This is a genomic window from Schleiferia thermophila, assembly GCF_003337435.1.
GTDB classification, from domain to species: Bacteria; Bacteroidota; Bacteroidia; order Flavobacteriales; family Schleiferiaceae; genus Schleiferia; species Schleiferia thermophila.
Genome location: NZ_QPJS01000003.1, coordinates 173,014 through 230,684 on the forward strand (window position 1 = coordinate 173,014; position 57,671 = coordinate 230,684).

The window sequence follows — 57,671 nt, forward strand, 5'->3', positions numbered from 1 at the left end:
GCCTTTTTGTCCGGGGTGTTTGGCGGTTGGCATTGAAAGTTTGAAGTTGTACATGTAAGGGTAGAGTCAAGCGCTGAGGTGCCTTGCGTGAGGGATGCGAAGGGCGCCCGCAGGGCGGTGCGCAGCACGGTAGCGAAGCGCACCCCGGAGCAGCCCGACCCCGTGCAGCACAGCAGACGATAGGAAGAAGCTGCACGGGGGCACGCCCTAATCCTAAAAAATCAGTGCACTAAATTGTATTGGAGGACATATACAAGTGCTCCGGAGATGAAGCCAATGAGCGCCAGAGGAGCAATCTTTCGAAGGTACCAACTAAAGGTGATGCGCTCAATGCCCATGACGGCTACACCTGCTGCTGAGCCGATGATGAGAGCACTTCCACCGGTGCCGGCTGCATAGGCGAGAAATTCCCAAAAAAGCCCGTCTTGCTCGAAGTAGGTCCCTTCCTGGATGGCATACATGCCCATGGCAGCTGCTACCAGGGGTACATTGTCTACAATGCTGGACAGCAGGCCGATGGTCATGGCCAGGAGGATAATGCCGGTCTTGCGTTCGATACCGATGTGATGTTCGAGAAATGAGGCCAGGTGGGTGAGGGTACCCATGCTCTGCAGGCTGCCTACGGCCAGCAGGATTCCCAGGAAAAAGAGCACGGAGGCCATGTCAATCTTGCGGATGACGCCGATGACGGAGAGCTCGCGCTGCACGGCAAAGGGCTTGCGCTTGTGCAGCAGCTCGGTAGCTATCCACATAATGCCCAGACTCAACATCATACCCATAAATGGAGGCAGATGGGTGATGGCCTTAAATACGGGGACAAAGAGCAGCAATGCCAGACCGCCTATGAAGATGATTTTCTTTTCGTGGGGTCTGACGGCCGGTGCGATGTGTCCGGTGGTGACTTTGACAGTGGGGTGGCTTATGTGGCCTTTGAGGGTTCGGTTGAGTAGCAGAAGTGGTACCAATATACAGACTACGCTCGGTAGGAACACCATGGTGATCACCCGGAGGGTGGTGATCTGCTTGCCGATCCAGAGCATGGTGGTGGTGACATCGCCTATAGGTGACCAAGCACCACCGGCATTGGCGGAGATTACTATCATACCGGCAAAGAGCCAGCGGTCTTTGTAATTGGCTATAATTTTTCGCACGAGTGAGGCCATAACAATGGTGGTGGTAAGGTTGTCGAGGGCGGCACTCATGAAAAAAGTAAGCCCGCAGACCAGCCACATCAGACTGCTTCGGCTGGTAGTGTGAATGCGATTGGTGATGATGGTAAAGCCTCCATGTGCATCGATGGTTTCTACGATGGTCATAGCTCCTATGAGGAAAAAGAGAATCGAGGCAATTTCTGAAAGATGCTCCAGAAGTTGGTGGTCGGAGATGTATTCGAGCATTTTTTCTTTGTTGGGCTCAGCAGCTCTCAGGCCGAGATAGTGCATTACATCTGCCCAATCGACAAGTTGGGTGGCGGAGAGTGCGTAGAGTGCCCAGCAAATAACGCTGGTGACAAGGGCTGTAGCGGCTTTGTTGATGTGTAATTTGTGCTCGAGGGCAATGGCTATGTAGCCGATAATGAATACGGTGACAATTAAATATTCCATCATAGGATTTCTACTGGGTTTTCATGCCCGAGTGCGAGGATGAAGGCAGATTTAGTGATGTTTTTATTGTCGGGATTAATGCTATGGCATTGCTCCAGTGCCCATCGAATGCGCTCGGATACATCCCGGAAAATGGTTTCGTCGCTTATAAGGGCTTCGTCGCTCATCAGATAGGCAAAGGTGCGCGCCATTCCACAGTTGGCTATAAAATCTGGAATGATGCTAAGGGTTTGATCTGCTTTTTCGGCTATGGGACCCAGAAAGATTTCTGAGTCGGCAAACGGTACATTGGCTCCTGCAGCGATGACTTGTAATCCGTTGGCGATGAGTCGGTTTACATGGTCAGATGTGATAAGGCGGGAGGCTGCTGCAGGGATAAATATATCGGCAGGCACATCCCATATACGTGCATTTACTTCTTCAAAAGAAAGCATTGATTCGGCTTGCAGGGAGTTGTTCATTTTGGTTTCGAAGAATTCAGCAATTTGTTGGAAGGTATATCCCGCTTCATTGATCAATCCTCCATAGCGGTCGATGATGCCAACAATTTTCACACCATACGAAGCGAGATAGTAAGCTGCTGAAGCGCCAACATTGCCCCATCCCTGTATGATTGCTCTGAGGCCGGAGATATTGGCCTGGTGATAAATTTTGTAAAAATGCCGGACTGATTCGGCCACTCCATAGCCGGTAATCAGGTCAGACACGGTAAGAATATTTTTAATATTTGGCTTGTAGGGATGGGCGAGTACCGGAAGTAGTACTCCTCTTTGCAGGTTGTGTATTTTTTGTGTTCTTTTAACAGGGTCAGGATTGAAATGCCCGATGAGCACTCCTTCCTGAGGATGCTGGATGCCGAGAGAGGCTGTGATGGGGATTACTTCTTCTTTTTCATCTACATTGAGGTCGCCACCGGTGCCGTAGTAGTTTTTCAGCAGAGGTCCGATGGCGGTAAACCATCTCTTCAGTACTTCATTTTTACGTGGGTCAGAGGGGTCGAAATCGATTCCGGACTTTGCTCCTCCGATGGGAGGGCCTGCTATGGCAAACTTGATTTCCATGGTTTTAGCCAGAGAAATGACTTCATCGCAGGTCAGGCCTTTTCGCATGCGGGTGCCACCGCCGGCGGCTCCTCCCTTAAGAGAATTGATGACTACCCAACCACGTGCTTCGGTCAGGGTATCGTTCCATTCGAATACTATTTCAGGGGCTTTGCTTTCGAACGCTCTGAGTATTTTCATTGAATTTCCAATATGTTGAAAATGTGAAGCAAAATTATACGTACGGTTAAGCCCAAAACAGATTATTGGATATTCAGGGAATTTTGAGATTCGCTTAACACTATGCTCCATCTGCACAAACCTATTTGACCGGCATTTCGAAGCAGCGGTATTGAATTACCTTTGCCTGATGGAACACAGAGAATCTGACTATGGGGTGTGCATCGTGCAGCAGTGCAGGCAACAAACTGCCTAAAGGCTGCAGAAACAACGGTAGTTGTTCAACCGGGGGCTGTGACAAACTCCCGGTATTTGATTGGTTGGCCAATATGAATGAGCTCGAAGGGCTCGATACATGTCCGTATGTGGAGGTCCGATTTAAAGGGACCCGAAAGGATTTTTTTTACAATGCCAACCGGCTTAAATTGTACATCGGAGATGTGGTGGTGGTTGACGCTCAGCAAGGATACGATGTCGGAGTGGTGGCGCTGGCAGGAGAGCTGGTCCGGCTGCAGATGAGAAAAAAGCTCAAGGCAGAAAATCCGGAAATAAAACAACGCGTTCTTCGAATAGCTACTCAAAAAGACATCAACCAGTGGAGAAAACACCAGGAGCGAGAAGAAGAGCTGAAGTTTAAAACCAGAGAACTGGCAAAAAAACATGGGCTCCGAATGAAAATTTCCGACGTGGAATTTCAGGGCGATGGCACCAAGGCGACTTTTTACTATACTGCTGATGAGCGCGTGGATTTCCGCAATCTCATCAAGGATATGGCTGCTGAATTTGGCGTCCGGGTGGAAATGAGACAAATCGGCTTAAGGCAGGAAGCGGCCAGGCTGGGAGGTATAGGCTCCTGCGGCAGAGAACTCTGCTGCTCGACCTGGCTCACCGATTTCAGGGCAGTAAATACCTCTGCGGCAAGGTATCAGCAGCTCTCTCTTAACCCTCAGAAACTTGCCGGCCAATGTGGTAAGCTGAAGTGCTGTCTCAACTACGAGCTCGATGCCTATATGGAGGCGGTAAGGGAATTTCCAGACTTTAACCAGACCTTGAAGACCAAAGCCGGAGAGGCCACGCTGCAAAAAGTCGATATCTTTCGCAAAATCCTGTGGTACGCCTATGCCCACAATACCTCAAATTGGTATGGCATATCTCTTGAAAACGCTTTAAAAACCATCGAAAACAACAAGAATAATTCAATGCCTGACTCGCTTGAAGAGCTGACCGGAGCTGCCAGGGATACCAAAGAAGAAGCTATTGGCTTTTCTACACCGAATGATTTGAGTTTTTCCAATCAACAAACACCTACTAAGTCTCAGCAGAAGAATAAGCCAAAACAGAGAAGAAACAAACAAAAAGCACCGAATAAACGCAACAAGCAGTGAGCAGATTTTCCGGTCTCTTATATCGATTTAGATTTTCGAAATCTTATGCAAGTGTAAGATGCGCTTTTGCAAGTGTAAGATGCGCTTTATTGAAATTGACGACAGGTATCGCTGTGTATGCCTGGCTAACAGCCTGCAGTGAGGGGAATATTTTTCATTTCGAAATCAAGGATTTGGGAGGCACATTTCTGACTGATTCAGTAGCAGAATTCAAATTCCTGGCTGACGACACCAATAAGGTATACCGCATAAAATCCGTACTTTTTTATACCAACGAATATCCCTATTCCAATCTCTATGTAAAACGGGATATCTATTTTGAAGGTGTGCTGGAATATTCGGATACAGCCAATTACATTCTCTTCGATGATATGGGAAAGATGACCGGAAAGGGATACTCAGGTGTGAAAAAGCTTGAAAATACCATTGGGAGGGGGCCTCTTAGATTTTCCAACACGGGGTACTATACTGTGGAGTTGCGCCACATAATGCGCCAGGATACACTGCCGGGCATTGAGAAAATTGGCATCTTGATCACTGAAGAAAATCAGTAGCTATGGCTAAGAGAAGTAACAACACAACGGCCTACATCAAATATTTCTGGCTTACAGTAGGAGGGGGACTGGCCACTTTACTGCTGTTTATTTTGCTGGTGTCGATCGGGGTATTTGGCAGTTTGCCCGGATTTGAAGAAATCGAAAATCCAAAGAGCAACCTGGCTACGCAAATCATTTCTCAGGACGGTGTAGTATTGGGCAAGTTTTTCAAGGAAAACCGCACCCATGCCGAATTTGAAGACCTAAGTCCACATCTTGTAAATGCTCTGATTGCGACGGAAGATGAGCGTTTTTACAGCCATTCGGGGCTGGACGTAAAGGCCCTGGTAAGGGCTGTTGTCTTTCTGGGAAAAGCAGGCGGAGGCAGCACCATCACTCAGCAGCTGGCCAAGATGCTCTTTCACGATCCGCCAAAAAACATCCTGGAACGAATCATCCAAAAAGCCAAGGAATGGATCATAGCCCTTAGAATTGAGCGGCAGTATTCAAAGCAGGAAATTCTGGCCATGTATCTCAACCAGTTTGACTTTCTCTATCAGGCCGTGGGCATAGAATCGGCTTCTTACATTTATTTCAGCAAAGCACCCAAAGACCTGGAAATACAGGAAGCCGCTCTGCTGGTAGGAATGGCAAAAAATCCGTCGCATTACAATCCTGTACGCTTTCCGGAGCGTGCCTTGCAGAGACGAAATACAGTGCTCAAGCAAATGCTGCGAAACAAATTTATCTCTGCTGAAGAATTTGAAGAACTCAAGCAACGGCCGCTCGGACTGCAATTTCGCAAGCAAAGCCACAATGAAGGCCCCGCCTCCTATCTGAGAGAACACATCAGGCTTTTTCTCACCGAATGGGTGAAAACTCATAAAAAACCTGATGGAGGCACTTACAACATTTACACCGATGGTCTAAAAGTATATACCTCCATCGATTCGCGTATGCAGCAATATGCGGAAGAAGCTGTGACCGAGCACTTGTCAAACTATCAGAGAGTCTTCTTTGCCAGGGAGAGCCACCGGAAGGACTTTCCGTTTGTCAAACTCACCCAGACCGAAATTGAAGATCTGCTCAACCGCGCCATGCGCCGGAGTGAGCGCTACAAGAGCCTGAAATCCGCCGGAGTAAGCCAAGATTCGATTATCAAAAATTTCAACACACCTGTGCCCATGCAAATTTTTTCCTGGAACGGAGAAATCGATACACTGATGACTCCTATGGACTCCATCAGGTATTATAAATCATTTTACCAGACAGGCTTTATGGCTGTGGAGCCACAGACGGGTTTTGTGAAAGCATGGGTGGGAGGTATCAATTTCAAGCATTTCAAATACGACAATGTCTTTCAGGCAAAAAGGCAAGTAGGTTCTACTTTCAAACCCTTTCTCTATGCCACGGCCATCAAGGAAAAGAAATACAGTCCTTGCTTCGAGGTTCCGGATGCACGCATTTGCATAGAAGCCGGAATGTATGGGCTGCTCCAGGACTGGTGCCCTTCAAATTCCGATGACAAGTACGAAGGCATGATGACACTGAAACGAGCTTTGGCCGAGAGTAAGAACACGGTTAGCACCTTTCTGATGAAGCAAATCGGACCAGCCAGTGTGGTGCAGTTGTGTGCCGATCTGGGAATCACCAGTGAAGTGCCGGTGGCTCCGTCCATAGCGCTGGGCACTATGGATTTAAGTGTGTATGAATTGATTGGCGCGTATACCACCTTTGCCAATAAAGGAACCTATACCCAGCCAATCGTAATCACCAGAATCGAAGATAAAAACGGACTGGTGTTGGCCGAATTCGAACCGGAAACGCGCGAAGTACTTTCTGAGGAGGTGGCCTACGTAATGCTTGACTTGCTGAAAGCGGTAACCCAGTTTGGTACCGGCGCTCGGCTCAGAAGCCGGGGGGGCAGTTATATGGACAATGTGGTGACCGGGTTTCCATGGGGATTTGACAATCCGATAGCTGGCAAGACCGGGACGACCCAAAACAATTCCGACGGTTGGTTTGTGGGCATGGTGCCCAACCTGGTAGCTGGTGCCTGGGTAGGGTGCGAAGATCGGTCTGCACACTTTCGCTCTACCTATTTCGGACAAGGAGCCACAGCTGCTATGCCGGTATGGGCACTCTTTATGAAAAAATGCTATTCCGACCCAAGTCTTAAGGTCAGCAAAGCTGATTTCGAACCTCCTCAGGAGCCGATCTCTATCGTCACGGATTGCAACCGCTACAAACAACTGCAGGAAGCAGACGACCTTCCTGACTGGATAAAATAAACCAATGGCTGGCAACTATTTGAAAAAGCGATTGAGAGTCAACTTTATAAGCGTGGTGATATCGCAGACGCTTGTATTGTTTGTATTGGGCATCTTTAGCATTCTGTTGCTTAATGCCCGTCAGATAGCCATAAACCTGAAAGAAAATCTCACCCTGCTTGTGGTGCTGAAGCAAGATGTTGGTACGGCAGATGCTCGTCGGCTTCTGAAAGTGTTTGAAGCGGATCCTCGGATACGCACGGCAGAACTCATCACACGGGAAGAGGCCGCTCAGACGCTCAAAGAAGAGCTCGATGAAGACTTTGTCGAGTTTCTCGGCTACAACCCCCTATCGGATGTAATCGAGGTAAAACTACAGGCTCAGTACACTGAGCCGGGTGAAATGGAAATCGTGGAAAACTATCTCAAATCGGACCCGATCGTAGATGAGGTAGTGATAGACAAAGATCTGATGTACCTGATGAATGCCAATATCAGCAAATTATCGTATTTGGCAGTGGCAGTCGCTGTCATTCTGCTTCTGGTGTCCATAGGGCTTATCAATTCATCAATCCGACTTTCCATATTTTCATCCAGGTTTATCATTCGTACCATGCAGCTTGTCGGCGCTACGTATTGGTTTATTATCAGGCCCTATATTTTAACGGCTGTGGTACAGGGTGCTGTGTCGGGAATGCTGGCTTCTGGCGCCATTTACTTGCTCTATTACTATGGAAGGGGATGGCTCACTGACCTGATGATCGATATTTCTGGTCTGGAAAATTTAGTGATTTTTCCAGTTCTCATCCTGTTGGGTATGCTGATATCCTTCCTGTGCACTTTCTTTGCCATGAACAAGTACCTGAAACTCGATATCGAAAGATTGTATTTATGAAACAACCAACGAAAAACAAACCCTTTATTTTCGGAAAGACCAATTACCTGATCATGATTGGGGGCATTGTGCTCATGGCCATAGGCTACCTGCTGATGCAGGGAGGAGGAAGCGATGATCCCAACGTGTTTAACGAAGACATTTTCAGCCCGAGAAGGATCAGGGTGGCTCCCACATTTATCATTCTTGGCTTCATAGCTCAGGTATTTGCCATTATGTATCAACCCAAATCTACGGATCAATGACCTTACTGGAAGCCCTGATTCTGGGGGTCCTTCAGGGTCTTACCGAATTTTTGCCGGTGAGCTCGAGCGGACACCTGGAAATCGGCAAAGTGCTGCTTAGCCTAAAGCTTGCCGGCAATGAAAGTCTGATGTTTACCGTAGTGGTACACTTTGCTACAGCTTTAGCTACCATGTTTGTATACCGAAAAGACATCGGCAGGCTGCTAAACGGCCTTCTTCAGTTTAAAAACAATGATGAAACCCGTTTTGCCGGACTTGTTCTGATATCGATGGTACCGGCAGGGATAGTGGGCTTGCTGTTTGAAAAAGAGATCGAAACCCTCTTCGAAGGGCGTATAGCCTTAGTGGGTTCGATGCTTATTGTAACGGGATTGTTGTTGTTTATAGCCGATAAGTCCCGCACTACGCTAAAAAAAATTACTCCACTCAGTGCTTTTGTAGTTGGGATAGCCCAGGCCATAGCCATATTGCCCGGAATTTCCAGATCGGGTGCTACCATTAGTACATCGGTAATTCTCGGTATTGACCGCGACAATGCAGCCAGATTTTCCTTTTTGATGGTCATTCCGATCATCTTTGGCAAGATCATACTCGATGCCGGCGATTTGATTCAGGAGCTTTCGGAGATACAGGGCACTGCTACTGTACCTTTCTCAGCTATGGCGGGAGGTTTTATCAGTGCCTTTGTGGTAGGTGTATTGGCGTGTAGGCTGATGATCAGTATGGTCAAGAACGCACAGCTGAAATACTTTTCGTTTTATTGTTTTGTGGTCGGGTTTATTTCCATTGTTTCCTATTACTATTACTAGTGCTGCGTGGAAGTTGAAAAGTCTGCAGAGTACTACCTTTCGGGAGCTATACTGCTGATCGATAAGCCATACGGCAGGACTTCTTTTGATGTGGTGCGACGGGTTCGCAGCATCATACGAAAAAAGTACAGGTTGCGCGATATCAAAGTAGGTCATGCAGGTACCCTCGACCCGCTGGCAACTGGACTTTTGGTCCTTTGTACCGGAAAAGCTACTCGTCAGATCGAACTGTTGATGGGACAGGATAAAGTCTACACGGGCCGAGGTAAACTTGGCTATACAACTCCCAGCTATGACCGGGAGACGGAGGAAGAAGCTACCGATGTACCTATATCCGGCAGCTACGACCGTCTGATGGCCACGGCCAGGAATTTTGAGGGAGAAATCGAGCAGGTGCCACCGGTGTATTCTGCCGTCAAAATCAATGGCAAGCGCGCGTATCAGTTGGCGAGAATGGGCGAAGAACCCCGTGTCAAACCTCGCCCGGTAAGGATCGATGCTTTCCAAATCACTTCTTTTGCTCCACCTTTTTTTGATTTTAGGGTTGTGTGCTCCAAGGGAACTTACATACGTAGCCTTATACACGACTACGGACAAGCTTTGGGATGTAGGGCCTATCTCTATGACCTTCGCAGAGAAATGTCAGGTGCATTTTCGGTGGATATGGCCTGGAAATTTGAAGAGCTGGAGGACAAGCTGTGAGACCTTGCCGATTTTCAATGCAAGTGTCATAGTAGTGTTTTATGGATGAGGGGATTACAGACCGGGCATTTCCGAATTTTTCTATATGAGCCAGAGAGCTGTGCAGCGCTTTATTTTTTACGATGGATATTCATGTGAATTTTCACAATTCCTCTGCCCGGGTCATTGAGGGCCTCAGCGCCAGGGCGGTGGCGGATATGAGCCGCAGCAGGCGGGCCATGTGGCCCGCGGGCGAGGAGGCGGAGCGTCAGCAAGCCACCACAGCCCGCCGGGCCACGCCCGAGCTGCAAGGGGAATAGGAGCCGCAGACCGGCCCCCGGCCGCTCAGCGGTAGCGGCCGGGGGGGCGCCCCAGTATCCAAAATTCCAGATTATACTTTGACTCTGCCAGAAGAGTGGCTAAATGACCCGACCGGCTATCTGCAGAATCTTTGGCAACCCGGCTACTGCTGCTGCTGTGGTGCTGAAACCGATGGCCAATACGGTAAAGCTGATCAGCAGCAGTTGTCCGGGGCGTAGCTCTACAGGATAGGCTTCAATCAGATATCCTTCGCCCAGTTGTATAAGGCCGAAGGCGTCCTGAAGCCATACGATACCTATACCCAGCAGTATGCCTATGACGACTCCTGCCGATACGATGAGCAGTCCTGTGATGCGAAAGATACCGCTGATTTGTCCTGTGGTAAGGCCGAGAGCGCGTAGCAAGTGGATGTTGTGCCGCTTCTCGAGGATGAGCATGCGCAGCGAGCCCATGAGCCCGAAGCTGGCCAGCAGCGCGATGAAGGTAAAGATGAGGTAAACGACGAGTTTTTCGGCGCGCATAATCTTGAAAAAGGCCTCTTGCTGCTCATCTCGGTCGTAGACGCGATGTTCTGAGAGCATTTGTCGGAGTTTGTTTTTTACGGATTTGATGTGCGCGGGATTTTTCAGTTGTATTTCGATGGCTGAGTAGCTGTCTTCATTTCTGGTCAGCTCCCGAAGGGTGGCGATATCGGTGAGGCAGTACTTTTCATCGACCTCCGGCTGAATGGTGAAAATGCCGACGGCTTCGAGATGGCTCTGACTGAAGGCTCTCTCCGGGCGGCTGAGGCTGCGCACATCGGCCCTGGGCACAAATACCTGAAAGTACTCGCCTTCGAGCCCTGCCGAAAGACCCAGGTGATAAGCCACCCCAAGGCCTACGATGGCTGTATGGTGGCCCGGTGAGGCTTTGCCATAGAGCAGATGGGCTTCGAGGTCGTTGACCTCGAAGTAGTGTGCGTCCACACCTTTGAGGATGACCACTACTTCGCGGTCGCCTTTTTGAAGGTAGGCTTTTTCCTCCAGCACAAAACTGTATGCTTTTATCTGGTCAATCTGCCCGAGCAAAGCCGACATCGAGTCGGCACCCGTCAGGTATTTGCCGCCGGCAGGTACTACTTTCAGCTCCGGATCGAAAGCGTTGTAAAGTTGGCGCGAAAACTGCTCCAACCCGTTGAACGCACTGAGCACCACTACCAGCGCTACCGTACAAGCCACGATGCCCAGCATCGAAATCATTCCCAGTATGTTGACGGCTCCTACGGAAGTTCTGCTGCCAAAATACCGTCTGGCGATAAACCACTGTACGGACGTCACAGACTACTGGATCGGATTTTCGCCCCCTTCTCTGAGCAATCTATCGATTTCGGCTTCCTTTTCAAAGGCATCGTCGATTAGAAAAATGAGCTCCGGCATCACGCGCAGGTGTTTGCCCACGAGCCTGGCTACTTCTTGCTTGATGGCTTTGAAGTTTTCATCTATGTAGGCTTTTACGGAGCTGCTCATCGCATAGGGAAACACACTCAGATACACTCGTGCAATCGACAAATCGGCCGTGATTTTTACAGCCGTCACACTGACCATCGTACCCCGAAAGTTGTCTTTCGATATTCTTTGAAAGAGGGTCCCGATTTCTTCCTGTAAGAAGGATTCTACTCTTGCCAGCCGTTGCTTTTCCATTTTTTTGTTTTTTGGGCGTGCCCCCGGCCTGAGGGAGCATTCCATACGGGCTGCTGTCCTCAGGCCGGGGTCGGTGTCCTGCGGGGTTCCGTCGCCACTGAAGCGAGTGGCGACCGCCCTGACGGGCGCCCTCCGGCCACCTCACGCAGCAAAAGTAGCATAACTCGCGCTATTTACCGGCAGCAATCTCTCCTCGCTGGTGCAGTGAACGCACTGAGTTTACCAGACGGAATCATGCAGGTAGAGGTACTGCAATATGGGTTTACTAGCCAAGTAGCTCAAATCCACTTTTTGGTGCAGGTGGTTATCTGCTGCAAGGTCTGCTGTTTTACTTAGCTGGGACAGTGTTTGTTTGAAGTACAAAAGATTAAGTTTCCTTTGGTTCGTTTTCCTGGTTTGAATTTGTACCGCCAAATCCTTTGGACCTGAAGGCATTCCATCCCTGAGCGGTGATGGGAATCTCTTCGTTCAGATTGGTTACCAGCACTACAGGGTCATTTTCATCCGTCATGTGTCCGATGATGGTAAAATCCGGATGGTTTTTTATCTTTTCAAAATCGCTGAGAGGTATGGTGAAGAGCAGTTCGTAGTCTTCTCCGCCATTGAGTGCCACGGTAGTAGCATTCAACTGCATTTCCTCGCAAACTTTGAAAGTCTGCTGATCGATAGGCAGTTTGTTTTCATAAATTTTAGCTCCGAGGCCGGAGCGGGTAGCGATGTGCAGCAGTTCACTGGAAAGACCATCGCTGATGTCGATCATGGCTGTTGGCTTAATGTTAAGGCTTTGCAGTTGCTGCAATACATCCTGACGTGCTTGCGGCTTGAGCAGCCTTTTCACCACATAATCATAGGGTGCCAGGTCGGGTTGCACATAGGGGTTGGCTTTAAATACTTCTTTTTCTCGTTCCAGTACCAGAAGTCCGCAGTATGCGCCTCCGAGGTCGCCGGTCACCACGATGAGGTCCTTGGGTTTTGCAGTACATCGCTTGATGGCCTGGCCTTTTGGTACTTTGCCTAAGGCCGTAATGCTCAGCATCATTCCGGACCTGGAAGTGGTCGTATCACCACCGATCAGGTCGATGCCATACTGAGCACAGGCCATTTGAATACCTCTGTAAATGTCTTCTAAGGCTTCTACAGAGCTGCGGGCAGAGGTGGCCAGACCTACCAGCGCGTGAGTGGGCTCAGCACCCATGGCTATCAAATCCGATACATTCACGACGATGGCCTTGTAGCCCAGGTGCAACAGCGGGGTGTAAAAAAAGTCAAAATGCACACCCTCTATCAGTATATCGGTGGTCACTACAGTTTCAAAGCCATTGTGGTTGATTATGGCTGCATCGTCACCTATACCCAGTATGGTTTCCTGCCTGCGAATTTCAAGCAGGGCTTCCAAGTGCTCGATGAGCCCGAATTCGCCCAGTTCCTGTAGGGGTGTAAATGTTTTGTTTTTATCGTCGAGCATTGATTTAATACAAATAATAGCGCAGTCCCAGAGTCAATCCCGTAGAGAAATATCTTTCGCGCGGAAAGTTCATGTTGTTTTCAAACATGGGGTTGAGCATGTAGTGAAAAAATGGTCTAACAAAGAGAGAAAATTCTTCTGCCAACCTGAAATTTCCACTCAGTGATATGCCCAGTGTCAGGTTAAAAGGCCTGGCTTCATCGGTGATATCAAATTCGTTTATCAGATTTCCGGACCCTGATTCCGTAATTTTACCCTTGTAGCTCTGCAGAAAATTCAGTTGGACTACGGGGATAAATTCCAGGTCAAACACCTCGGTGATCGTTCCCCGAAATGAAAATTGTATCGGCACATTAATGAACCTCAGCCTCGAATCGAGCTGGTATTCCGCATTGTTCCACTCGTAGTTTTTATCCTTAAAGCCCAATACACTGTATTGAGCTCCCAACCAGATTTCCAGTGAAGAAGCTACCCGGAATACCAAATCCCCCCCAAAGCTGTAGGTGAAAATCGGGGATGTCCGTTTTTCGTTGCTGCTGCCAACTGGCAGCCCACCAGCTCCGATTGAATCGCTCATGATCCTTCGGCTCGAAAAAAACGGACTCGCATTGAGAGCCAGCGAAATATTTGATTTTTTGGTCTGTGAGTCGATAAAATAAACCACTTTATCCTTGCTCTGTCGCTGCGCTGCACAGTGTTCTCCCATCCATAGCAATACCGGAAGCAACAGGTACACAGCTCGTATATTATGTAGTTTTACCATATTGGTCTTTTAAAGAAGATTTTTCGTTTGGCAAAGCTATTTCAGTTTCCAGCATCAGCGGTACCATCATACCGGTAAACACGACTCCCCATTGCCGCTCCAGATAACTCTCCGACAGAAAGCAAAGAACCACATACCCACATGCTGCTGCCACATGCCACCGCCTGAGAAGAGCTGCACGGTAAACAACATTAGCAAAAAAACCTATTAATGCCGTTAACCCCAATATGCCGGTGGCAAGTGTCGTCTCAATAAATTGATTGTGGGCATTGAATTTTTCCCGATACCCGTATCTGAAATTGTTACGCCTATAGCTTTCTTCCAGATGATAACGCGAATCGCCTACTCCACTACCCAGCAGAGGACGCTTTCTGATTTCCTGCCATGCACACTTCCACTCGGCCAGGCGTATGGTAAATCCATTGAAGCCTTCGTGAAAGGTCTCAGCTTCGATGTTATACTCCAGCGAAGTAAGATCGGCAAATCTTCCCAGCCATTTGGAGGGCAGATGGTAGAGGATAATTCCTGTTCCCAATATTACCGATGCTGTCAGTACCAGCGCCACTCTCAAAGATAGTAGCTTAATCATCAGTACCACAGCCATCGCCAGCAGCACAACCAACAGTGCCAGTAGGTTCATACGGCTTTGAAGCAGTACCATCAGCACCAAAAGAGCTGCACTCGTAACCCACTGCCAGCGATCAGCTGGCTGCCTGATGTTGTAAAACACAGAAATTACCAGCCCTGTGCCAGTCCAAAGCGCCAGATATGCCGGATGTATCACCCATTCGCTTAAGCCGGCATACGTAAAATATGTGCTGATCACCTCACCACTTCCCGGATAGGTATAGTAGATGGTGCCCGAACGAAGACTTCTGTAGACTGCTACTGCTAGCAGATAAGGCAGTACCAGAGCCAGCAGGCGCGTCAGACCTTTCAGGACTTTCCCTCTCTGCTCATTCACAAGGGCTCCGGTATAGACTGCTATCAATGCCGGAAGCAACATCAGGGGAAATTTAATGCTCAGGCGTATAAGTCCTTCGTCCTTATGTTCGCTGTAGAAAATCGATCCCACATACACTCCATATAATAGGACACTCCAGCCTATATAGCTTGTCCACCTAAGCTTCAGTTGCCGGATAATGAGCAGATATACGGTCACCACCAGAAACAAAAACAACACAGTGCCTGTAGTATTCTCCGGCAGTACCATAGAAGCTGGAAGCATCAGACAAAAAGCATAAAAAACCCAAAAGCTATCGATCTTCAACGGCAATGTTTTTCTTTCTGTAATACCTCAGCAAAATACCGGTAAATATCAAACAAATCACCAGATATACCACCAACTGATATTTCGGCAGCAATCTGCCGTTGAAGTACCAGGCCAGACTGATCATCAGCATATTAAATCCACTAAGGGCCAGTGTGGCTTCCCAGTGCTTCAGTCCTGCTCCGATCAGCAGGTGATGGATGTGATTGCGGTCTGCTCTGAAAGGGGATTTCCTGTGCACCACCAGTCTGATAAACACGATGCGCAGTGCATCAAATACTGGCACGATAAGCACTGCTACCGCATATGCCACTGCTGATATGTTATAGAAAATATTCGGTTTGAAATCTTCGCTTACCTTGATGAAATACACCGTGAGTACAGCCAACAGAAAACCAATTACCATCGAACCCGAATCGCCCATAAAAATCCTGCCTCGCACATTGTACCACAGAAAGGCAGCCTGAGCCCCAACCATGCATGTGCCCAAAATCAAAAAAAGAGGTTCATTCATCCGCCAGAACCACCAGGCATACGTCGCACTGCCAATAATCCCAATGCCCGCCGTCAATCCATTGATCCCATCGATGAAATTAAATGCATTGATCAGAAACAGCAGCACAAACACTGTCACACCGATACTTATCACATAGGGAATTTCATATACCCCCAGAAGCCCATAAATACTCTTAATGCGCACCCCCCCATGCATCGACACAATCAGAGCCGCCACCAGCTGACCAATCAGCTTTTTTCCTGGCACCATAGGATACAAATCATCCTTCACTCCTGTGACAAACAGCACAATCAATGCACACAAAATGCTGTTCAGTTCAGGATAGGGAATCCCGGCTGTAAAAAACAAAAAACTAAAAATCATCCCCCCGAAAATACCAACCCCCCCCAGTGCTGAAGTTCGATGCGGATGATTCTTGCGTTCATCAGGCCTGTCGTACAATCGCTTTACAAGACTCAGCCTGATGATCGGCGGAATACTTAGAAACGTAATCAAAAACGAAGACACAGCAGCCAGCAGTGCCAGATACGAATTGTCCAAATCAGGCGGATATTAAAAGCAACAAATCAACCGCAAAAAAAAACCATTTCCCCAAAAGCCAGTCATTCCCCCTCCTTCAAATCTAAAATATCTGATGATGCTGGTAGAGTACTACGGTCACCTGTCCTCTGTATAACCGAAAGAAAGAAAAAACACATCGGGAGTTCACACACTGCAACAAAAAGAAAATCCGGCAGCAGTTTTTTACATTCGCAAAAAAATCCCTTAATGAGACGACTTCTGATTCTGTTTTTATGCAGTATAGTGGGTTGGCTATACGGACAAAGTACGCAGTCCACTGGCCAGCTGCCTGATTTTGTTAGGTCTGGAAAGCTTCGTAATGGGCTAAGCTACATGATTATGGAAAACAAAACCCCGGAAAATAGAGCTGAACTAAGACTGGTGGTACGTTCGGGAAGCCTCAACGAAGACGACGATCAACAGGGACTCGCCCATTTCGTGGAACATATGTGTTTTAATGGAACGAGGAATTTCAGTAAGACTTCACTGGTGGATTTCCTCGAAAACACCGGAACCAGGTTTGGCCCTGATCTGAATGCTTACACTTCATTCGACGAAACAGTATACATCCTGCAAGTGCGCACCGATAGTGCAGACCTGCTCTGGAAAGGACTGCTTATCCTGGAAGATTGGGCAGGATATGTAACCTTTGAGCCTGAAGAGATCGATAAGGAGCGGGGCGTAGTCCTGAGCGAATGGCGCACACGTACAGGCGGCAGTGAACGCATCAGCAAGATAACCTTTCCAGTGATTTTCAAAGGCAGCCGGTATCCTGAACGTTTTCCGATCGGAAAAACCGATATCATACAAAATGCTCCGTATGAAGCATTTAAAAGATATTACAGAGATTGGTACCGACCTGATCTGATCACCGTTATAGCCGTGGGTGACTTCGATGCTGCACTTGTAGAGCGTCACATCCGAAAGCGCTTTTCCAAACTGAAACGGGTTAAGAACCCAAGGACGCATGCTTCGAGGGAGATTCCACTTGACGCCGGTGCACGAGTGGTATCCGCTTCCGATCCGGAAATCCAAAACTTCAGTCTGAATATTCGTTTTATGGCCCCAGAAATCGATTACTTCGCCCCAGACGGTTTGGAAAAGAGCTTTCTCATCGGCATCACAAATGATTTATTGAACGCCAGAATCCGCGAATTCCTGACCACATCACAAAGCAAACTATTGAATGCAAGTGCCTTCGTGGGCAATTCACTAGGAAACTCTTCAGCGCTGACACTGTCTCTTTTGCCAAAAGACAGGCAGTGGTATGAAGCCTGTCAACAACTTTTTAATCTGGTCAAAGTAGCGGGGGATCATCTTCCGTCAAAGGAAGAACTTGATTTCGTAATACAGGCATATCGGAGACGACTGGAGTCCGAAGTACGTGTAAAGGACAAAACACCTTCGTCACAATGGACTTCCAGATTGGTGGCGCATGCAGTAGGACGCAGCCCCTTTCTTGACCCGGAAGCGCGATTGGATTATTTCGATCGGTGGGCATCATCCCTTACCCCGGAGATGGTGAGCGAGCTGATAAAATATTACTTAAATTCTTCAACATGGGCTGCCTCGGCCATTTCATCGGAATCCGAAAAGCTCTACCTTCCCAACGAGCCTCAGCTCGCAGCCGCTGTATATTATTTTCAATCGAAGAAGACATATCCTTACGTATTTTCTGCTCCGGCTCCACGCCTTCAGGTGTCCGAGGCAGAAATAAAAGATGAGTCAACTGAGCAGATTCCGGAGAATGCAGCCGGATACCGGGGATTTGCTCTTTCGAACGGAATGCAGTTTTACATCCGAAAAGTATCCGAGGACAAAGACCGAATATTGATTGATGGTTTTCTTTTCGGTGGAAATTCCCCTTTTCCCGACTCCCTGCTTCCGGCTGCAAATTACCTGATGCAAACCGTTTATGAATCGGGGGTTGGTACACACGACATCACAGAGCTGAGAAAGATTTTGGCCGGCAGGCGCATCAATGTGTTTCCTTACCTGAGCAATTATTACCACGGAATCAACGGGTTCTCCTCACCGGAAGAATTGGAGACAGCCTTTCAGTTGATCAGGCTGTATCTGACAGAGCCACGCATCGAAGAGGAAGCTCTTTCGAGAGTAAAAGCCCGGGAAGTAAATCTGCTCAAAGGACTGTTTAACAATCCAGATGCTTTCTTTGGCAGGGAACTCAACAGAATCTTATACAATTCCAACCCGAGAGCTGTGACTCCTACCGTTAGCCAGGTTGAAAAAATCACACTAAACCAACAGAAAGACATATGGAAGCAGCTCTTTAGCGCACCTGCACAGATGAGATGGATTTTTACAGGCGATGTGGATGAGGAAAAGGTAAAAGAACTGGCTATTCGATACCTTTCTGATATTCAAAATAAAGCCAATACGTTGGAAGTGATTGATCGCAACTTGCGCATCAATGTAAGCGATAGCCTGTATGCACTTAAAAAAGGAGAGAATCCCCGCTCTCAGGTCCGAATGGTGTTTTACGGAAGGGTAAATGACCCTGAGCAAGAATGGCAAATCAAAGCCGCCACCGAAGTGTTGGGAATAAAACTCAGAGAAGAGCTGAGAGAAGAAAAAGGTGGAGTATATGGGGTTAGCGTATTTTACAACCTTAACAGTCCGTTTAATGATGAGTACACCGCCGTGATTGCATTCAATACGGAACCTGCCCGTAAGGAGGAGCTGATCAAAGCCACCCGGCAAGTAGTAGCTGCCCATGCACAAAAAGTAGATCAGGAGACTCTGCAAAAAATAAAGGAACTTCTTCGGCAGGACGTTGCCAAAGGCCAATCGCAAGCCATTTACTGGCATGGTCTGATGCAGGGAGTTGTAAAGTTTTCAAAACCAGATTTCACCGCTGACACCGAAGCCTACCTCAATTTTGTAAATACACTGACAGCTGATGAGCTAAGTCTATGGATCATGCGCTATTTGGGCATGAGACCTGTGGTAGTGGTTATGGATCCTGAAGTTGTAAAATGACCAAACCTTCAACCTATATTTGCGCGCAGAGGCACAAAATATTAATCTATTAGTAATCAAATGGCTACAACTGCTGACATCAAAAATGGTCTTTGTATAGACCTCAATGGCGAACCATTTCAAATCATAGAATTTCTCCACGTAAAACCAGGAAAAGGAAATGCATTTGTACGTACCAAGCTCAGAAACCTAAACAATGGCAGAGTACTGGAACACACCTTTCCATCAGGAGCTAAACTGGATGTAATCCGAATCGAATATCGAAATTTTCAGTTTCTCTACAAAGACGGAGACGGATACCATTTCATGGATATGAATGACTTTAATCAAATCACTCTACCAGAAGAAGTGATAAATGCTCCAGAATTTTTGATGGATGGCATGGAATGTATCGTGATGTATCATGCAGATGAAGACAGACCCCTTGCCTGCAATCTGCCTTCCAGTGTGACCATGGAAGTGGTCTATGCAGAGCCTGCCGTTAAGGGAAACACAGCCACCAACGCTACCAAAGTAGTAAAAGTGGAGTCAGGAGCCGAGATCAAAGTGCCCCTTTTCATCGAGCAAGGTGAAAAAATCATCATCAACCCTGAGACAAAGGAGTATAAGGGCCGAGCAAACTAATCAGATATTGATACCATCTATAAGGGCTGCTTTTACCATGCAGCCCTTTATTTTTGAGTGTAAAATTAAAAAAACTTACGGAAACAATTGCCGGACATTCAAACTATAAAGTATCATTTGGGTAAGCACAATTGAAATGAACCAAAACATATCAGATGCTTCCTTTACGGACTGTATTGTATTACGAGTAAAGACTACAAAAGACCTGGGGCGAACAATATTCATAACCGGAAATTTCAACAACTGGCAAGTCGATGATCCAAAATTCAAGTTGAAAAAAATAGAAGATGGGATCTATGAATTTACCTTCAAAAAAATTGAAAATCTACCCGCGATCATTGAATACAAATACACATTGGGCGACTGGCATCACGAAGAGCTAGATGAAAACTATACCATACGGCCCAATCGCAGTATTCCCAAAAAACCCGGTGTTTACAACGATGTAGTCCCTGCATGGAAAAACCGGCACATTACCCATAATCCCGAACTGCTCCCGATAATAAAACCTATAGAAGGGCCCTTCAATATGCCAATAAACATTCAGACCAGAAGGGTCACAGCCCTGTTGCCCTGGGATTATTACCGGACAAACAAGCGCTACCCGGTTCTCTACTTGCAGGATGGTCAGAATCTGTTTGATGAATTTGCACCGTATGGAAACTGGGCCCTTGACAAGCGACTTGCTCTACTGGCGGAAGAGCGAAAACACGAGGTCATCATTGTAGCCATAGACCATGCGCAAGAGAAGCGAATATTGGAATTTACCCCTTCAGAAAAGACAGTGCTTGGCGAGGGATTGGGAAAGGAATACAGCAAATTTCTGGCCGGTGAATTAAAACCACATATCGATCGTACTTTCAGAACTTTACCATACCGCGAGTTTACAGGTATAGGCGGTAGCAGTCTGGGAGGGTTGGTGACCCTTTATGCTGCTATTACTTGCCCGGAGGTTTTCTCCAGACTTATGGTCTTCTCCCCATCGCTCTGGGTTCAGCCCGGATTGATTGAACAGTTTCTGCACATGGACCCACCATACTGTGGACGGGTATATCTCTATGGTGGTGGCAAGGAAGGTTCTGGTGTGGTAGAATATCAGCGAAGACTACACGAAGCTATAAAACGTTCCGGCAATCCATTTATAAAAAGTAAGCTTTCTATTCATCCCGACGGGCATCACAGCGAGAGCGAGTGGGGTAGAGAATTTCCAAAAGCACTTAAATGGCTTTTTTTCTGACCCCTTGCAATAAAAAGAAAGCCACTCCGAAGGAGTGGCCGGGAAAATTGAAAGAGCATATTGTCAGGCGTTTTCTTCAGCTACAGCAGCTGATTCTTCAAGGATGAGCAATCCGTCTTTTGCTTCGTTTACATCAACAAGCAACGACATTCCTTCTTTGAGCTTTCCGGTGATAATTTCTTCGGCGAGAGGATCTTCCAGATATCGCTGAATGGCTCTGGCAAGAGGTCTGGCTCCGAATTGAGGATCAAATCCCTTTTCAGCCAGAAACTCGGTGGCTGCATCTGTGAGTTTGAGGTTGTAACCGATTTTGTGGACTCTCTTCAGCAACTTATCGATTTCCAGATGGATGATTTTCAGGATATCATCTTTATTTAGGCTGTTGAAGATGATGACATCGTCTATCCGGTTCAGAAATTCCGGAGCAAAGGCCTTTTTCAGAGCACTTTCCAGTACACCTTTGGCCAGTTCATTTTGGTTTTCTTGTTTGGCTTTGGTCATAAATCCGACACCGGTACCAAAATCTTTGAGTTGACGGGTACCAATGTTGGAAGTCATTATGATGATGGTGTTTTTGAAATCAATTTTTCGTCCCAATGAGTCGGTCATTACACCATCGTCCAATGCCTGCAGCAGAAGGTTAAACACGTCTGGATGAGCCTTTTCAATTTCATCCAGCAGAATGACGCTGTAAGGCTTTCTGCGGACCTTTTCGGTGAGCTGACCACCCTCTTCATAGCCTACATATCCTGGAGGCGCCCCGATAAGTCTGGATACTGAGAATTTTTCCATATATTCACTCATGTCGATGCGAATGAGTGCATCTTCCGAATCGAAGAGAGCTCTTGCCATTTCTTTGGCTAGTTGTGTTTTACCTACTCCAGTAGGTCCAAGGAATATAAAGGAGCCAATGGGTTTTTTCGGATCTTTGAGACCGGCGCGGTTGCGTTGAATAGCTTTTACTACTTTTCTTACAGCCTCTTCCTGGCCAATGACTCTGCCTTGCAGCTCGTCAGCGAGTTTTGCAAGGCGGCTGCTTTCGGCCTGGGCTATACGCTGCACTGGTATTCCCGTCATCATAGAAACTACTTCGGCTACATGCTCAGCTGTAACCACTTCCTTGTTCTTGCGTACTTCTTCTTCCCATTCTCTTTGGGCTTCCATCAGCTGGGTTTCCAATCTTCTTTCATCGTCTCGAATACGGGCTGCATCTTCAAACCGCTGCTTTCGCACCACATTGTTTTTCTCCTCTTTGAGTTTTTCCAGCTGCCTTTCCAGTTCGAGAATGGTTTCGGGCACTCTGATGGAGGTGATATGCACCCTGGAACCAGTTTCGTCCAGAGCATCAATTGCCTTGTCGGGCAAGTGACGGTCTGTGACATACCGCTGGGTAAGAAACACACATGCTTCGACAGCTTCGTCGGTAAAAATCACATTGTGATGCTCTTCGTATTTGTCTTTTATATTTTTAAGAATCTGTATAGTTTCTTCAGGTGAGGTTGGTTCTACCATTACCTTCTGAAATCTTCTTTCCAGAGCACCGTCCTTTTCAATGTATTGCCTGTATTCATCGAGTGTGGTGGCTCCAATGCATTGGATTTCTCCCCGGGCCAGCGCCGGCTTAAACATATTGGAAGCATCCAGTGAACCGGTGGCACCGCCGGCACCTACAATGGTATGGATTTCATCAATAAAGAGGATTACATCGTCATTTTTTTCAAGTTCGTTCATCAGAGATTTCATCCGCTCTTCAAACTGACCTCTGTATTTTGTGCCTGCTACCATGGATGCCAGATCGAGTGCCACAATTCTCTTGTTGAACAGAACTCTGCTGACTTGCCTTTTTTCTATCCGTAAAGCCAGACCCTCGGCTATAGCTGATTTTCCTACACCTGGTTCACCGATCAGCAGCGGATTGTTCTTCTTTCTTCTGGACAGAATTTGAGAAACGCGTTCGATTTCTTTCTCTCTTCCTACGACAGGGTCTAGTTTTCCTTCTCTAGCTAGCTGGGTAAGGTCCCTTCCAAAATTGTCGAGAACGGGCGTTTTGGATTTATTTTCCATTTTACCACCCGGGCGCGATGAATAACCGGATCTTTCTCTCCTTTCGAAATCATCTTCTTCTTCAAAGGCGCTCATGCTGATGTCTTCTCTCATCTTATCGGCAGAAAGAGGATCCTGAATATTCATAAAAACCTGTCGTGCATTTTCATAACTTACACCAAAATTGCGCAAGACTCTGGTTACCGGATCTTCATCGTTCTTCAGAATACAAAGCAGCAAGTGAGCTGTACGTATTTCAGGACTTTGAAGTTTTTTGGCTTCTAGCAAAGTAATTTTGAGCACTTTTTCAGCTTGTCGGGTCAGTGGGATGTTCTTTTTTATATTGATATTGCCCTGAAAGTTTGCGGGCATCAGTGCTTCAATTCGTTGTCTTAGCATTTGAAGGTCCACACCTAGCTCATGAAGGATCTGCACAGCACTTCCTTCTCCCTCTCGGATGATTCCGAGCATCAGATGCTCTGTACCGATCAGGTCATGCCCCAGGCGCAGAGCTTCCTCCTTGCTGTAGCTAATGACATCTTTTACTCTTGGTGAAAAATTTTCTTCCATTTCTTCTATATGAGGTTAAAAATATAACGACATTTTTCGCAAATCTGTTTATCAAATGTAAATTCCGAAATATTCATGCAATTTTTTTGCCCTTATTATTTTTAACAAAAATCTGTGTAAAAATCCAAATATCCTGTGACAATCCTCAAACTTTACACCTGGTTTGGTGGCTATTTTTGCCACTTTGACCAAAAAACTTAAAAAATAAGTTTTATACCGACAATATGACAGAAAGCGAAAAAATCATTCCGGTTAACATCGAAGAAGAAATGAAATCAGCCTACATCGACTATTCGATGTCGGTTATTGTCTCAAGAGCTTTACCAGATGTGAGAGACGGTTTGAAACCAGTGCATCGCAGAGTGCTCTACGGAATGTATGAATTAGGGGTCCTGTCCAACAGACCTTATAAAAAATCTGCCAGAATAGTTGGGGAAGTATTGGGTAAATATCATCCACATGGGGATAGCTCGGTGTATGATACTATGGTCAGAATGGCCCAGGATTGGTCGATGCGGTATACTCTTGTAGATGGTCAGGGAAACTTTGGCTCCATCGATGGCGACAGTCCGGCAGCGATGCGATACACCGAAGCCCGTCTGCGCAGGATAGCCGAAGAAATGCTCTCCGATATCGAAAAAGATACTGTTGATTTTCAGCTCAACTTTGACGATTCGCTTAAAGAGCCCACTGTACTGCCGACGCGAATTCCCAATCTGCTCATCAACGGGGCTTCGGGCATTGCTGTAGGGATGGCCACCAATATGCCACCGCACAACCTCAAAGACACTATTGATGCAATTGTAGCCTTGATCGAGCATCCCGATATCTCTATTGACGAATTAATCAAAATCATTAAAGCCCCTGATTTTCCGACCGGAGGTATCATTTACGGTTATGAAGGCGTAAAAGAATCGTATCATACCGGTAGAGGGCGTATTGCATTAAGAGGTAAAGCCAACATTGAGGAAATAGATGGACGTACCTGCATCATTGTTACCGAAATTCCTTTCCAGGTCAATAAATCCGAGATGATCAAAAAAACGGCGGACCTTGTCAATGATAAGAAAATAGAAGGTATTGCCGATATCCGAGATGAAAGTGACAGAGATGGTCTGAGAGTAGTCTATGTGCTGAAAAAAGATGCAATTCCCAATGTGGTGCTTAATCATTTGTATAAATACACCCCTCTGCAAAGCACTTTTTCCGTTAACAACATTGCTCTGGTCAATGGCCGTCCGATGTTGGTTAATCTGAAAGAGTTAATTCAACACTTCATCGACTTCCGCCATTCGGTCATCATGCGCCGTACGCGCTTTGAACTTGAACAGGCCGAGAAAAAAGCTCACATCCTCGAAGGATTGCTCAAAGTAATTTCTTCCAAAGACGATCTGGACAGAGCTATTGATCTAATACGAAACTCCAGCAGTGTCGATGACGCCAGGTCAGGATTGATGGCTGTTTTTGACCTGTCTGAAATTCAGGCTAAAGCCATCCTGGAACTCCGCCTCCAACGTCTCACAGGCCTGGAAAGAGAAAAAATCAAAGCCGAATACGATGAGCTGATGAAGACCATCGCTTACCTCAAAGAGGTACTAGAAAGCAAGGAGCTCCAGATGAAAATCATAAAAGACGAGCTACTTGAAGTCAAAGAAAAATATGGAGATGAGCGCAGGACTACAATTGACTTCTCAGGAGGAGACCTTTCAATAGAGGACATGATAGCCGATGAAGAAGTAGTGATAACCATTTCCCATGCTGGGTATATCAAGCGCACATCACTGAATGAATATCGAACTCAGAGCCGGGGGGGCGTAGGTCAGAAAGGAGCAACCACACGCGATGAGGATTTCGTAGAGCACATATTTATGGCTACCAACCACAACTATCTTCTCCTCTTTACCCAATCCGGCAAATGCTACTGGCTGCGTGTATATGAAATTCCTGAGGGCAGTAAGGCCTCTAAAGGAAGAGCCATTCAAAACCTCATTAATTTGCCTCCGGACGACAAAGTCTTGGCATACATCAATGTAGATAACCTCTCAGTTCCGGATTATTTGGATAAACACTACATTACTTTGGTAACCAAAAAGGGTGTTATCAAAAAAACCACCCTTGAAGCATACTCCCGACCCAGGGCCAATGGCATAGCTGCCATCACAGTGAGAGAAGGCGATGAACTGCTGGAAGCTTGCCTATCCGATGGAAATTCGGAAATTGTAATTGCTGTACGTTCAGGAAAAGCTATACGATTCCATGAATCCACCGTAAGACCAATGGGAAGAAGCGCAGCAGGTGTAAAAGCCGTGACACTAGCTGACGAAAGCGACGAAGTGGTAGGCATGGTATGTGTCAGCGATCTAAATAGAGATATCCTCGTAGTGTCTGAAAAAGGGTATGGAAAGCGTACTTCCATTGACGAATACAGAATTACCAACCGAGGTGCCAAGGGAGTAAAAACCATCAACATCACCGAAAAAACCGGGTTGCTGGTTGCCATCAAAGATGTGACCGACGATGACGATCTGATTATCATCAATAAAAAAGGGGTGGCAATTCGCTTTTCCGTGGCCGACCTTAGGGTAATGGGCAGAAACACACAAGGAGTACGACTGATCAACCTCAGAAACGGAGAGACCATAGCTTCGGTCTGCAGAGTCCCACGCGCTGAAAATGAAGATAGTGAACAGATACCAGATAGCACCCTATCGCTCAACGACATTTCAGAACAAGAATCTGAAACCACTTCTGATTAATCAGATCCTTTAATTTTGGTACAGTTATCATACATAACAGCAAATAATAAATACAATGAAAAAATCAGCAATTCTTATCTTGGTAGTAGCAACTTTCTGTCTGGAAGCACAGATTGGACCCACAGTTAGCTCTGCAGTCATAGCCCTGGAGCGAAGAAATGATCTTCCGGATGCGAAGAGAAACATAGATAATGCCACTGTTAAACTCAATGAAGTAGGTACTGCTAATGTAAAGCCAAAAGATTTGGCCAAATACTATTACTACAATGGCAAAATCCATCTGGAGATTTATACGTCACAGGATAATGCAGTCGCCAACCTGGAACCGAGGGCACTCGATATAGCTGCAGAAAATCTGAAAAAATGCCTCGAGTACGAAAAATCCATCGGCAAAAAGTTTTTTACTGATGTCGCTGTGACTGATATGTACGCAGTTATAGGTCAGGTACAGCGCAGAGGTGAAAGAGCAGCTCGCAATGAGCAGTTGGAAGAAGCATACAAGGACTTTATGCTCTCTTATGAGCTAGGTCAGACTCCTGGTATAGATGTGCTCGATACCGTAATGCTCTACAATGCATCGTTGATGAAGTTCAATGCAAGGGATTTTCAGGAAGCCATCCGATTGTTTAATAAACTGATAGAACTCGACTACAAAGGAGTCCAATACATCGTATATGACAATGAACAGAAGAGAGATGTACAATTTGGATCTCCACAAGAGATGAAGAGAAATTTAAAAATTAGACCCGATCGCTTCACCAATCCAAGAGAAGAAGGCGATATAAGACCCGATATACTCCTGATGCTGGCAGTAGCATATAAAAGCATTGACGATAAAGAAAATTACACAGCAGTACTGAAAAAAGCCCGGTCAATGTATCCTAATGACGAACGCTTTATCAGAGAAGAACTCGATAGCTTCATCAAAGCTAAACAATACGACAAAGCCATAGAAAATTTACGACTTTCCCTTCAGAACGATCCAAACAACAAACTATTCTGGTTTATAATGGGAACTATATACCATACAGAAATGAATGACCTTAAGCAGGCAGAGGAAGCCTATAATAAAGCACTTGAGCTCGATGAAAACTATGCAGATGTACTCTACATGAAAGGTCTCATATATGTGTCCAAAGCCAATGACATAATAGAACAGATGAATAAACTATCTATCAACGAGACAAAAAAATACGAAAAACTAAAAGCTGAGCAGCTGGAAATGTTTAAAAAAGCTCTGCCACTGTTTGAAAGAGCATTCGACATCAATCCAAAAGACAAAGACACAATTAAAGCACTTCGCGAAGTCTACTACAAAACAGGTAATGCTCAAAAAGCCATGGAGATGGATAAACTCCTCCAACAAAGCTAAATAAACAAAAACCCGGCACTTCGCCGGGTTTTTTTATCCTCCTACTCTTTTGCTCTTTATTCCTTTTTGTTCAAGCCAGTTGGCAATTTCCTTTCGCCTGTCTCCCCCCTGTAGGATGATATAATCATCTTTAACACTTCCTCCGGTATTCAAAAATTTTTTTAATTGCGAAGCTAAATCCTGGATGTCGATTTGTTTTGGAAGATTTTTGAGGATGGTCACTGGTTTTCCATTTCTTCCCTTTACTTCAAAATGCAGTTCGGCGACGTTCAAAGTTTCCCCGTCCAGATCTTGTTTATCAAAGAATTGAGTAAGCTTTTCAAAGGGATTGTAACCACTGTTAGTACTGTATGAAAAAGCGTAATCTTTATTTAGTTGTCTGGCCTTATCTTTTTTCACAGTAAAAATCTATAATGTAATCAAAAATAAAAAAGCACACCTACAAATCTGGAGGCGTGCTTCAAATTTTTATAAACTTTTGCAAATTAAGCAATAGCCGCGTTGGCTTTTATCTTATTCACGTATTTTGTCAGCTTAGATTTTAGATTGGCCGATTTGTTTTTGTGAATAATACCTCTTTTCACAAGTCTATCGACCAGGGAAACCACTTTGGGAAGCAATTCCTCAGCAGCGGATGGGTCTGTGGTCATTCTCAGTTTTTTAACAGCATTTCGGGCTGTTTTGTGATAGTATCTGTTGTGGATTCGTCTTTTTTCTGTTTGACGAATTCTTTTTAAAGCGGATTTGTGATTTGCCATTGTTCAACTAAAATGTTTTCTTTAATGCATAGTTGTTTTGGTAGCCCATAGGGGAATCGAACCCCTCTTTTCAGAATGAAAATCTGACGTCCTAACCGATAGACGAATGGGCCTCTTACCTTAGTAGCCCATAGGGGAATCGAACCCCTCTTTTCAGAATGAAAATCTGACGTCCTAACCGATAGACGAATGGGCCTTAGGCAATCGGGCTGCAAAAATAAACCATTAGGTTTTACTAGCAAATGTGCATTTGAGATTTTTTTGTGATAAAAAAAGTTGATAATCACAACAGTAGACACCACGCATTGCAATTTCCGGACAAATTAAATGTTCATTAAGAAGCATAAAGTGGCCAACCAATTGGTACCTTTGCAAGTAGATACTTGTGAAATTTGTCAAATCACCGTTGCTTACAGATCCTACATGGAATATGGATATCAATCAATCAATAGTGAAGTCATTTCAAAGGAGCAAATAAAGAATTTGTTTAAAGAGTCGGACCTGTTCTCTACACTTGAGGTTCTCAGCAAATCTGAGAAATATACAAAATTTCTCATTTCTGACTTAAAAGGCTCTTTAAAATCAATTTTTACCTCTAAATTATTTGCTTTCGGCAATAATGTTTTGTTTATCTCACCATTCAATGAAGAGGCCGCTTATGTATACGAAGATGTAAAGGCACTTGAAGACAACGAATCAGTGCTTTATTTTCCTCCTTCTCTTAAAAAACCTTATGAACTAGAGCAAACGGATAATGCCAATATTTTACACAGGGCAGAAACCTTGGCCCGAATCGTCACTACCAAATATCCTAAAATTATTATCACTTCTGCTGATGCACTTTTTGAAAAGGTGATATCACAGAAAAGCCTTGCTTCGCAGCTGATTGAGCTACAAGTCGGTATGCCTGTAGGCATTGATTTTTTGAACGAAACACTCTTTGAATTTGGATTTGAAAGAGTTGACTTTGTTACCGATCCAGGTCAATTTAGCATCAGAGGAGGAATTGTAGATGTGTTTTCCTACGTCAAAGAACATCCCTACCGAATTGAATTTTTTGGGGATGAAATTGAAAGCATCAGGCTCTTTCACATCGATTCACAGCTATCGTTTGAAAAGGTAACTAAGGCAGTTTTATTGCCAAACATTGAAAATAAGGCACAGAAAGAAGAACGAAAGTTTTTGTTGGACTTGGTTGGTACTGACACTATCGTTGTAATTCAGGATAGCATACAAGTCATCGAGCGTATGGACGAAATGATGGCGATGGCTTTCGAAAAATTCGATGCCAAGCAGTCGCCGGTTCGTCATCTTAGTCCCGAAGACTTGTTTATTTCCGGCAGCCAGCTAAAACAAAAACTCGATCAGCATAAAATTGTAGAACTGGGCACAGTCAGTTGTTATCCCGATGTTTATAGACTTCAGTACAACTGCAAGCCTCATCCGGTTTTTAACAAAAACTTTGAACTTTTGGCTTCTTATATAAGGCAGAAGTCTTATCACGGATTTTCTGTGATGATTTCTTGCAGCAGCCACCGACAGATAGAGAGACTGCATGCTGCACTTTCAGAACATGGTAGCGGTTTGAATTTTAAGACTATACTGCTCAGTTTTTACAGTGGATTTGAAGACCATGAGTCCAAGCTCATTCTTCTTACGGATCATCAGATTTTTGAGCGGTTTCACAGACATAAATTTAAGAATTTTTACGAGCAGAAACAAGCCATTACACTTAAAGAACTAACTTCCCTTCAGTTTGGTGACTATGTAGCTCATATCGACTATGGTATCGGAAAATTTGCCGGACTTCAGAAAATTGAAAACAATGGCAAAATTCAAGAGGCCATTAAAATCATTTACAAAGACAACGACGTACTCTACGTTGGAATACATTCCCTGCACAAGATTTCCAAATACACAGGAAAGGAGGGCACCGAACCAGTATTGAACAAACTAGGAACCAACACCTGGGCAAGAAAAAAGGAAGCAGCAAAAAAGAAGGTAAAACAACTGGCTTTTGACCTAATACAACTCTATGCCCGGCGAAAGGCCAGTAAGGGCTATGCATTTCCGCCTGACCATTATTTGCAGTATGAGCTGGAAGCTTCCTTCATCTACGAAGATACTCCTGATCAGATTAAAGCCACTGCCGAAGTAAAGGCCGATATGGAAAGTGAAACTCCCATGGATAGATTAATCTGTGGAGATGTTGGCTTTGGCAAAACCGAAATAGCCATCAGAGCCGCGTTCAAGGCTGCCCTAGACGGTAAGCAAACTGCTGTGTTGGTACCTACCACCCTTTTAGCTTTTCAGCATTATAAGACTTTCTCAAGCAGATTAAAAGATTTCCCGGTCAAAATCGAATATTTGTCAAGGGTCAAAACCACAAAACAACAAAAAGATATTCTTCAGCGACTTGCCGTCGGGGACATAGATATCATCATAGGAACCAATGCACTGGTCAGCGATCGGGTCAAGTTTAAAGATCTCGGATTGCTTATTATAGACGAGGAACAAAAATTCGGAGTAGGTGTAAAGGAAAAACTCAAAACATTGAGGGTTAATGTTGATACCCTAACACTCACCGCCACACCCATTCCAAGAACTTTACAATTTAGCCTTATGGCTGCTCGCGATCTTTCTGTTATGACGACACCTCCACCAAACAGATTGCCCGTGGATACACAAATTATCACATGGAACGAAGACATCATCCGTGATGCGATATTCAGGGAACTGCAACGCGATGGCCAGGTATACTTCATTCACAATCGAATTGAAAACATTTTTGAAATAGCAGGAATGCTTCAACGTCTGATCCCCGGAGCTTCCATTGCCGTGGCTCACGGCCAAATGGATACTTCCAAACTGGAAGAAATCATCCTCGGTTTTATGGATGGTGACTTCGACATCTTGGTCAGTACCTCCATAGCCGAAAATGGACTGGACATCCCCAATGCCAACACCATTATCATCAATCAGGCTCACAATTTCGGACTTAGTGATCTGCACCAGCTCAGAGGTAGGGTTGGCAGGAGCAATATCAAGGCCTACTGCCTTTTGATAGCTCCTCTATTGGCTTCACTTCCGGAAATATCAAGGAAAAGGCTGAAAGCCATCGAGCAGTTCAACGATTTGGGCAGTGGATTTCAAATTGCACTTAAAGATCTCGAAATCAGAGGCGCTGGCAACTTGCTAGGCGGTGAGCAAAGTGGCTTTATCACCGACATTGGATTTGAAACTTATCAAAAGATTTTAGAAGAAGCCATTCAGGAATTAAAGGAAAACGAATTCAAAGAACTCTACGCCGAAGAAATAACGAAAGCCAGTAAACCCAAAGAATGCGTTTTTGAAACCGATGTAGAAATTCTATTTCCAGATGAATACATCAATAAAACAGAAGAAAGACTTAGGCTGTACCAACAACTCGACCAAATACAAAATGAAGACGAACTATCCCGATTTGAGGACGAACTCATCGACAGATTTGGCCCCCTTCCTACACCTGCCTCTGAACTCATAGACAGCATCAGGCTTAGATTGCTGGCACGTGAATGCGGTTTTGAAAAGATCACGCTCAAACAAGAGGTTTTTCTCGGATACTTTCCACAAAATCCCGGGCATCCGTTTTACCAAAGCGACTTTTTCAAAACTGTGCTTCAAAGAATATCCCTGTTTAAGAACGTTCAGTTGAAGGAGAAAAATGACAAACTCTTTATAAGAGTGGATGAAATCCAAAGTATAAACGCATTGATCAACTGGATAAAGAGGTTTCTTTTTGTAGAGGTTTAATGGTTATAGACGTGTTTATATACAATTTATAAAGCACCAAGAAATCCCCTTAGAATTTTCCTGACCTTGAACAATAACGCTTGATTATCTCTTAACCGTTGCAAAATAACTTTACATTGATAAGTTAAATAGCAATTGAATATTAATAATTTAAAAATTAACAAAGGTGTTTTTTTTGATTAAAACAATTTCTGTTTCAAAGCCATTGATATTTTTTTATGTTTGCTTATATTTTTTGTAATATTGACGCCTAAAAATTTTAGAAGTAAAAAAGCGATTTGAATACTCCATGCTTTTTGTAATCGTTAGAATCAAAAAACCTCAAAACCATATTCTGAATGCTCCTCAGAATTAAAGCCAGGCTATTAATCCTTTCTATGCTTGGAGCCTTTCAGATGCTTCAGGCGCAGGATCCGCATTTTTCGCAGTACTATGCCAATCCGCTTTATCTTAATCCAGCATTTGCAGGTGTGGCCCGCTGCCCAAAAGTTCATCTTAACTATAGAAGTCAGTATCCGATTGGAAACATCTATCAAACATTCTCTGCTTCATACGACCAATATTTTGATAATATAAAGGGAGGACTAGGATTTTTAATTTTAAGAGATGAAGCTGGTGACGGGGTGCTCAATACAACGGAAATAGGAGCCTTATATTCCTATCATTTGCAAGTCAGCAGGAAATTTTCCATTTTGGCCGGTTTTCAGGCAAATTTCAGACAAAGAGCTCTTGAATGGGGTAACTTTCGATTTCCTGATATGATAGACCCCTTCTTTGGCTTTGTCAGACCGACAGAGGAAGTAGGTCCGGACAGGGTTCAAAACAATCATGTAGATTTGTCCATAGGTTTTATAGGGTATTCAGAAGCATTTTACATCGGAGTTGCTGGGCATCATCTAACACAACCTGACGAAAGCTTCTTTGTAGAGAGCAAACTGCCATTTAAACTGACTATTCATTCAGGAGCTAATATACCCATTACCCGAAGAAGGTTGTATGGCGAATATCAGAGCGTATTGATTCCAAATATTGTGATACAAAATCAAGGTACGTTCTGGTCGTTCTTTGGAGGTTTATCGTTTAATTATTCAGCCATAACAGGTGGATTAGGGCTTCGTCATGGCAATACCAATCCTGATGCGCTCGTTATTTTACTTGGAATAGCACCTCAAGAAATGCCCTGGCGGCTTGGATATAGCTACGATTACACCGTAAGCAGACTTACCAATGCTCTGGGAGGGGCCCACGAAATATCGCTCATGTACCAATTTGCATGTCCAAAAAAGACAAAAAAGATAGAACCCTTACGTTGTCCAAAATTTTAAACTGAAAAATTTCTTTGCATGAATATGAGAAATTTTCTTCCTCTTGCATGGTTAGCAGCCATTGTACTTGCAACTGGCTGTGGGAAACCCAAATCCAGCACCACCGGATGGAAAATTAATGATACAAAAAACGGTGGATTCATGGCTAACCTGAAATTCAAAGGCCAGATGACCGGTCCGGGTCTTGTTTTTATCGAAGGAGGTACCTTCACCATGGGCCGTGTTGAAGAAGATGTTATCAAAGACTGGAACAATATACCTAGGCAAGTGACAGTTTCATCTTTCTACATGGACGAGCACGAGGTTACTAACCTCGCTTACCGCGAGTACCTCTATTGGTTGGAAAGAGTTTTTGACCTGGAATACTTTCCGGAAATTTACAGGTCTGCTTTACCCGATACATTGGTGTGGAGAGATAAACTGGCCTACAATGAAGCTTTGGTTGAAAATTACCTCAGATATCCCGCATATAATTTTTATCCGGTAGTCGGGGTAAACTGGGAGCAGGCTATGAAATATTGTGCCTGGAGGACCGACAGAGTCAATGAAATGATTCTGATTGAAAAAGGGGTATTTTATCCGCTTAACGACCAGAGAGATGCAGACCATTTTGATACAGAAGTTTATCTTTATCTTTCTGGTGAATACACTCAACAAAACAAAAAGGGACTAAAAGATTACAGACCAAATAGCCCTTATGGCAAAGAAGGTCGCCCTGTGACTATAGAAGATGGTATACTACTGCCCAAATACAGACTTCCAACCGAGGCTGAGTGGGAATATGCAGCTTACGGAAATATAGGAAACCGCCAGTTTGACCGACTGTATGAAGGAAATAAATTTACTTGGGCCGGAAACTCAATGAGAACCTCTGAGGGTAAAAGCAGAGGTGATATGCTCGGCAATTTCAAAAGAGGAAGAGGGGATAACATGGGTTTAGGGGGTTGGCTCAACGACCAGGCAGATATCACCATGCAGGTAAAATTTTACCCCCCAAACGATTTTGGCCTCTACGATATGGAAGGTAATGTGGCTGAATGGGTACTGGATGTGTACAGACCTTTGAGCTTTGAAGATCTGACCGATTTCAGACCTTTCAGGGGAAATGAATTTACTACTTTTGACAAAGATTATCAAGGGGCCGGTGAGCTTACAGTTCTTCAAGAACCTCAGGTAGACCAAAACGGAAAAATTGTACGCCTTCCCGGCCAGTTGCCGGTAAGACCTGTAACAGAGCAGGAGAATCTAAACAGACGAAATTATCAATACAGCGACTATAGAGATTATCTCGATGGAGATGTTGAATCAAGTATTTATTACAGTAAAGATGTTCCTTCTGGTGAGGAACCCATGTATGATTACAACAAAACCACATTGATTGGAAACACAATACGAGTGGTAAAAGGTGCCTCCTGGAAAGATAGACAATACTGGGTGAGCCCGGGAACTCGCAGATTTATGGAACAAACTGTGGCTACCGACTGGATTGGTTTTCGCTGTGCAATGGACAGACTTGGAATGCAAAATGACTTGAAGCGAAAAAAAACCTCTAAAAAACCCAAACGCCAAAAATTCAGACCTTATCGAATGAGCAAATAGGTTGATTTCATAAACCGTATACCTGAGACCCCTGGCTTTAGTCAGGGGTTTTTTCTTAAAGGTTTTTGAACTATAATTTTGATAAATAAATTCCTTGGAAAAGGAGTGTGCGAATTTTAAACCTTTTAAAAAGAATCTTTACGTAAACAATTGGGATACTTTTGGGGGTTCTTCTTTGATTTGTCGAAGTAGAAATGGGCTATTCCTTACCTTTGTGGCCGTAAAATGCAGCACCGCAAATGAAACGGCATATACCCAACATGCTTACTCTTATGAATTTGTTTTGTGCATTGCCGGCTTTGGATGCTGCGTCAAGAGCTGATTTTCATACTACGTTATTTTGGATGATTCTTTCTCTGGCTTTTGATTTTTTGGATGGTTTGGTTGCACGCTGGCTTGATGTAGCTACTCCCTTGGGAGTGCAACTGGACTCATTGGCAGATGTTGTGAGTTTCGGTGTAGTACCATCTATGGTATTGTTCAAAATTGCTGTTACATATGTACCTCCGGAGTTGCAGCTTCTGGAAATAGTTCCTTACCTTTCCTTTATAGTGGCAGCTGGTGCTGCATTCCGGTTAGCCCGATTCAATCTGGATGTTGATCAGTCAAAAGATTTTAAAGGACTTCCTACGCCCTCCTGCGCTATATTGGTGATTGGTATCCCCTTCATTATAGAAGTAGTTGGAAGGGAAGTTTTTCAGTTGTATCATTTTGTAATAATTCCATTTTTGCTGATTTGGTTTATGAATGCAGATTTTCGATTGTTTTCACTGAAGCTGTCACATGCTGATTCTTTCCTGTGGCTGAAAGGGGTTTTTGTCCTGGCAGCGGTAGTAATACTTGTTTGGTTTAAGAAGGCTGGTTTATCTGCTGTCGTACTACTTTACATATTGTTGTCAATACTTTTTTATCATCCAACTAAATCCATTCACCATGAAATTCAGAGTTGATGTCAATATAATGCCTCACAAGGCACTATTGGACCCCCAGGGTAAAGCAGTATGTCATAATATGCCAAATGTAGGGATTACGGGTGTTTCTGAAGTAAGAATCGGGAAGCACATCCAAATGATCCTCGAAGCAACTGATGAGGAAGATGCCAGACAGAAAGCGGATGAGAGCTGTAGAAAAATTCTCGTAAATCCGATCACAGAATCTTATGAGTTTTCTATTTATCCGATCTGAAGTGCCAAGTTCAGCTTGAAGTTGTTGATCACAGCCGTTTTTATAATTTATTTTTTGAAAACTTAAGCCCATATTGAAAAAACCCGGAAGATTCCGGGTTTTTTTAACTTTGAGCTTATGCGTCTATTTTGGCGTATTTGGCATTCTTTTCAATAAACTCTCGTCTGGGAGGTACGTCATCGCCCATTAGCATTGAGAAGATGCGATCGGCTTCGGCAGCATTTTCGATGGTCACTTGTTTTAGTGTTCTTTTCTCAGGGTTCATGGTAGTTTCCCATAGCTGCTCGGCATTCATCTCACCAAGTCCTTTATAGCGTTGTATGTTTACAGTACCTTCTTTTTCGCCACCAAATTCACGGACCAGTTGGTCGCGCTGTGATTCATTCCATGCATAAGCTTGCTTATTGCCTTTTTTGACCAGGTAGAGCGGGGGAGAAGCAATGTAGAGGTGGCCGTGTTCTATCAGTTCGCGCATATATCTGAAGAAAAACGTCATGATAAGTGTGGCAATGTGGCTTCCATCCACATCGGCATCACACATAATAATGATTTTGTGATATCGTAATTTACTTATATTGAGAGCCTTGGAATCTTCTTCCGTACCGATGGAAACCCCAAGAGCGGTGAAGATGTTTCGGATTTCTTCATTTTCAAAGACTTTGTGAGTCATTGCCTTTTCGACATTGAGAATTTTACCTCTCAATGGCATAATGGCCTGGAAGCGTCTATCGCGGCCTTGTTTGGCGGTACCTCCAGCTGAATCTCCTTCTACTAAAAAGAGTTCACAGCGGGCCGGGTCTGTTTCAGAGCAATCGCTTAGTTTACCTGGTAAACCGGTGCCGGTAAGTACATTTTTTCTTTGTACCATTTCCCGGGCTTTACGCGCGGCTATCCTTGCTTTAGCAGCAAGTACTACCTTGTTTACGATCATCCGGGCTTCGTTGGGGTGTTCTTCAAGGTAGGTGCTGAGCATTTCGCCCACGAGTTGGTCAACTGCGCCGACGACTTCGTTGTTACCGAGTTTCGTTTTGGTTTGACCTTCAAACTGAGGCTCCATTACTTTCACAGAGATGACAGCCGTGAGCCCTTCCCTGAAGTCATCACCGGTGATTTCTACTTTTTCTTTAGTGGTGATTCCGGAATCATCGGCGTATTTTTTCAGAGTCCTTGTCAGAGCTCTTCTGAATCCGGTCAGGTGTGTACCTCCCTCGTGTGTGTTGATATTATTAACGTAGGAAAAGATATTTTCAGTAAAGGAGGTATTGTACGTCATGGCCACCTCCACTGGAATTCCTGCTCTTTCGCCTTCCATGTAAATGGGCTCAGGAATTAACTTTTCTCGTGCAGAGTCAATAAATGAGACAAATTCTTTAAGTCCGCCTTCTGAATAGAAGGTTTCAGTGATGGGCATTCCTTGCTCATCTGTTTCTCTTTCGTCGGTGAGCTTAATGCGGATGCCTTTGTTGAGAAATGCTAATTCTCTAAGGCGAGCCTGCAATATGCTGTATTGATAGACTGTATCGATGAATATGGTATCGTCTGGTTTGAAGCTTACGATAGTCCCCCTGTAATCGCTATTGCCTATTTCTTTTACATCGTATAAAGGGATGCCTCTGGAATATTCCTGAACATAAACTTTACCTCCTCTGTGCACTTCGGCTCGAAGATGAGTAGAGAGTGCGTTGACGCATGAAACGCCTACCCCGTGCAACCCTCCTGATACCTTGTAGGAATCTTTGTCAAATTTTCCACCGGCATGCAATACGGTCATTACTACTTCAAGGGCCGATCTTCCCTCTTTAGGGTGAATATCCACCGGAATACCCCTACCATCGTCTTTTACCGTAATACTATTGTCCTGATGAATGGTCACTTCGATGGTTTTGCAGTATCCTGCCAGAGCTTCGTCAATAGAATTGTCAACTACTTCATATACAAGGTGATGAAGGCCTTTGGTGCCTATATCACCGATGTACATCGCAGGTCTTTTTCTTACGGCTTCGAGTCCTTCCAGTATTTGAATACTGGCTGCACCATAGTCTTTTACTTCACTCATTTTCAGCTATATGTATTTCTCGTTTTTGATTTCCAATACTTGCAAATATAGCTTTTGTTAGGTGTACTTATGGCGCTTAATGACACATTCCCGTGGAATTTACCAACAAATTAACGTGGAGCGAATGTGCTCTAAAAGATTGAAAACTAAAGAATAAAAAATAATGCTGTCTAGCTTTACAATTTTCTAGAATGTGCCATTTCAGATACAGATTTGTAAGATAGGGAAAACACCAGGCATTTTTGATTTATTGCCTGTTTGATTTATTACAGATAAATTTAATTTACGAAATCATTGTTGATGGATGGTTGCATGATAGCAATCAACTTTATTACAATTTTGATGAATATGGAATTCAATACCAAGCAATCTGAGTGAAAAGTCGCTTAATCACTTTTAAGCTCTCTCATTTCCCGCATGAGTTTTCTTTTGAAATGTATTTCACTCAAATAAAGGTCGATAGCTCGTTTTGGGCCAATTAATCTTGAAAATTTTTTGTAGTATTCAATTTGAATTTTTGCATTTTCCTCATTGAGTTTCAAAATCTCAGACATTAGTTTTTCTGCATCGTTGTCAGATAGGGATGTTATGCTGTCGGAATTGTTGAGGCCTTCTTCTATCAACTGAATTCTTTCCTGATGAATTTTATCGAGTTTTCTGCGATATTCATTATAAATAGGCCAGAATTTTTCAGCTTCTGCAGTTGTCATGTTTAATCGTGTGGAAATTATACCAATCCGCATATTTTCTATACGCTCTTTGGCCCGCAGCCAAGCTTTGTCAGGTTGAGCAAAGGTGTTTAAATTCAATACAATCAAAAGTGCTATTCCACTTATTCTAATTCGTTCCATAGCCAATCATTTTCTGTATGTTGATAGTTGTTTGTTGATTTTAAAGTATTTATATACTCACTGGTAAGCAATGCTTCATCGCTTAATGCGATCCACTCGGTTTGTTTCATGTAATAGTGATCTTCCAGAATGTTTTTTTCTTTATTATTCCAGATAATTATACCTAAGATGATGGCGGCTGCCGAAGCTGCAGCTCCTAGCTTTATATACAATGCTGTGATTTTCTTCTTTTTAAATCGTAGATAGACATATTCAAAATCCCGTATGTCATGTGCCGATTTCAAATACGTATGTTTTGCTCTGCCATGGAGGTCATGTAGATTTTTAAAATTTTCGACCTCTTTCTGTATTTCTCTCTTCATTTCAATGTTTAGACTATTGATATTTGTTTTCGTTTAATTTTTTGATCAAATAATTTTCCACTTTTCCCATCGCGTGATGAAAGGATGCTTTCAGCGCACCTTCGGTGATTCCTGTGATTTCTGAGATTTTTTCATACGATAATTCTTCAAAATATCTAAGTGTAAAAACTGCTTTTTGCCGTGGTGGTAAAGTTTGGATTGCTTCATCAAGCCATTTTAAAGCAGTTTCGGCCTTTATTTCAGAAGGTACGATGCCTTCCTGACTAGCATTTCTGATATCGTATGAAACAAATATTTCATAATCTCTGGATTTTTTCCAGTTGATACACTCGTGATATGCTATTCTGTACATCCACGTATACAGTGATGAATCGCCCTTAAATGAGCGGAAATGGCGAAATATCTTTTCCCATACATTTTGTGCTACATCGTGTGCATCTTCCTTGTTCTTTAGGATGGTTGCAATAAAAGAATAAAGTCTACCTGAATACGTTTCGTAGACCAAACGGTATATCGACTCAACAGATTGCTGGCTCTTTCCGTTCAGATAATCGCGAACTTTATTTTCTACAGTATCGGACACGCGGTTTTGACAGTTCTTTACCTCTGAAGTTTAATGGAGGATTGATTAAAAAACCCGCGCAAAGATGAAAATCAGAAATATAAGTGTAAGGATGCCTAACAAAAAATAAATTGAGCCTGATGGAAAAAAGGTTTTGTGTACTGGTGCATCTTTTTGATAGCTCCAGGCCAGATAAATAACAAACAAGACCATAAAGACGGCTGCGAAGATCCAGTGACCTGTTGTGATATTGTCTCCTATCATTTTGTTTGCTTCTTTGAGTTGTACTAGGGTGCAAGTCTATAAATTTTCCAATGATCTGTTTGAACTTTTTCATACACGATTCGGTCATGGAGCCGAGAGGGTCTTCCTTGCCAAAACTCAAATCGCATGGGTACTACGCGGTATCCTCCCCAGGATTCAGGGCATGGGATGTCGTCGTTCTGTGCGTACATTTCAGATAATTTTTTGAATCTTTCCATTAGAAAATCTCTTGATTCTATTACGCTGCTTTGTGGTGAAACGTGAGCGCCAATACGGCTTTCTTTAGGTCTGGTTCTGAAGTAGGTTTCGCTTTCTTCTCTGGAGATTTTCACTGCCTCTCCAAGAACTCTGACTTGACGCTCTGTTTGTGCCCAGTAAAATAGCAAGCTTACCCTTGGATTGGCAGCTATCTCTTTTCCTTTATCGCTGTTATAATTTGTAAAAAAAACAAAACCGTCTGCAGAGTATTCCTTCAGCAGTACTTGTCGACTTTTGGGGTATCCATCCAGCCCCAAGGTAGAAAGTGTCATTGCGTTGAAATCATATGCATTGAATTTTTGGAATTCATTAAACCAAAGGTCGAACAATTTTACCGGATGGTCTGGCAATTGATTTTCTATAAGTTCACCATGTGCATAATTTTCCCTTACATCAAACAAATTTTTTTTCATACATCACAATAAAATAGTGTAACAAAAATATTTTGAAAAGTAGCCGATATAAAATGACATTCATTATTAATTTTATACCATGGATTGAAAAACTTGTTTTCTTATGGAAGTGCTAGATTTGCCGGTACAAGGATGTTTGCTTATATCGGAGCCGTTGCTGGGAGATCCTAATTTTGAAAAGACAGTAATTTATTTAACCGCATATTCCAACCTTGGTGCAGTAGGCTTTGTAATCAATAAGGTCAGTAATATGATGTTATGCGATATTATTGACGATTTACAGTCTTCTGATTTTTTCATACACGAAGGGGGACCGGTTGAAACCGATCATTTGTTTTTCATCCACAAACGCAGCGATCTGGTAGATTCAAATTATAAAATTGACGATCAATATTATTGGGGTGGTGATGCAGAGATGCTCTTTGATAAAATTCGCAAAGGCAAAATACTCGAAGATGATGTACTGTTTTTTAAAGGATACAGTGGATGGGCACCGGGACAATTGGAAAACGAACTGAGGGCCAAATCATGGGTTGTGGTTAAAGAGGCGCTCGACGTAGTGATGCAGTATGCCCCAGAGGAACGTTGGTCATCCTTACTCCGCAAGCTTGGAGGTCGCTATTTATATTGGATCAACACTCCTGCGAATCCGGTGTGGAATTGAAATATGTGTTAATCTAACATTAAAGTGCCAATTGAGTTTTTTTGGATATTTGAAATTCAGGTATTTGAAATAGTGAAAAATCCAAGCTTTTATTTTGGAGTTTTAAATGGGATTCTATCTTTGCACCCGTTCTTTACATCCAGGGGTTCATAGCTCAGCCGGTTCAGAGCACCTGCCTTACAAGCAGGGGGTCACAGGTTCGAATCCTGTTGAACCCACTACCTTTCGTTGGCCTCAGTTTTTACAAAACGTTGAGGTCTTTTTTTTGCCTAGTACTTTTTGACTCGTAGGATTCTCCTATTGTCATCTCGCTTTGTTGCATACAAGCTATGAAACGAGCGTTTGCATTAAAGTAATTTTTTGCCGGATATTGTTTGCAATCCTTAGTAGGTTTATGGATATTATCAGTTTGGTAATTTGGAAGAGTTTATGGACGTAGATTATAGCGTTTGCAGTAGTTCTTATACCTGAATAACACCGGGATTGTAGCGTGGAACATCCGGGTTGTGGTCAGCCATCTCTATACCCATTGAGATCCATTTGCGCGTATCGATCGGATCGATGATGGCATCAACCCAAAGCCGGGCGGCAGCGTAATATGGACTGGTTTGATTTTCGTACCGGCTTTTTATAGAGTTGAGAAGCTCTTTCTCCTGGTCTGGTGATAATTCCTGGCCCGAGGCTTGTCGGTTTGCTTTTTCGATTTGCAGAAGAACGCTTGCAGCCTGTTGTCCTCCCATTACAGCTATCTGTGCTGTGGGCCAAGCTATTATAAGACGCGGATCATAAGCTTTGCCACACATGGCATAGTTACCGGCTCCGTAGCTATTGCCTATGATGATGGTAAACTTTGGTACTACACTATTGGCTACGGCATTTACCATTTTTGCTCCATCTTTGATGATACCACCGTGCTCTGAGCGGCTCCCAACCATAAAGCCTGTCACATCTTGTAAAAACACCAGAGGAATTTTCTTTTGATTGCAATTTGCGATAAATCGGGTAGCCTTATCAGCCGAATCTGAATAGATGACGCCACCGAATTGCATTTCTCCTTTTTTGTTTTTTACAATTTCGCGGTTGTTGGCCACAATCCCCACAGCCCAACCATCGATGCGAGCATATCCGGTAATGAGGGTTTTGCCGTACCCTTCCTTGTACTCAATCCAACTGCCCTTGTCGATGAGGCATTCAATTAGTTCTTTGGTTTTAAAGGGTTTGCTTCTGTCGTAGGGAATTATTTTGTAAATATCTGTTGGATTTCGCTCCGGATCTTTTGGTTCAGCCCTATCAAAACCGGCTTTTGGGAAGTGTCCTAGCTTATCGATAATATTTCTGATTTTCGCAAGGGCTGAGGGGTCATCGGGTTCTTTATAGTCGGTCACACCGGATATTTCGCAATGGGTGGTGGCTCCACCTAGGGTTTCATTGTCCACATCTTCGCCTATGGCAGCTTTTACCAGATAGGAGCCTGCCAGGAATATGGAACCTGTTTTATCTACAATAAGGGCTTCATCGCTCATGATCGGTAGATAAGCTCCTCCGGCCACACAACTACCCATAATAGCGGCAATTTGTGTAATGCCTTTTGACGACATGACAGCATTGTTTCGAAAAATTCTGCCGAAATTTTCTTTGTCCGGGAAAATTTCATCCTGCATCGGCAGATAAACTCCAGCGCTATCGACCAGATAAATAATCGGAATGCGATTTTCCATTGCGATTTCCTGAGCACGTAGGTTTTTTTTACCGGTTATAGGAAACCATGCTCCGGCTTTTACAGTGGCATCATTTGCCACCACAATGCACATACGGCCACAGATGTATCCTATCACGATTACAACACCGCCTGCTGGACATCCGCCGTGCTCTTTGTACATCTCCCAGCCTGCAAGGGCTCCGATTTCTAGAAGTGGTTTTCCCGGGTCGAGCAGGTGTTCTATCCGTTCTCTAGCCGTTAATTTCCCTTGTTTGTGTTGTTTCTCGATTTTTGATTTTCCACCACCGAGAGATATTTTCTCAAGTCTGGCCTTGAGCTCTCCGAGAAGGAGTTTTATTGAATCTTCATTTTTGTTTTGCTCGAGTTCCTGAGAGGTCATTTTTATGATGATGCCATTTGCTGCTGCGGCCGAAGGTACAGCCGCTGGCTCATTTAATCACAATCTTCTACCTGCCACTCTGCCACTTTTTTGAATTTTTCACGTTCATTGGGTTGTGAGAAAAACAGTGTAAATACCGAAAAGCCGGGATATTCACTCACAAGAATAAAATCGGTGTAACCGTCCTGATTGAGGTCACCAAACCAATAAATATCGGGGACGCCACACTTTCCGAAATATTGGATTTGGTTTGTGATGTCAAAGATTTCTTTTACATCCACATTGAGCTCCACTTGCAGCCGGTAATTTTGGACTACAGGGCAGTCATTGACATAGGTAGAGACAGTACCTGAAGTCATCAGTCGGATATTACCAAGGGATTCTCCGGGCTGGTAGGGATAAAGCTCGAGCCGGACGCCTGGTGTCAGGGTTCGGTTTATCTGTGTGAGGATGAAGTCGTTGTTCTTTATTTTCTTCCAATCACGGAAAACTTCCGGCAATCCTATGATAAATAGTGTACCATCTCCATTCGAAGGTTTTATATCAAAAAACATCTTGCCTCTGGGGTTGTCTTTTCTCAGTTCGATGCTCAGGTCAATGGGTCTTATATGATAGTAATCATCTTCCAGATAAATGCCATAATAATAGTATGTGCGGTCTATCTTGGTCACATCTTCGCAATAAGGATAACTTTCTGTCAGAAATTTTACATCTTGGAAGATGGATGACTTCCCGGAAGAAGTTTGTAAGTTTGGCTTTTTACCTTGTTCAGTCTGTACGACTGATTTTTGGTGTCCGTGCTGGTTTTCGGCTTCGATTTTTGAGTCTTCCAAAGCCTTAAGTGCTTTTGTTTCATTTTCGGAAATATTGGATCCCGATAGAGACTCCCGTACAAGAATGGGCACTGTATATCCATCCCACATGTATCCTTTAAAGTTTTTAAAACTTACATATCTCCAGAAGCCATTGATACCCTCTACGGTGGTCTGTCCAAACTTTTCTTTGCAGGCCTGTACATGGGATTTATAAGGAGCTGAACCTACTATTTTGGCTTGTACATCAGGTTTTTCCCTTATTCTCATTCCCGAAAGGGCTTCAACCTGTAAAGTTACTTCGAAGTCGCAGTCAGGTCTTTGGCCCAGTATCGGATAGTGAATTGAGAACATAAGCGATATCGACAGGCATTTAAAACGATATATGTATTTGTGCATTTTTTATTTTTTGACAAAAGTATCAAATGAATTAATAATCAAGTAGATGGCTTTTTGCCAAAGGTCCTTCGTTGAAAATAAGGTCAATGACAGAGCGTTTGGGCAAAAATCCATTTTTGTAAGAAAAAACTTGTTTGTAAGGTTTTGATTGAATGTGATTAAGTGTACCCATTTTTAACTCAAAATCAACAGGATGTGAATTAGTTATTTCCTCTGAAAGGGAGCTATTGGCTTTTTTTTCTTTTAACCAAAGCAGGCAGAGGTCAATTGATGCAAGACAAAAATCAATTAAGTAAACGGGTCGACTGCTATACAAATCCTCTAGATTGTTTGACAAAAATTCATAGAATGGACTATTGTTGTAAACTGAATTTAGGGTTTTAAGATGAATTGATTGCCAGTCTGAATCATAACAGATCTGAATTTGATCTACGCTGGCTCCCTGATGCGGATGTATAACTGGTATGGTGAGCTTTTGACCTCCATTGGGGCCATCGATGTAAAACCTATTGAATGATGACTGTTTATTCCAAGGGTAATTTTTTAATATGAGCTTTTGGTCTGTATTCAGCCAGAGAGTAAACCAATCTGTGGCTGGAAATAAAAAAGGTGGAAATTCAAGAATTTCCTTTTGCATTCGTTTTTTTTCGAAATTTTTCTGAATAATATTTCCATGCCAGGTTGAGCAATGCTGTAAGGATTACAAAATGCCAGAAGTATGACCTGGGATTACCCTCGCCATGTACGGTGGTAAATACTCTGGATGTCCTGATTTTAGAGGAGATTTTTTCAGCAGTTTTGTCATAACTCATCCAGATAAATACTGGTTTGCCGACTATATGGTCCTCGGGCACAAATCCCCAATACCGTGAGTCAAGTGAATTGTGCCTGTTGTCTCCCATCATCCAGTAGTAGTTTTGTTTGAAAGTATATGAATCAGCCTTCCTGCCATTGATAAGGATTTGATCATCTTCTATTGTCAGCGAATTGCCTTCATAAGTTTGTATGATGCGTTCGTACCATTCGATGTTGTCGGTGCTGATATGAACGGTTGTGCCTTTTTTAGGGATGTAAACGGGGCCGTAATTATCTCTTGTATTCATGTATTTGATGATATCGCTGTGATATCTGTTAGGAAATGTTTCAGAGTTGGGTTTCAGGTATCGATCCAAATAATTTTTTAGGGCTATGGGCGTATTGTCGGGATAATCAAATGGATCTCTTTTGGCAATGACCGGAATGATCTCCACTACATTGGGAAGCTTTTGGAACATCGGTAACTTGTCTTCCGGAATGTGTATGAGGTACTCGGTTTGGGATATTTGTCTTACTTGTGTAAAGTCGTTTTCTGAAGGATTCAAGGCTTTTGAATAATAAATGTCGAGCTTATCATGAAGCTGACGTCTGTTGAAAGGTGTTCCATCTGTGCGGACATAATATTCAAATTGAAGGCGCATTCTGTCAGGTTTGGATGGATTTTTGCCATTGATGTACACCTCTCTATCGATGATTTCCAGCGTGTCACCCGGAACTGCTACGCATCGTTTTATATAATTCATTCGCTTGTCAACGGGTAAATCACTTTCAACTGGCCAATTGAAGACAACATTATCAAATCTCTTGATTTCCTGAAATTTTGGAAGACGTAGATATGGCAGTTGGACGATATCTGTATAACAGTCGATGTCTGTACCTGGAATTTTGCTGTGCATCAAAGGGAGTGACAGTGGAGTGATCGGCAATCGGATACCGTAGTGCATTTTACTTACAAAGAGAAAGTCTCCCACCAGAAGTGTCTTTTCCATAGAAGGTGTAGGGATCACGTAAGCCTCGAAGGTAAAGGCCCGTAATACACTGGCTACAATTACAGCGAAAAACAGGGAGTTAATCGTTTCCCCTACGTGCGCCTTGATGTACGCTTTGTCCCTTCCAACATAGTGAAGGGGTGATGTGTACTGAAGGTAAATAAGGTACAGCCCGCCTGTAAAAACGGTGAGCAGGACATCCTTCCATTTTCTGAAATTAAAGACATGCAGTAGTTCATACGCTGCTACAATAGCCATCAAGTTGCCAACGACAGGGATAAAGAACAGAAAAATCTGCCATACAGGTCTTTTAATGATTCTGAGCAGCACGTATGTTTTGTAGACCGGAATGGCTGCTTCCCAGATTTTTCGCCCTGCTGCTTCAAAGAATTTGAAGAGGTAAAAGAATGAAAAGACTTGTATAAGGGCTAAAAACAGGATGAAATTTCCTTGATTCATTTGGTATTTTTTATTTTGATAGGTCCAGGAATTCTTCCATTGTAAATACACCTGTACGGTTTCTTATCCAAGCGGCAGCGGCCAAAGCTCCTCTGGCAAATCCTTCCCTAGAAAATGCCTGGTGCGATATGTGAATTTCATCAATCTGGGATGTAAAGTACAGTTGGTGAATTCCCGGAACGTCGCCTTCGCGTACAGATTGTATAATCAGTGTCTCATCATCTGTACTATTGGATGAATATTTCTTCAATGAAGGATAATGTTGTAATACATACTCAGCCAATGTAATGGCGGTACCACTTGGAGCGTCCAGTTTTCGGGTATGATGTACCTCTCTGATGGATGGCTTGTAATCTTTGTACCTGGAAATCAGAGCAGATGCATGCTTGCAGATTTGAAAGAAGAGTTGTACACCGATGCTGAAATTGGACGAATAAAGCAAAGTGCCGCGGTGTTTTTCTGCTTCGCGTTTAACGCGGTCGAGCTGATGGTACCATCCAGTGGTGCCGCAAACTATCGGAATCTCAGCTTTGAAACATTCTAAGATATTCTCTACAGCAGCATCAGGTTGGGTAAACTCAATGGCCACATCTGCAAGGCCAGCATAGTTTCTAATGTCTTCTGTCTTTGTAACTCGTCCGATTACTTCGTCATCTGTATTCAGGGTAATGGATTCAATCATTTTACCCATTCTGCCGTATCCGATCAGTAAGATTTTCAAAACGAAAAATTTTTAGGAAGTTGTCGTTTGGATGAGGCTTCAAAATTAATGGTGAAATGCAACCCTGCATATATGCCAAGATAATGGTTTTGAATCGTTGGTTGAACCTTCATGCTCAAATCGTCTGAAATATCAAAGTGAAAAAAATGCGCGTCCACATATGCATCCAGAATATTAAGCCCATATGCTGCTACAAAGAGGATAATTGACAGATCGCGCCATCTGCGATAGGTGTTGGAAATAAAAATTAGGTTATCTTCTGTAAATCTGCCTTCAAAGATATCTTCCCCGGTCAGAATCAGTTTTTCAAGCCCTTGATAATAATATTGATATTGTTTGTGATTTTCCATCACGAAATATCCGGTAGCTCCCAAAGCAGCATATACGATGGGTATTTTCCAGTACTTTTTGTTGTAGAACTGTCCAAGGCCAGGAAGCACAGCGCTGTACAGAACAGCTTTCCGGATAGAATGCGGTCTTTGAATGACAGGTTGGTCTGAGGGAGGCAAAGGCGCATCTATTTGAGCCCCTGCCTTAAAGGAGAAAAGTAATAATGCAACAACGGTTAAACGAAAGTATTTAAGTAAAAGTCTACTGCTGAACAATGGCAAGAATTCTTTCCAGGTCGTTGTTGTTTTCAAAATTGATTATTATTCTACCCTTACCATCTTGTTTTTTGCTGATTTCAACTTTAGTCCTCAAGGTTCGTGACAAGACTTCTTTTATAGCATCCAATTCTTCATCATTTTCCCGGTGAGTGGGAGACTTTTTTTCCGGATCTAGTTGTCCGGTATCTTTATATCTTTTGACCAACTCTTCTACTTGTCTGACGGATAACTCTTTAGCTATAATTCGTTTATAAATTTCGATTTGAACATCTTCATCTTCCACATTGATCAAAGCTCTGGCATGCCCCATGGAGATGAGTTTATCTCTAAGACCTACCTGGATGAGATCCGGAAGTTTAAGCAGTCGAATGTAATTGGTTACTGTAGAGCGCTTTTTACCTACGCGTTCACTTAGTTTTTCCTGTGTGAGATTAATTTCTTCGATCAATCTACGGTAGCTAATGGCTATTTCTATCGGATCGAGGTCTTCGCGCTGAATGTTTTCCACCAGCGCCATTTCGAGCATGTTTTGGTCGTCGGCCAGTCGTACATAAGCAGGAATTGTTTTAAGGCCGGCCTTTTGGGCAGCTCTCCAACGGCGCTCACCACTTATGATTTCGTATTGGTTAAAGCCTGTTTTTCTGACAGTGATTGGCTGTATTACTCCCAGCTGTGCTATGGATTGGGCAAGCTCATCGAGTGCTTCTTTAGCAAAATTTGTTCTTGGCTGATAGGGATTTGCGCTAATGGCATCTATATCTATTTCTGCAACAGCTCCTATAATTTGTTCTGCATTTTTATCAGCTGCAGATTTAATATCAGTTGCCGGGTCTTTAAGTAGGGCTGATAGTCCTCTTCCAAGTACTTGTTTTTTTTGTTCTGCCATTTTCGTCAGTAAAGTTTCTTCAAATAAATTTAAAGGGTATTGGAATTTTCAGCTGCAGCGGTATTGTTTTTCAAGAATTCACGAGCCAGATTCAGGTAGTTAGCAGCTCCCTGACTAGTGGCGTCGTACACTACGATACTTTCACCGAATGATGGAGCTTCTGATAGCTTGACATTTCTAGAGATGATGGTGTCAAATACCATGTTTTGAAAGTGTGTTCTCACTTCGTCGACTACCTGATTGCTCAGTCTGAGACGCGAATCGTACATGGTGAGCAGCAAACCTTCAATGTCGAGATCCGGATTGTGAAGGGACTGCACGCTTCTTATCGTATTGAGGAGCTTTCCAAGCCCTTCGAGGGCAAAATACTCGCATTGGATAGGAACGATTACGCTGTCAGCTGCTGTAAGCGCATTGATGGTTATCAGACCTAAAGATGGAGCACAATCTATAATAATGTAATCAAAATCATTTTTGATATCTGTTATTGCTGATTTGAGCATGTACTCCCGACGTTCCTTATCGACAAGCTCAATTTCGGCAGCTACAAGGTCAATTTGAGAAGGTATCAGCCATACGTTTGGGGTGTTGGTTTTTATTAATACGTCTTTAGGTTCTATCTGATGTTCGATCAGTTGATAGGTGCCCAATGTGACCGATTGCGGATCTATTCCCAAACCCGATGTAGCATTGGCCTGAGGATCGGCATCGATCAGCAGTACCCTCTGCTCCAGCACACCGAGGCTTGCTGATAGGTTCACAGCAGTGGTTGTCTTCCCAACACCACCTTTTTGATTTGCTATGGCCACTACCTTTCCCATTTCTGATACTTTTGCGTTTGCAAATGTATGGAAAAAGGGTGAGCGTTGGACTTAAATTTTACGTTAAATGGATTTTTTAAAATGGTTCGGACGTTTTTTAATTACTTCAAAAACAATAAGATATAATTTAGTTGTCCCCTCTCATCACTATCCCGATATACTGCTGCGAGTACCCTGGTTGATGATACCTTATTTTGTTTTTTGTTATTTATATTATCCCAGAAACATTTTTTTTGCTTACCATCTTTATAAAGTGATAAAGAATAAATCTCCGTTAGCGGTTTTGGAAGTTGGATTTGGAGAGGGGATTCATCTGATTCCATTTGCTGTACTCTTTCCAAAGGTCAAATTTTTTGGATTTGACATAAGGGAAGATAACGCAATTTTTTTACGAAATTTTAGTTCGTATTTTAATTTGAAGAATATTGTGATTTTAACTCACAATGAGTTTAATATGAAAGGGAGTCAGACGTTTGATATCATATATATGGTCGGTGTATTGCAATATGTGGAGAATGATGCTGAATTTTTAAAATTTTTAAAAGAAAAATTAACAGATAAAGGAAATTTTATGCTGTATCAACCTGTACATTATGTGCGATATTTTAAGATGTTGGATAATATGGTTGAAAAATATGAACACTATGAGAAAGAGGTAAATCTACTCAGAAAATACCATTTGAAAGACCTTGTGGAGGTGCTAAAAAATACAGGATTCAAGCGGTTAAAAGTTTACAGATATATTTTTAAATATTCTTCAATCGCTCAGGAGGTTTTTCGGTTTTTCTACATACCTGTGATCAAAAGCACAAATCTTTTGGAAAAAATAATTGGGCTGGCTGGTATTATTTTGTTCTCTCCCCTAATAATAGTTGTAAGTCATTTGGGAAATTGTCTTGAAACAAAAACAAACAATGCTGTATTGATTGTTTTTGATAATTAAGCGTATAGTATAGATTGGTTTTTCTGGATTGAGCGAATTTTTTCGATGTAATTTTCTATGTTGCAAAATAGATTAGTAAACCTTGGATTATAGTACTTTGATAACGCTTTTTCTTTACATAAATTTTCAAAAAACAGATTTATTAATCGAGAAAATATACATTTTTTTTGAGTATTGTTGTTAAATCGATAAATGCCATAAACTGTGTGGGCTATTTGAGCAAAAAAGCCTTCGACTGTTCTTAAATTAACATGTTCGTTTTTTGGGAAAATGAATTGAACTTTTACATCAAAAATCGATAGCCGATTGAATACACTTAAAATCTTATCAACAATATAGTATGTTGTGTGAACGGTTCCTGGTTCTACGATAAAATTGAGGAAAACTTCATTAGAACCTTTTAAGAATGAATTTCTTGCGATTCCAATACCTTTAATAAATGGAATACATTTGACTATCTGAGTGACTGCTCGGAAGTGATTGATAAAATATTGAATTTCCAGATCTCTGTTCCAAGTTTCATCGATCAGATGAGCAAAACCCGGTAAAGAAAATTTGTTATTTTCAGCTATGAGAAGACCATCTTCGACCATTTGGGCGAGAAAAGCATTAAACGATTAAAGATCAACATTAAAGTTGTAATTTTCAAATATTTCATTTGATGATGGAGCTATTCCCAGCCCATGAAACTGGGATAAGAGACGGAGAGTAGCAGTTTTCATAGTTTTTGATTGCATTGCAAAAATAACACAAAGTATTAAAATTTGTTTTGCAGCATAAAAAATTTGTGAGTAGGTAGATTTACTTTACGAAAGGTACAGAGACTGTACAATAATACAATGTAAGCGGTGCTCGTTTTCAAGAGTGAAGTGAGGAAACATTACAGTCTTTAGTTGGGATTACTTTAATCCACTTTTCTCAATCCATTTTAAAAATTCGTCAAACACAAAAGGTTGCCCGGCCACAATTTCACCTCCGAAAAGAAATTGACTTCCGCCTGAAAAGTCGGTTACTCTTCCGCCAGCTTCATGTACCAGAACTATTCCAGCGGCCACATCCCAGGCATTTAAACCATATTCGAAAAAGAGATCAAATCTGCCGGCAGCTGTATTGGCCAGGTCCAAGGCAGCTGAGCCCAGTCTTCTAACACCTCTGGTGTGGTGAAACGTCCTATGGAGTAGCTTCATAAACGATTCAAGGCGACCGTAATCGCGGTAAGGAAAACCTGTGGCCAAAAGTGATTTGTGAAGGCCGGGCTCACGTCTGACGTAAATCGGCTGGCCATTCATCACAGCTCCACCTCCATCATAGGCTGAATACAAATCGTTTAACCCACAGTCATAAATCACACCTAATACCAATTTTTCCCCATGCATTAGAGCTATGCTTATGGAATAAAATGGCAATTGGTGAATGTAATTTGTAGTTCCGTCCAAAGGATCAACGATCCAAACGAATTCATTTTGTCTCTGCTGTGCGACCGTATTTTCTTCAGTGATAAAACCTGCATGAGGAAGCAGTTTGCTCAGTTGGTCAACGATCATTTGTTCAGCAGCTCTGTCCACATAACTGACAAGTGAGTTTAGCTCTTTGATTTCAACTTTCTTTTCAACCAGCTTTTTCTGTTCTCCCTGCATAAAACTGGCTACATTCCTAGATACTTCACACACCTGGTTTGTAAGTATTTTGTACATCTGGCTCATTTATCAGAAAGCTTAAGGATTTTCAACAGTCTCACTGCAAATTCTTCAATCACATTGGCTGATTCTTCATCGTCCGTGGCTTTTCTAAGCAAATTGGCAGTGGTAGCAATATTTTGATGAATAAATTTTTTCATCGAATCGATGCTCATTTCTTTAGTCCAGAGGTCAAGGCGTAAGGTTTCCTGATTTGCTTCGTCCCATATTGTCAAAAAGGCTGCCTTGGCATCAGCATGATAGACACCTCCGTCAGGTGCATTCCATTCGATTTTCTCAGGAATCTGATTTTCATCGAGCCATACATCAATTGTGATTTTTGCCTGTTTTTTCATAGGTTATGGTTTGTATCTGGATTGATTAAAAATATTTTGATAATCCGTTCTTTTGGCTAATTCTTTTAGTGTTATATTTTTATTGTTTTTCATGTATTGGGATACAATTCTATAGCCTATCCATTGACCTATTCGACCTGGAATCTGATGGTCAAAGTCTGTACCTAATCTGGTAAATGGAGCTGGGTCAATAAAACGCTTTTTTGTCATTACGTTGGTATCAAAAAGCAATCTGTTGTTAATAAAGTAAAGCCATAAATTTTTTTCATTATCAATACAAAACTTGATTTGCTCTTCAGTATACTTAAATAAATTGTGTTCTTTTTCATTGGGAAGTAATGATTTCATGATATACAATCTAATGCCATCTCTTATCATGTGATTGATCAAGCTTTCAGATCCGGAGGGTGTGTTTTGTTGCAGATAATCTGCTATTGCGCCAGCTGCATCGACAGGAATGTACTTTCTGTTACGTTCTCGTGCAAGATATCTGGGCTGATAAGCATAGACTGGATGGTCTTCACCCAAGTATACATCCAAGCCAATAAATAATAGCGAATCGCTGAAAATGACTGGGTAATCAAAGTCCAATCCAGATACATAAGTGTAAATATAAATCTTCTGTATACTCGTATCAAATAAGATGTTGTAATTTTCGAATATTTGCTGTAATATTTTTAATTCATTTGTTATATCTTTAAAGGTGTCTTTCACCGATTGATATAATTTTAATTGAAGTGAGTCTACCAGCAAATTTTTCCAAAATTCATCATTAGTATTTTGGAAGAAGGGGTGGTATTTTTTTTTGAGATCGGGTAAACTATCAAAAATAAATTCTGGCTGAATTTCATATAGGTCTTGTTCAAATCGAGCAAGTATTAATTCAACTTTTTTATCACTTTTTTCTGGATTTTTACATCCCAAAGCAATCCATACAATACTTATGAAATAGAACACACTTGGTCGGATAGCTTTTGTCATATTTTTTTTCGGTACATTTGCAGTGCAAAAATCAATAGAGTATGTATTCTTCCAAAATCAGGAACGTTATTCTTTTCATTGTATTGATTTTCAGTTGTTCGGTCAGGGCTCAAGACTATCGCCTGGGAGTTTATGGTTCTACAAATGTAACCTGGGTTCCTTTGGAAAATGAGTTGCTCAGGGGTCCTGGTCGGGTTGGCTGGGGTTTTGGTTTTGTATTCAACAGGTTTTTAAATCCGAAAAATGCCTTTTCAGTAGGCTTGGATATTGCGACCTTGAACCACCATATTACTTTTCCGACTTATGATAGTTTAATGGTTGGAAATCCATTGATCAATGTAAGAGTCAAAAACCGATTTGATTATTTTTCATTTCCAATAGCTTACAGAATGTTTTGGGGGCAGGTGGGCTACTACAATCCTTTTGTGACTTTTGGCTTAAATCTTGGATTCAGAAGGCGCCAACAAGTGGAGTATGAGCCTAATTACGAACATTTTAACAGAAACATCAACAATGCGTTGTTGTTTAATTTTATGTTTGGAGTCGGGACAAACTATGAATTGGCTCCTAACACTGATTTTTTTCTTGAAATGCTTTTCAATCGCAGCTTGCTAAACAATATTAAGGAAACTGCTGTACCTGAATTAAAAGATGAGCAACCGAGATTTTCTTTTCTGACGTTGCGTGTGGGACTATTATTTTAAAAATGATGAATGCAGGTAAGGTTGCTGAATTCATTACCAATTGGCTAAAAAGCTATTCGGAGTCAGCCTCAGCCCGTGGATTTGTGGTCGGTATTTCAGGAGGTGTTGACTCTGCCACAGTATCAACACTCTGTGCTAAAACCGGATTAGAGGTACTGGTGATTACAATGCCCATTCACCAGGAAAAGGCTCAATATCAAAGAGCTATCGAGCATATGAACTGGCTGATGGCCAGATTTCCAAACATCAAATCAAAAATTGTGGATCTTACTGAGATTTTTGATTCAATCTGTAAGACGTACCGGGCGGATGATTCGGATCCCTTGGTTCACTTATCGTTAGCCAATACACGCTCCCGGCTCCGAATGGTAACATTGTACTATTATGCACAGGTTAATGGACTTTTGGTAGCTGGGACAGGTAATAAAGTAGAAGATTTTGGTGTAGGTTTTTACACCAAATACGGCGATGGAGGTGTGGACCTTAGCCCGATTGCGGATTTGATGAAATCTGAAGTGTATCAGTTAGCAAAGCATTTGGGAATAAACAATGACATCATCACAGCTTCTCCAACTGATGGTTTATGGTACGACCATAGAACAGATGAAGAGCAGCTCGGTGCATCTTACGACCAATTGGAATGGGCTATGAAACAATGGGAAGCCGGGAAAAAGCCGCAAGATTTCTCAGGCGACGAACGCAGGGTAATGGAAATATTCCAAATGCATCATCTCCGAAATAAGCATAAAATGATGCCAATTCCCGTTTGCACTATACCGGAGTCCATCAGACAAGCATGAAAAAACTCTTTTTGGCAGCACTGTTTATTTGGAATACAGTATGGCCTGTGTATTCTCAACAAGACGAAATATACTTCGATTCCAGAGGTCGTAAAACAGGAATCTGGAAAAAATACTATCCAAACAAACAACTCAAATTTGAAGGAAAATTTGAAGACGATATAGAGGTAGGCGTTTTCAGATATTATTACGAGAATGGCCAATTAAAATCCGAAAACACCTACAGAGGTAAATCAGGCATCTGCTATTCGAAGCAATACGATGCGTCCGGAAGACTTCTGGCCGAAGGCATCTACAACAAACGTCTAAAAGACAGTATCTGGACATATTACAGCGAAACAGGCCACAAAATATCCACAGAATCGTACTCCGGTGGTAAGCTTCACGGGCCTGTCTTGACATATTTTCCCAATGGGAAAATCGCTGAGCGAAAAGAATATGAAAAAGGGGTGTTATCAGGTCGATGGGAACAGTTTTTTGAAGACGGAAGTCGCAGCCTTACTGCTATATACGTGGCTGGCAAACTGCATGGTGAAGCCATCTATTACTCCACTTTGGGCAAGATCAGAGCTAAAGGAAATTTTCGCAATGGCGTAAGAAATGGAGATTGGTTTTTTTATGACGATGAAGGCAGGCCAGAGCGTAAAGAAACTTATCAGGAGGGATTTCTCATTAAAACAACTAAATTAAATTAAATTTAATTAAACTTTTGCAAATGACCCGGGTCGTTGTAGGCTTATCAGGAGGAGTTGACAGCAGTGTGGCTGCTCTGCTGCTCAAGCAGCAAGGATACGAGGTTATCGGGATGTTTATGCGCAATTGGAATGACGAGTCTGTGACACTAAACAACGAATGCCCGTGGGTCGACGATAGCCAAGATGCTCTGATGGTAGCTGATGCATTGGGTATACCTTTTAGAGTTGTGGATTATAGTGAATCCTACAGGAAAAGAATAGTAGATTACATGTTTTCCGAGTATCAGGTCGGACGTACCCCTAACCCCGATGTGCTCTGCAACAGAGAAATAAAGTTTGATCTATTTTTAGAAGAAGCTCTCAAAATAGGCGCAGATTATGTGGCTACTGGCCACTATTGCAGAAAAGAGGTTCAGCAAACGGATTATGGTCAGATCTCTCGTCTGCTCAAGGGCGCAGATCCAGCCAAAGATCAGAGCTATTTTCTATGTCAGGTTCGACAATCCCAGTTGGCACATGCCCTATTTCCGATAGGTCACCTAAAAAAAACGGATGTAAGAAAGATAGCAGAACAATATCAGCTTATCACCGCAAGAAAAAAGGACTCACAAGGACTTTGTTTTATCGGAAAAGTCAGTCTGCCGGAGTTTCTTCAGCAACAGCTCAAACCAAAAAAAGGTCGGATTATCTCAATTCCACCTGAAGCAGTAACCACTGAAATAATCGATCCATCTGCTGAGATAAATGAAGAAGTTTTGGACAGGTTATCCAGCCCATGCAAGCTACATCCTGAAATGGGAAGTGTGATAGGAGAGCATAACGGAGCTCATTACTATACCATAGGCCAGCGTAAGGGGCTCGGACTTGGAGGGATGAAGCAGCCTCCTTTTGTCATCGGAATAGATGCGCGGGAAAATATTTTGTATGTAGGTGAAGGTGAAAATCACCCTGGCCTATATCGGCAGGCATTGAAGATGTCTGCTTCCTCCATCAA

General features: G+C 43.1%; 51 protein-coding genes and 3 tRNA genes (1 of these 54 running past the window's edge). 24 read left to right on the plus strand and 30 right to left on the minus strand.

The features are described 5' to 3' along the window. Positions 1-221 precede the first annotated feature (221 nt). The gene (nhaD, locus tag DES35_RS08125; RefSeq protein WP_244906338.1) at positions 222-1,607 is read right to left on the minus strand and encodes a sodium:proton antiporter NhaD; all 1,386 of its coding nucleotides are present in this window, start codon (positions 1,605-1,607) and stop codon (positions 222-224) included. Continuing rightward, the gene (locus DES35_RS08130; RefSeq protein WP_114366315.1) at positions 1,604-2,845 is read right to left on the minus strand and encodes a Glu/Leu/Phe/Val dehydrogenase dimerization domain-containing protein; all 1,242 of its coding nucleotides are present in this window, start codon (positions 2,843-2,845) and stop codon (positions 1,604-1,606) included. The genes nhaD and DES35_RS08130 overlap by 4 nt, the downstream gene beginning before the upstream one ends. A gap of 191 nt (positions 2,846-3,036) precedes the next feature. On the opposite strand from DES35_RS08130, the gene DES35_RS08135 reads away from it, so the two are divergent. From DES35_RS08135 to truB, 7 genes are all read left to right on the plus strand, one after another. Further along, complete coding sequence (locus DES35_RS08135; RefSeq protein WP_037358427.1) at positions 3,037-4,209, plus strand: PSP1 domain-containing protein; 1,173 nt, start codon at positions 3,037-3,039, stop codon at positions 4,207-4,209. Positions 4,210-4,298: 89 nt separating this feature from the next. Next, entirely contained in the window at positions 4,299-4,763 is a 465-nt protein-coding gene (locus DES35_RS08140) for a gliding motility lipoprotein GldH (protein WP_037358429.1), read from the plus strand. A gap of 2 nt (positions 4,764-4,765) precedes the next feature. Next, on the plus strand, positions 4,766-7,036 hold the full coding sequence (locus tag DES35_RS08145) for a penicillin-binding protein 1A (RefSeq protein ID WP_037358432.1): 2,271 nt from the start codon (positions 4,766-4,768) through the stop codon (positions 7,034-7,036). 4 nt (positions 7,037-7,040) lie between these two features. Beyond that, positions 7,041-7,910 (plus strand): cell division protein FtsX, encoded by an 870-nt coding sequence (locus DES35_RS08150; protein WP_125039437.1) that lies wholly within the window; start codon positions 7,041-7,043, stop codon positions 7,908-7,910. Beyond that, a complete protein-coding gene (locus DES35_RS08155) occupies positions 7,907-8,155 on the plus strand; it encodes a DUF3098 domain-containing protein (protein WP_037358438.1) in 249 nt (82 codons plus the stop codon). Before DES35_RS08150 ends, DES35_RS08155 begins: the two co-directional genes overlap by 4 nt. After that, a complete protein-coding gene (locus DES35_RS08160) occupies positions 8,152-8,964 on the plus strand; it encodes an undecaprenyl-diphosphate phosphatase (protein WP_114366317.1) in 813 nt (270 codons plus the stop codon). The genes DES35_RS08155 and DES35_RS08160 overlap by 4 nt, the downstream gene beginning before the upstream one ends. Positions 8,965-8,970: 6 nt before the next feature. Then, positions 8,971-9,666, plus strand: a complete 696-nt coding sequence (gene truB, locus DES35_RS08165) for a tRNA pseudouridine(55) synthase TruB (protein ID WP_114366318.1) — start codon at positions 8,971-8,973, stop codon at positions 9,664-9,666. Between the two features lie 398 nt (positions 9,667-10,064). Here truB and DES35_RS08170 read toward each other — a convergent pair whose 3' ends face one another. The 6 genes from DES35_RS08170 to DES35_RS08195 form a co-directional block, all read right to left on the minus strand. Further along, positions 10,065-11,282: an ABC transporter permease gene (locus DES35_RS08170; RefSeq protein ID WP_125039438.1), complete on the minus strand. Its 1,218-nt coding sequence runs from the start codon at positions 11,280-11,282 to the stop codon at positions 10,065-10,067. A gap of 3 nt (positions 11,283-11,285) precedes the next feature. After that, positions 11,286-11,645, minus strand: coding sequence for a 30S ribosome-binding factor RbfA (rbfA, locus tag DES35_RS08175; protein ID WP_170125726.1), 360 nt, complete (start codon positions 11,643-11,645; stop codon positions 11,286-11,288). A gap of 367 nt (positions 11,646-12,012) precedes the next feature. Continuing rightward, the gene (thiL, locus tag DES35_RS08180) at positions 12,013-13,110 is read right to left on the minus strand and encodes a thiamine-phosphate kinase (RefSeq protein WP_051889290.1); all 1,098 of its coding nucleotides are present in this window, start codon (positions 13,108-13,110) and stop codon (positions 12,013-12,015) included. Between the two features lie 4 nt (positions 13,111-13,114). After that, positions 13,115-13,873, minus strand: a complete 759-nt coding sequence (locus DES35_RS08185) for a hypothetical protein (protein ID WP_114366321.1) — start codon at positions 13,871-13,873, stop codon at positions 13,115-13,117. Then, a complete protein-coding gene (locus DES35_RS08190; protein WP_037358454.1) occupies positions 13,857-15,143 on the minus strand; it encodes an O-antigen ligase family protein in 1,287 nt (428 codons plus the stop codon). Before DES35_RS08190 ends, DES35_RS08185 begins: the two co-directional genes overlap by 17 nt. Continuing rightward, complete coding sequence (locus tag DES35_RS08195; protein WP_114366322.1) at positions 15,130-16,200, minus strand: glycosyltransferase family 4 protein; 1,071 nt, start codon at positions 16,198-16,200, stop codon at positions 15,130-15,132. Before DES35_RS08195 ends, DES35_RS08190 begins: the two co-directional genes overlap by 14 nt. 228 nt (positions 16,201-16,428) lie before the next feature. Here DES35_RS08195 and DES35_RS08200 point away from each other — a divergent pair, with 228 nt between their 5' ends. From DES35_RS08200 to DES35_RS08210, 3 genes are all read left to right on the plus strand, one after another. Beyond that, positions 16,429-19,221, plus strand: a complete 2,793-nt coding sequence (locus tag DES35_RS08200; RefSeq protein WP_114366323.1) for a M16 family metallopeptidase — start codon at positions 16,429-16,431, stop codon at positions 19,219-19,221. Positions 19,222-19,281: 60 nt separating this feature from the next. Further along, entirely contained in the window at positions 19,282-19,845 is a 564-nt protein-coding gene (efp, locus tag DES35_RS08205) for an elongation factor P (protein ID WP_037358460.1), read from the plus strand. 136 nt (positions 19,846-19,981) lie between these two features. After that, the gene (locus DES35_RS08210; protein ID WP_037358463.1) at positions 19,982-21,082 is read left to right on the plus strand and encodes an alpha/beta hydrolase; all 1,101 of its coding nucleotides are present in this window, start codon (positions 19,982-19,984) and stop codon (positions 21,080-21,082) included. A 63-nt stretch (positions 21,083-21,145) separates the two neighbouring features. On the opposite strand, the gene DES35_RS08215 is transcribed toward DES35_RS08210, so the two are convergent. Continuing rightward, complete coding sequence (locus tag DES35_RS08215; RefSeq protein ID WP_037358468.1) at positions 21,146-23,695, minus strand: ATP-dependent Clp protease ATP-binding subunit; 2,550 nt, start codon at positions 23,693-23,695, stop codon at positions 21,146-21,148. 224 nt (positions 23,696-23,919) lie between these two features. Between DES35_RS08215 and gyrA the strand changes: the two genes are divergently transcribed. Together gyrA and DES35_RS08225 are read left to right on the plus strand one after the other, a co-directional pair. After that, complete coding sequence (gene gyrA / locus DES35_RS08220) at positions 23,920-26,451, plus strand: DNA gyrase subunit A (RefSeq protein WP_114366324.1); 2,532 nt, start codon at positions 23,920-23,922, stop codon at positions 26,449-26,451. A gap of 55 nt (positions 26,452-26,506) precedes the next feature. Beyond that, complete coding sequence (locus DES35_RS08225) at positions 26,507-27,823, plus strand: tetratricopeptide repeat protein (RefSeq protein ID WP_114366325.1); 1,317 nt, start codon at positions 26,507-26,509, stop codon at positions 27,821-27,823. A 33-nt stretch (positions 27,824-27,856) separates the two neighbouring features. Here DES35_RS08225 and DES35_RS08230 read toward each other — a convergent pair whose 3' ends face one another. The 4 genes from DES35_RS08230 to DES35_RS08245 form a co-directional block, all read right to left on the minus strand. Beyond that, positions 27,857-28,222, minus strand: a complete 366-nt coding sequence (locus DES35_RS08230) for a translation initiation factor (RefSeq protein ID WP_051889292.1) — start codon at positions 28,220-28,222, stop codon at positions 27,857-27,859. A gap of 86 nt (positions 28,223-28,308) precedes the next feature. After that, positions 28,309-28,581 carry a 30S ribosomal protein S20 gene (gene rpsT, locus DES35_RS08235; RefSeq protein ID WP_037358471.1) on the minus strand — a complete coding sequence of 91 codons (273 nt, stop codon included), beginning with the start codon at positions 28,579-28,581 and terminating at the stop codon, positions 28,309-28,311. Positions 28,582-28,619: 38 nt separating this feature from the next. Further along, a tRNA-Glu gene (locus DES35_RS08240) sits at positions 28,620-28,694 on the minus strand. 11 nt (positions 28,695-28,705) lie between these two features. Continuing rightward, positions 28,706-28,777 (minus strand) — tRNA-Glu (locus tag DES35_RS08245). 131 nt (positions 28,778-28,908) lie between these two features. Here DES35_RS08245 and mfd point away from each other — a divergent pair. The 5 genes from mfd (at position 28,909) to purS (ending at position 36,482) form a co-directional block, all read left to right on the plus strand. Continuing rightward, positions 28,909-32,373 (plus strand): transcription-repair coupling factor, encoded by a 3,465-nt coding sequence (gene mfd / locus DES35_RS08250; protein ID WP_244906339.1) that lies wholly within the window; start codon positions 28,909-28,911, stop codon positions 32,371-32,373. Between the two features lie 338 nt (positions 32,374-32,711). Then, on the plus strand, positions 32,712-33,698 hold the full coding sequence (locus DES35_RS08255) for a PorP/SprF family type IX secretion system membrane protein (RefSeq protein WP_114366326.1): 987 nt from the start codon (positions 32,712-32,714) through the stop codon (positions 33,696-33,698). Positions 33,699-33,722: 24 nt separating this feature from the next. Next, positions 33,723-35,297, plus strand: a complete 1,575-nt coding sequence (locus DES35_RS08260) for an SUMF1/EgtB/PvdO family nonheme iron enzyme (protein WP_037358838.1) — start codon at positions 33,723-33,725, stop codon at positions 35,295-35,297. A gap of 239 nt (positions 35,298-35,536) precedes the next feature. Further along, positions 35,537-36,247 carry a CDP-alcohol phosphatidyltransferase family protein gene (locus tag DES35_RS08265; RefSeq protein ID WP_051889317.1) on the plus strand — a complete coding sequence of 237 codons (711 nt, stop codon included), beginning with the start codon at positions 35,537-35,539 and terminating at the stop codon, positions 36,245-36,247. Further along, positions 36,231-36,482 carry a phosphoribosylformylglycinamidine synthase subunit PurS gene (gene purS / locus DES35_RS08270; protein ID WP_037358835.1) on the plus strand — a complete coding sequence of 84 codons (252 nt, stop codon included), beginning with the start codon at positions 36,231-36,233 and terminating at the stop codon, positions 36,480-36,482. Before DES35_RS08265 ends, purS begins: the two co-directional genes overlap by 17 nt. Positions 36,483-36,597: 115 nt before the next feature. Here the strand turns inward: purS and gyrB are convergent, their stop codons facing one another. The 5 genes from gyrB to pdxH form a co-directional block, all read right to left on the minus strand. Then, positions 36,598-38,538, minus strand: coding sequence for a DNA topoisomerase (ATP-hydrolyzing) subunit B (gene gyrB / locus DES35_RS08275; RefSeq protein ID WP_037358830.1), 1,941 nt, complete (start codon positions 38,536-38,538; stop codon positions 36,598-36,600). A 386-nt stretch (positions 38,539-38,924) separates the two neighbouring features. Further along, positions 38,925-39,389, minus strand: a complete 465-nt coding sequence (locus tag DES35_RS08280; protein ID WP_125039440.1) for a hypothetical protein — start codon at positions 39,387-39,389, stop codon at positions 38,925-38,927. Next, positions 39,371-39,751: a hypothetical protein gene (locus DES35_RS08285; protein ID WP_037358824.1), complete on the minus strand. Its 381-nt coding sequence runs from the start codon at positions 39,749-39,751 to the stop codon at positions 39,371-39,373. Before DES35_RS08285 ends, DES35_RS08280 begins: the two co-directional genes overlap by 19 nt. A gap of 13 nt (positions 39,752-39,764) precedes the next feature. After that, positions 39,765-40,334 (minus strand): RNA polymerase sigma factor, encoded by a 570-nt coding sequence (locus tag DES35_RS08290; protein WP_051889316.1) that lies wholly within the window; start codon positions 40,332-40,334, stop codon positions 39,765-39,767. A gap of 266 nt (positions 40,335-40,600) precedes the next feature. Next, positions 40,601-41,248 (minus strand): pyridoxamine 5'-phosphate oxidase, encoded by a 648-nt coding sequence (gene pdxH / locus DES35_RS08300; RefSeq protein WP_037358820.1) that lies wholly within the window; start codon positions 41,246-41,248, stop codon positions 40,601-40,603. 103 nt (positions 41,249-41,351) lie between these two features. Here pdxH and DES35_RS08305 point away from each other — a divergent pair, with 103 nt between their 5' ends. Continuing rightward, positions 41,352-41,912, plus strand: a complete 561-nt coding sequence (locus DES35_RS08305) for a YqgE/AlgH family protein (protein WP_037358818.1) — start codon at positions 41,352-41,354, stop codon at positions 41,910-41,912. Positions 41,913-42,055: 143 nt separating this feature from the next. After that, positions 42,056-42,130: transfer RNA gene (locus DES35_RS08310), tRNA-Val, on the plus strand. Between the two features lie 243 nt (positions 42,131-42,373). Here DES35_RS08310 and DES35_RS08315 read toward each other — a convergent pair. Genes DES35_RS08315 through DES35_RS08350 form a run of 8 tightly spaced genes read right to left on the minus strand, consistent with a single transcriptional unit; the run spans position 42,374 to position 50,522 of the window. Beyond that, positions 42,374-44,011 carry an acyl-CoA carboxylase subunit beta gene (locus tag DES35_RS08315; RefSeq protein WP_114366328.1) on the minus strand — a complete coding sequence of 546 codons (1,638 nt, stop codon included), beginning with the start codon at positions 44,009-44,011 and terminating at the stop codon, positions 42,374-42,376. A 53-nt stretch (positions 44,012-44,064) separates the two neighbouring features. Continuing rightward, positions 44,065-45,222, minus strand: a complete 1,158-nt coding sequence (locus DES35_RS08320; protein ID WP_125039441.1) for a hypothetical protein — start codon at positions 45,220-45,222, stop codon at positions 44,065-44,067. 31 nt (positions 45,223-45,253) lie between these two features. Next, positions 45,254-45,859 (minus strand): WbqC family protein, encoded by a 606-nt coding sequence (locus tag DES35_RS08325; RefSeq protein WP_037358812.1) that lies wholly within the window; start codon positions 45,857-45,859, stop codon positions 45,254-45,256. After that, complete coding sequence (gene lepB / locus DES35_RS11680) at positions 45,840-47,486, minus strand: signal peptidase I (RefSeq protein WP_037358907.1); 1,647 nt, start codon at positions 47,484-47,486, stop codon at positions 45,840-45,842. The genes DES35_RS08325 and lepB overlap by 20 nt, the downstream gene beginning before the upstream one ends. A 10-nt stretch (positions 47,487-47,496) precedes the next feature. Continuing rightward, positions 47,497-48,207, minus strand: a complete 711-nt coding sequence (dapB, locus tag DES35_RS08335; protein WP_037358809.1) for a 4-hydroxy-tetrahydrodipicolinate reductase — start codon at positions 48,205-48,207, stop codon at positions 47,497-47,499. After that, the gene (locus tag DES35_RS08340; RefSeq protein ID WP_125039442.1) at positions 48,204-48,848 is read right to left on the minus strand and encodes a DUF5683 domain-containing protein; all 645 of its coding nucleotides are present in this window, start codon (positions 48,846-48,848) and stop codon (positions 48,204-48,206) included. The genes dapB and DES35_RS08340 overlap by 4 nt, the downstream gene beginning before the upstream one ends. Continuing rightward, a complete protein-coding gene (locus DES35_RS08345; RefSeq protein WP_037358803.1) occupies positions 48,799-49,701 on the minus strand; it encodes a ParB/RepB/Spo0J family partition protein in 903 nt (300 codons plus the stop codon). Before DES35_RS08345 ends, DES35_RS08340 begins: the two co-directional genes overlap by 50 nt. A gap of 29 nt (positions 49,702-49,730) precedes the next feature. After that, positions 49,731-50,522: a ParA family protein gene (locus DES35_RS08350; RefSeq protein ID WP_037358802.1), complete on the minus strand. Its 792-nt coding sequence runs from the start codon at positions 50,520-50,522 to the stop codon at positions 49,731-49,733. Positions 50,523-50,589: 67 nt separating this feature from the next. On the opposite strand from DES35_RS08350, the gene DES35_RS08355 reads away from it, so the two are divergent. Then, complete coding sequence (locus DES35_RS08355) at positions 50,590-51,465, plus strand: class I SAM-dependent methyltransferase (protein WP_037358801.1); 876 nt, start codon at positions 50,590-50,592, stop codon at positions 51,463-51,465. On the opposite strand, the gene DES35_RS08360 is transcribed toward DES35_RS08355, so the two are convergent. The 4 genes from DES35_RS08360 to gldB form a co-directional block, all read right to left on the minus strand. Continuing rightward, positions 51,462-52,058 (minus strand): hypothetical protein, encoded by a 597-nt coding sequence (locus DES35_RS08360; protein ID WP_114366330.1) that lies wholly within the window; start codon positions 52,056-52,058, stop codon positions 51,462-51,464. The genes DES35_RS08355 and DES35_RS08360 overlap by 4 nt on opposite strands. A gap of 306 nt (positions 52,059-52,364) precedes the next feature. Then, a complete protein-coding gene (locus DES35_RS08365) occupies positions 52,365-53,168 on the minus strand; it encodes an inositol monophosphatase family protein (RefSeq protein ID WP_114366331.1) in 804 nt (267 codons plus the stop codon). Next, entirely contained in the window at positions 53,165-53,497 is a 333-nt protein-coding gene (locus DES35_RS08370) for a gliding motility protein GldC (protein WP_037358776.1), read from the minus strand. Before DES35_RS08370 ends, DES35_RS08365 begins: the two co-directional genes overlap by 4 nt. A 3-nt stretch (positions 53,498-53,500) precedes the next feature. Next, positions 53,501-54,478, minus strand: coding sequence for a gliding motility lipoprotein GldB (gene gldB / locus DES35_RS08375; protein WP_114366332.1), 978 nt, complete (start codon positions 54,476-54,478; stop codon positions 53,501-53,503). A 41-nt stretch (positions 54,479-54,519) separates the two neighbouring features. On the opposite strand from gldB, the gene DES35_RS08380 reads away from it, so the two are divergent. The 4 genes in view from DES35_RS08380 to mnmA are tightly spaced (at most 20 nt apart) and all read left to right on the plus strand, a layout consistent with a single transcriptional unit that may run on beyond the window. Then, positions 54,520-55,182, plus strand: coding sequence for an outer membrane beta-barrel protein (locus tag DES35_RS08380; protein ID WP_114366333.1), 663 nt, complete (start codon positions 54,520-54,522; stop codon positions 55,180-55,182). 5 nt (positions 55,183-55,187) lie between these two features. After that, on the plus strand, positions 55,188-55,982 hold the full coding sequence (nadE, locus tag DES35_RS08385; RefSeq protein WP_037358901.1) for an NAD(+) synthase: 795 nt from the start codon (positions 55,188-55,190) through the stop codon (positions 55,980-55,982). After that, complete coding sequence (locus tag DES35_RS08390; protein ID WP_037358769.1) at positions 55,979-56,677, plus strand: toxin-antitoxin system YwqK family antitoxin; 699 nt, start codon at positions 55,979-55,981, stop codon at positions 56,675-56,677. Before nadE ends, DES35_RS08390 begins: the two co-directional genes overlap by 4 nt. A gap of 20 nt (positions 56,678-56,697) precedes the next feature. Then, positions 56,698-57,671: the 5' portion of a tRNA 2-thiouridine(34) synthase MnmA gene (gene mnmA / locus DES35_RS08395; RefSeq protein ID WP_037358766.1), read on the plus strand. The gene runs 214 nt beyond the window's last position; 974 of the gene's 1,188 nt are visible here — the first part of the coding sequence; its start codon is at positions 56,698-56,700; the stop codon falls past the right edge of the window.

Coding starts and splice junctions, on each gene's coding strand:
- nhaD (WP_244906338.1), bottom strand. CDS start 1,607: ATGATGGAATATTTAATTGTCACCGTATTCATTATCGGCTACATAGCC.
- DES35_RS08130 (WP_114366315.1), bottom strand. CDS start 2,845: ATGAAAATACTCAGAGCGTTCGAAAGCAAAGCCCCTGAAATAGTATTC.
- DES35_RS08135 (WP_037358427.1), top strand. CDS start 3,037: ATGGGGTGTGCATCGTGCAGCAGTGCAGGCAACAAACTGCCTAAAGGC.
- DES35_RS08145 (WP_037358432.1), top strand. CDS start 4,766: ATGGCTAAGAGAAGTAACAACACAACGGCCTACATCAAATATTTCTGG.
- DES35_RS08150 (WP_125039437.1), top strand. CDS start 7,041: ATGGCTGGCAACTATTTGAAAAAGCGATTGAGAGTCAACTTTATAAGC.
- DES35_RS08155 (WP_037358438.1), top strand. CDS start 7,907: ATGAAACAACCAACGAAAAACAAACCCTTTATTTTCGGAAAGACCAAT.
- DES35_RS08160 (WP_114366317.1), top strand. CDS start 8,152: ATGACCTTACTGGAAGCCCTGATTCTGGGGGTCCTTCAGGGTCTTACC.
- rbfA (WP_170125726.1), bottom strand. CDS start 11,645: ATGGAAAAGCAACGGCTGGCAAGAGTAGAATCCTTCTTACAGGAAGAA.
- thiL (WP_051889290.1), bottom strand. CDS start 13,110: ATGCTCGACGATAAAAACAAAACATTTACACCCCTACAGGAACTGGGC.
- DES35_RS08185 (WP_114366321.1), bottom strand. CDS start 13,873: ATGGTAAAACTACATAATATACGAGCTGTGTACCTGTTGCTTCCGGTA.
- DES35_RS08200 (WP_114366323.1), top strand. CDS start 16,429: ATGAGACGACTTCTGATTCTGTTTTTATGCAGTATAGTGGGTTGGCTA.
- efp (WP_037358460.1), top strand. CDS start 19,282: ATGGCTACAACTGCTGACATCAAAAATGGTCTTTGTATAGACCTCAAT.
- DES35_RS08210 (WP_037358463.1), top strand. CDS start 19,982: ATGAACCAAAACATATCAGATGCTTCCTTTACGGACTGTATTGTATTA.
- DES35_RS08215 (WP_037358468.1), bottom strand. CDS start 23,695: ATGGAAGAAAATTTTTCACCAAGAGTAAAAGATGTCATTAGCTACAGC.
- gyrA (WP_114366324.1), top strand. CDS start 23,920: ATGACAGAAAGCGAAAAAATCATTCCGGTTAACATCGAAGAAGAAATG.
- DES35_RS08225 (WP_114366325.1), top strand. CDS start 26,507: ATGAAAAAATCAGCAATTCTTATCTTGGTAGTAGCAACTTTCTGTCTG.
- rpsT (WP_037358471.1), bottom strand. CDS start 28,581: ATGGCAAATCACAAATCCGCTTTAAAAAGAATTCGTCAAACAGAAAAA.
- mfd (WP_244906339.1), top strand. CDS start 28,909: ATGTTCATTAAGAAGCATAAAGTGGCCAACCAATTGGTACCTTTGCAA.
- DES35_RS08255 (WP_114366326.1), top strand. CDS start 32,712: ATGCTCCTCAGAATTAAAGCCAGGCTATTAATCCTTTCTATGCTTGGA.
- DES35_RS08260 (WP_037358838.1), top strand. CDS start 33,723: ATGAGAAATTTTCTTCCTCTTGCATGGTTAGCAGCCATTGTACTTGCA.
- DES35_RS08265 (WP_051889317.1), top strand. CDS start 35,537: ATGAAACGGCATATACCCAACATGCTTACTCTTATGAATTTGTTTTGT.
- purS (WP_037358835.1), top strand. CDS start 36,231: ATGAAATTCAGAGTTGATGTCAATATAATGCCTCACAAGGCACTATTG.
- gyrB (WP_037358830.1), bottom strand. CDS start 38,538: ATGAGTGAAGTAAAAGACTATGGTGCAGCCAGTATTCAAATACTGGAA.
- DES35_RS08280 (WP_125039440.1), bottom strand. CDS start 39,389: ATGGAACGAATTAGAATAAGTGGAATAGCACTTTTGATTGTATTGAAT.
- DES35_RS08285 (WP_037358824.1), bottom strand. CDS start 39,751: ATGAAGAGAGAAATACAGAAAGAGGTCGAAAATTTTAAAAATCTACAT.
- pdxH (WP_037358820.1), bottom strand. CDS start 41,248: ATGAAAAAAAATTTGTTTGATGTAAGGGAAAATTATGCACATGGTGAA.
- DES35_RS08305 (WP_037358818.1), top strand. CDS start 41,352: ATGGAAGTGCTAGATTTGCCGGTACAAGGATGTTTGCTTATATCGGAG.
- DES35_RS08315 (WP_114366328.1), bottom strand. CDS start 44,011: ATGACCTCTCAGGAACTCGAGCAAAACAAAAATGAAGATTCAATAAAA.
- DES35_RS08320 (WP_125039441.1), bottom strand. CDS start 45,222: ATGCACAAATACATATATCGTTTTAAATGCCTGTCGATATCGCTTATG.
- DES35_RS08325 (WP_037358812.1), bottom strand. CDS start 45,859: ATGCAAAAGGAAATTCTTGAATTTCCACCTTTTTTATTTCCAGCCACA.
- lepB (WP_037358907.1), bottom strand. CDS start 47,486: ATGAATCAAGGAAATTTCATCCTGTTTTTAGCCCTTATACAAGTCTTT.
- DES35_RS08345 (WP_037358803.1), bottom strand. CDS start 49,701: ATGGCAGAACAAAAAAAACAAGTACTTGGAAGAGGACTATCAGCCCTA.
- DES35_RS08350 (WP_037358802.1), bottom strand. CDS start 50,522: ATGGGAAAGGTAGTGGCCATAGCAAATCAAAAAGGTGGTGTTGGGAAG.
- DES35_RS08355 (WP_037358801.1), top strand. CDS start 50,590: ATGGATTTTTTAAAATGGTTCGGACGTTTTTTAATTACTTCAAAAACA.
- DES35_RS08360 (WP_114366330.1), bottom strand. CDS start 52,058: ATGGTCGAAGATGGTCTTCTCATAGCTGAAAATAACAAATTTTCTTTA.
- DES35_RS08365 (WP_114366331.1), bottom strand. CDS start 53,168: ATGAGCCAGATGTACAAAATACTTACAAACCAGGTGTGTGAAGTATCT.
- DES35_RS08370 (WP_037358776.1), bottom strand. CDS start 53,497: ATGAAAAAACAGGCAAAAATCACAATTGATGTATGGCTCGATGAAAAT.
- gldB (WP_114366332.1), bottom strand. CDS start 54,478: ATGACAAAAGCTATCCGACCAAGTGTGTTCTATTTCATAAGTATTGTA.
- DES35_RS08380 (WP_114366333.1), top strand. CDS start 54,520: ATGTATTCTTCCAAAATCAGGAACGTTATTCTTTTCATTGTATTGATT.
- nadE (WP_037358901.1), top strand. CDS start 55,188: ATGAATGCAGGTAAGGTTGCTGAATTCATTACCAATTGGCTAAAAAGC.
- DES35_RS08390 (WP_037358769.1), top strand. CDS start 55,979: ATGAAAAAACTCTTTTTGGCAGCACTGTTTATTTGGAATACAGTATGG.